Raw genomic sequence first — 54,952 nt, forward strand, 5'->3', positions numbered from 1 at the left:
ACATGGGGGCGCTCACCTATATCGGCAATGCGCCGAACTTCATGGTCGCCAGCATCGCCAGCGAGAATGGCGTCGAGATGCCGAGCTTCTTCGGCTATTTCCTGCGCGCAGGCGCCGTGCTGATCCCGCTGTTCCTGCTGCTGACCGTGCTGCCGGTCGCGCCGTTCCTGCACTGGCATTGAATCTGCCGACTTGCTACTGCTCGGCTGACAATTGGAGCCGGTGGATGAGCGCGCATAATCCGATGCCACGGTCGGCCTGGATCTTTCCGGCGCTGGCCGTGCTGATGTTCGCAGCCGTCAGTGCGACGGGCTACGTCTTCACGCTCTCGCTGGGCGGGCTCGTCTTCGCCATCGTCCTTCTGGTCATCCTGTTCGGCACGGTGTTTGCCGCCGTTCATCATGCCGAAGTGATCGCCGAACGGGTCGGCGAGCCCTATGGCACGCTGGTGCTGACGCTCTCGGTGACGATCATCGAGGTGGCCCTGATCACCACGATCATGCTGGGCGACAAGCCGGCGCCGGAACTGGCGCGCGACACCGTGTTCGCCGTGGTCATGATCGTCTGCAACGGCCTCGTCGGGCTCTGCATCCTTATCGGCGGCCTGCGCTATCGCGAGCAGGGGTTTCAGCTCTCCGGGGCCAACGTCTATCTCAGCGTCCTGTTCGCGCTCGCGACCATCACGCTGATCATGCCGAATTACACGACCACCACGCCGGGTCCGGTCTATTCGGCGGTTCAGCTCGGCTTCGTCGATGTGGTGACGCTCGCGCTCTATGCGGTGTTTCTCTACACCCAGACCGTCCTGCACAAGGATTACTTCGTTCATGAACGGGCGGAGGGCGAGGGCGGCGAGGCGCACCTGTCGGTCGGGGCGCTTGCGCTCACCGTGGGGCTGCTCCTGGTCTCGCTGCTGGCAGTCGTGCTATTGGCCAAGAAGTTCTCGCTCGTGGTCGATGCCGTGGCCGCCAGGATCGGCGCGCCACCGGCCTTCGCCGGTCTGCTGGTCGCGCTCCTGATCCTGATGCCCGAAGGTGTCTCGGCCATTGCGGCGGCCCGCAAGAACGATCTCCAGAAGAGCATCAACCTGGCGCTGGGCTCCTCGCTCGCGACCATCGGTCTCACCATCCCGGCCGTCGGCATCGCCACATACGCCTTCGACAAGGAGCTCGAACTCGGCCTCAGCGGCCAGGGCAGCGTCCTTTTGCTCCTGACCTTCTTTTTGAGCATGCTGACCTTCGGCACTGGCAGGACCAATGTCCTGTTCGGGCTGGTCCATATGGTGGTATTTGCCGTCTACGTGTTCATGGTTTTCGTGCCCTGAAGCGATTCTCCAGGAGAGTTCCGATGCTTGCCGCCAGGTCCGAGGTTCAGATCGACAACGAAGAGGTCCGGGTGACCGAATGGCGGCTCGCCCCGGGCAGCGCGACCGGGCACCACACCCACGGGATGGACTATGTGATTGTTCCCGTCGTTGCCGGCGAAATGACCATCGTGGCACCCGGCGGCGAGCGTTCCAAGGCGCAGCTTGCGACCGGAAAATCCTACTTCCGCAAGGCCGGCGTCCAACACGACGTACTTAACGAAACCTCAACTGAGATCGTGTTCCTTGAGATCGAGCTGAAGCCGTAAGTCCGGCGTTACCGTTTGCCATCGATCCGTCGCAGTTGATCCCTTACAATGCCCTAAAGTTCCCGCATCAGATCGCGCGGGGAGTGGCCGAGAAATGCTGAAATACCTCGCTAAAATTTCGATGGATATTTTCCCCTCGGTGCTCGCGACGATCATCGGGGCGTACATCGTTAATCACTACATCAACGCCAAGCCGGCGGCCGATACCCCTGCGGCCGTGGTGGCGCCTGCCGAGGCCGGCAAGAACGGCAAGCCCGCCGGCGTTGCCAACCTGCCGGCGCCCGGCGTCAAGGCCAAGGGCATCTCGGAAAAGAGCGTGACGGACAAGCCGGCAGCCGAGAAGGCCGCCGATCAGCCGGCCGCCGAGACCAAGGCCGCGGACGTGGCTCCTGCCGAGACCGCCCCCGCCAGCCCGCGCGGCCGGCCCGCCACGCGCGAGAAGGCGGCTGCCAAGTCCACTGCGGCCGCCACGGCTCCCGCTCCCGCCGCCCCGGTGGTCGAGGCCAATTCGGCGCCGGCTGCGGCCGCTCCGGCTGCAACCCCCGACGCCAACGATCTCGTGCGAGCTGCGATCGAGCGCCTGCGCAAGTCGCCCGAGGGCAAGTCTGCTGAGGGTAAGTCTGCCGAGACCAGGTCGTCCGAGAAATCGCCTGAGCCGGTGGTGCAGGAAGCCGCCCGCGGACCGGAAGCGGCTCCTCGTGTCCAGGAAGCCCCGCGCGTCGTGACCGCGCCGCCGTCGGCTCTGCGCCCGCTGCCGCCGCCGATCACGGTGTCGACGCCGCCGGCCGAGACCTATGCCAACAGCCCGTCGTCGCAGCCCGGCCCGTCCTACACGGCCTCGGTCGGCAACGACGACCCGAATCGGCTGACGCCGCCGGCTGATATTCCCGTGCCGGTGATCGCACCTCCGCTCGATCTGCGCGTCGATGCCGGTGCGTCCATGCCGCGGCCGAAGAAGACCAATGTCGCCGACGAGATGCTGTCCGGCGTCAAGTCGATGTTCCACGCCGTTCTGCCGAAGAGCGCCACCCCCGACTAGGACGGCCCTTGCGCCGCACTGTCAGCCGCCGACGCGGGCGAGGCCGCTGCGGGCGGCATCGTCGCGTGGACGAAGCGTGACCGCCTTGGTGTAGGAGGCCGCCGCCTTGGCCTTGTCGCCCAGCCGCTCATAGGCCTGCCCCCGCGCGGTCCAGACCTGGGCATTGTGCGGATCGGCCTCGGAAGCCTCGTCGAGATCGGCCGCAGCCTCCTTGATCTTGCCGAGGGCGAGATGGCTGATGGCGCGGCCGAGCAGCGGCTCGGCCTTTTGCGGGTTGAGCCCGCTCGCGGCGGTGAAATCGGCGATGGCGAAATCGTGCTGGTTATTACCCTGGTAGATCAGCGCGCGGCCATAGAGCGCCTGTGCGTTGTAGGGATCCAGCCCGACCGCGCGATTGAATTCGTCCAGCGCCGCTGCCGTCTCGCCTGACTTGGCCAGGGTCTGGGCCTTTGCGGTGTGGGCCTGGGCCTCAGTGACGTTGCCGGGGCTGACCGCGCTCTCCGTGGCGACCGCCGCCTTGGGGGCCTCCTGCGGCTTGTCCTTCTCCGGCATCAGCGATCCCAGATCGAAGGAGCAGCCGCACAATGCGATCCCCATCAAGGCCAGCGCGAACGGCTGTCGCCAGATCTGGCGCAGTCGCGCCAAGCCACGCTCGGGGAAAGGGGAGGCCATCTACGGTTCGCTCGCGCCGGTGCCGCATCGGTAGTGCCCCGTCCCAGAAAGGCACCGCTCACAAACAATAACGCGGGCCAGCGGCCCGCGTTATCGAAAACTGAGGTCTTACAAATTCGGCAAATCAGCGCGGTCCGCGCGGACCTGCACCCGGGCCACCACGGCCGCCGCGCTCACCACCGGGGCCAGCGCCGAACACCGGCTTCGGCTTCATCGGCAGCAGGCCTTCACGCTGGAGCTTCTTGCGGGCCAGCTTGCGCGCGCGGCGCACGGCTTCGGCCTTTTCGCGGGCCTTCTTCTCGGAGGGCTTTTCGTAGTGACCGCGGAGCTTCATCTCGCGGAAAATACCCTCGCGCTGCATCTTCTTCTTCAGCGCCTTGAGGGCTTGATCGACATTGTTATCGCGAACGAGAACCTGCACGCGGCATCCTCTTCAGTGGACAGGATTTGAATTCTGGTAAGTCAAAGGGGATGGCAAAACGCGCAAGCCCTTAGCCTTGAGCGCGCGGATGTATCAGACAAAACCCTGGATGTCCACCTGCCAAGCGGGGTTTCGGGCCAAGTTCAGCCATTAAATAAGGCGAAAAGACCTCTGTGCGGCCCCGATTTGGGAGATTTGGCGTCTTTGACGGGGCTGCGACCGGAGCTTTGTTCCGGAAACTTTGAAATGAGGGGACGACACATGGATATGAAAAAATATGCTGCCGAGGCCATCGGCACCTTCTGGCTCACATTCGCAGGTTGTGGCAGCGCGGTGATCGCGGCCGGCTTCCCGCAGGTCGGAATCGGCCTGGTCGGCGTGTCCCTGGCTTTCGGCTTAAGCGTCGTCACCATGGCCTACGCGATCGGTCACATCTCGGGCTGTCATCTCAATCCGGCCGTCACGGTCGGCCTTGCCGCCGGCGGGCGCTTTCCGGCCGGCCAGATCCTGCCTTACGTGATCGCGCAGGTCTGCGGTGCGATCGTTGCCGCCGAACTGCTCTACGTCATTGCCAGCGGCGCCCCAGGCTTCGACGTCACCAAGGGCTTCGCGTCGAACGGGTACGATGCGCATTCGCCCGGCCAGTACAGCATGATGGTCTGCTTCATCACGGAGGTGGTGATGACCATGATGTTCCTGTTCGTCATCATGGGCGCAACTCACGGCCGCGCGCCCGCGGGCTTCGCGCCGCTCGCGATCGGGCTCGCGCTGGTGATGATCCATCTCGTCAGCATTCCCGTCACCAACACGTCGGTGAACCCGGCGCGCAGCACGGGCCCCGCGCTGTTCGTCGGCGGCTGGGCGCTGGCGCAGCTCTGGCTGTTCTGGGTCGCGCCACTGATCGGCGGCGCGCTTGGCGGGGTGATCTATCGCTGGCTCAGCGAGGAGCCCACCGGCGTCGTCGCAGGCGTGAAGCCGGCCTAGAGCGTTTTCGAGCGAAGTGGATACCGGTTCGCGTCAAGAAAACGCGTCAAAACAAATCTAGTCGGCAAACGGGATCGCGGCGGTTGCCGCGGTCCCGTCACTTTTCCTGGGGCGGCCGGACTTCGGTGACATGGCCCATCTTGCGGCCGGGGCGCGGTCCGCCCTTGCCGTAGATGTGGATGGTCGCGCCCGGAACGCTCAGCCACTTCTCGTAGTCGTTGATCTCGTCGCCGATCAGGTTGGTCATGGTGACGATCTCGCCGTGGCGCACCGGCTTGCCGAGCGGCCAGCCTGCGATGGCGCGGATGTGCTGCTCGAACTGCGAGATGGAGGCACCGTCGAGAGTCCAGTGTCCGGAATTGTGCACACGCGGGGCGATCTCGTTGACCAGCACCTTCGGTCCGGTGCCATTGGCAAGCACGAACATCTCCACCGCCAGAACGCCGACATAGTCGAGCGCGCTTGCGATCTTGCCCGCGATGCTGCGCGCTTCTTCGGCGAGCGCGTCCGGGATCGGCGCGGGCGCGCGCGATATCTTCAGGATGTGGTCGCGGTGCTCGTTCTCGGTGACGTCGAAACACTCCACCTGGCCCGCGGCCGAGCGCGCGGCGATCACGGAGATCTCGCGCTCGAACGGCACGAAGGCCTCCAGGATCGCCGATTTGGTGGCGAGGCTGGTCCAGACCTTGGCGATGTCGTCGCCCTCGCGGATGATGGCCTGGCCCTTGCCGTCATAGCCGAAGCGGCGGGTCTTCAGCACGGCCGGAAGACCGATCCTTACAATCGCCTCGCGCAACGAGGGGACGGAGGTGACGTCGGCATAGGGTGCGGTGCCGATGCCGAGCCGCGTCACGAAATCCTTCTCGGCGAGACGGTCCTGGGTCGTCTCCAGGATCTTGCGGTTGGGCAGCACGGGGCGGCGTGCATCCAGCACCATCGCGGCGGCGGCCGGCACGTTCTCGAATTCGTAGGTGATGACGTCGACGTCGTTGGCGAACAGCTCGAGCGCCTCGACGTCGGCATATTCGGCGCAGGTCGCGTTCAGCACGACGTCGAAGGCCGGCGAGTCGGGATCGGGCGAGAACACCTGGCAGCGCAGGCCGAGCCGCGCCGCGGCCATCGCCAGCATCCGCCCCAATTGTCCGCCGCCGAGGATTCCGATGGTGTCGCCGGGCTTCAGCTTCACCTGCTTTGCGTCAGTCACGCCTTGTCCTCCGGGCGCTCGGCAACCGCCTCGGTCTGCGCCTTGCGCCAGGCGGCGAGGCGGTCGGACAAGGCCGGGTCGGTCAATGCCAGCACGGCGGCAGCGAGCAGCGCCGCGTTGATCGCGCCGGCCTTGCCGATGGCAAGGGTGCCGACCGGGATGCCCGCGGGCATCTGCACGATCGAATAGAGCGAATCGACGCCCTTGAGCGTCTTCGATTCGACGGGAACGCCGAAGACGGGGAGTTCCGTCAGCGCCGCCGCCATGCCCGGTAAATGTGCAGCGCCGCCCGCGCCGGCGATGATGATCTTGTAGCCAGCCGCCTTGGCGCCCTTGGCGAAAGCGACCAGCCGGTCGGGGGTGCGGTGGGCCGAAACGATGCGGGTCTCGGCGGCAACGCCGAGCGCCTCAAGCGTGTCGGCGGCATGCCGCATCGTGTCCCAGTCCGACTGGCTTCCCATGATGATGGCGATCGGCGCGGTCATGACGTTAATTGTGCTCGGGAAAACAGAAACATAGGCCAGATTAACGGTTCCGGCCGGCGGCTCGCAAGGCGGTGGCAAGGAGAAGGGAATGCACTATCCTGTCTTGGTGAATCCCCGCAAGCCTTCATTGAGCAGGATGCCCATGAAGAAACCAAAAAGGGCAAGCGCTGCGAAGGCCAAAAAGGGCCGGAAGACCAGTGCCAGCCGATCCAAAGCCGCCCCCAAGCGTTCAGTCAGGCGTGGGGTCAAGGCGCTGCGGCGCAGAGCGTCGGCCGATGATGGGGGCAACGACGGCGCCAAGGTCATCCGCGGCCTGCGGACCAAGCTCAAGCAGGCCTTGCAGCGCGTTGCCGAACTCGAGGCGGCCGCCGACACCGATTTCCTGCTCGAGATTCCGAACCGGCGCGGCTTCGAGCGCGAGCTCACGCGCGCCATTGCCTACATGAAGCGCTATCGCGCCAGCGGCGCGCTGATCGTGCTCGATGTCGATCGGCTGAAGCCGATCAACGATTCCTTCGGCCACGCCGCCGGCGACGAGGTGCTCAAGGCGATCGTCGGCGCGCTGACGCGGCAGGTCCGCGCCTCCGACGTGGTCGGCCGGCTCGGCGGCGACGAGTTCGCGCTGCTGCTGTGGAATCTCAACGAGGCCGATGCCAAGGCGAAGGCCGCGGTCTTCGAGCAGACGATCGACGAATTATCCTTCGTCTTCCGCGGCCAGCATGTGACTGCGGGCGCCTCTGCCGGCGTCGCGTTGCTGGGGGCGCACTCCGACGCGGGTCACGCCCTGGAGGAGGCGGATGCCGCAATGTATGTGCGCAAGGCGCGCCGGCGGCACGAGCCGCGGATCAGGCTGGTCGGCAACTGACTCTACAACGCGGCCAGATCTTCCGGCACGTTGCCGAATTTGCGCAGCAGCGTAGCGTCGCCGAATTCGCCGGTCATGGGATCTCCGCTGCGGCAAAATGCGACCGCGCCGATGTGGCCGGCACCGCGCGCCAGAATCTCGGCGCGCCGCAGCGCGGCCGTCGAGGACTGACATTCCTCCGCCGCGCCGGCGACCGGTGATCCGTCGTCATCGATCAGGAAGGGCATTGCAACGTAGTAGGTGACGTCCGACATGGCGTTGCTCCGGTCATCAACATCAGGCGGCGCTGCTCCGCGCCTTGCTGCGAGAGGTCTCCGGAATGCAGCCGGCTGAAATCGCCGCCTGCAATTCCTCGAGCTCCGCCTCCAGATATTCGTTGGCCATGATCAGCGCCTTGATGGTGCTGCGCAGATTGCCGTCGCACATCGCGATCGCCTGATCGCAGGCCTGTTCATAATGGCTGTTGTCCAAAAGGGCGGTTGCCGACATCTGCGTTGTCCTTGCTGGTTCCTTGGGCGTTTCTTTGGGCGTTTCCTGGGGGCGTTGGATATTGGAATGTTCCTATTTTGTTCTTTTGGAGTCAAGCGGATTCACCTGCGGCGCCCTGCCGCGAAAAGCCCGCTGGGGATTAGGCGATGATGTCAGGTGTGATCTGGTCTTCGATGAAGGCGATGCGGTCGCGCAACAACAGCTTGCGCTTCTTCAGCCGCTGTAACCGCAATAGGTCGGGGGCAGGCGATTGATGCAGGGCATCGATCGCTGCATCGAGATCTCGGTGTTCCTGCTGCAACCGGGCGAGCTCGGCTTCGAGTTCGCGCTCGTCTTCATGGGTCATGTCTGCGGTGGCCGAAAAACCGGTAGGCGTGAGATTAAGGCTGTGGATGCCCTGTGGAAATTATCGTCCTTGCGCGCCGTGACCGCAAGCGATCTCGGGCCGTCGCTCACCGATCTCTCGCAAGATATTTCGACGGTTCGCTGCGGCGCTGCGCAAGCGCATTGATATCATGGATTTTTCCAGCGTGGTTCCTTACTCACGCTTCGTTACATATGAATTTTCAAAAATGACATTGCGACGACGGATATCCATCGACAGGACGAATCGGTGATGTACACTTGCTTGTCCGGATCGAATCCAAGGTCACCCCTACCGAGGAGGTTTCGAATGACAATTCAGGCACATCTGGTTGAATTGGAACGGAAGCACAAAACTCTCGAAAACGAATTGCACGAAGCTCTCGTGCACCTTTCAACAGACGACCTGCAAATTGTTGAGTTGAAGCGCCGGAAGTTGATGGTCAAGGACCAGATCGAGCGTCTGAAGCAAACTGGCGACACGCTTCACTAGTAAACCCCGTAACAGTGTAAAGTTTGATCGTACCCCTTCAGGCAGGGGTGAGAGCCGTTGCGCTCATCCCTGTTGGAAGGTGCAAAACCGCGCAAGGACATTTGCGCGGCGCCCTAGATTCCTGCGAGCTCGGCGACGTGATCCGCGATCGCGAGCGAGGACGTCAGTCCCGGCGATTCGATACCGAACAGGTTGATCAGACCCGCGACGCCGTGATCGCGCGGGCCCTGCATCAGGAAATCCTGCGTGGCGACCGCCGGCGGCACGATCTTCGGGCGGATGCCCGAATAGCTCGGCATCAGCGCGCCGTCAGGCAGCGTCGGCCAGTATCTCCGGATTGCCGGATAGAAGCGATCGGCGCGTGACGGATCGACCTCGTAGTTGATCGTCTCGATCCACTCGACGTCGGGGCCGAAACGCGCCTGCCCCGCCATGTCCAGCGTCAGATGCACGCCGAGGCCGCCGGGCTCGGGCACTGGATAGATCAGGTGCGAGAACGGCGCCTTGGCATTGCAGCTGAAGTAATTTCCCTTGGCGAGATAGGCCGGCGGAATCCGGTCCAGCGGCATGCCGTCGATGTTGCGCGCCACCGTTGTCGCCGCGAGGCCCGCAGCGTTGACGAGGAGGCTGCATTGCAGCGCCATCGGCGCCTCGCCGCCGGCTTCGACCTCGATCACGCCGGCGGCCGCCTTGGCGCGGATCAGCGGGGTATGAAACGCGAAAGCCGCGCCGGCTTCCTCGGCCTCACCGCGCAGCGAGAGCATGTAGGCGTGGCTGTCGATGATGCCGGTCGAGGGCGAGAGCAGCGCGGCGTCGCAGGCGAGCGCCGGCTCCAGCGCGCGTGCGGCCTCGCCCGTGAGCAACTGCATGTCGAGCACGCCATTGGCCTCGGCGTGCGCCTTGATCGATTGCAGCTTCTCGGTTTCCTTCGCATTGGTCGCGACGATCAGCTTGCCGCAATTCTTATGCGGGATGCCACGCTCGGCGCAGTAGCGGTAGAGCGCGTGCTTGCCGCCGACGCACATGCGCGCCATCCAGCTTCCGGCGCGGTAGTAGATGCCGGCATGGATCACCTCGCTGTTGCGCGAGGACGTGATGGTGCCGATGGCCTCGGCTTCCTCGAGCACGATGACCTCGCGCCCGGCCTGGGCCAGCTTTCGAGCCACCGCGAGCCCGACCACGCCGGCTCCGATGACGATGCAGTCGACCCTATCCATGGTTGTGCAGGAGGTCCGCTGGAAGCGCTGGTGGCATCAAGTCTGAGAACGACGGCGCGGGGGTATTTTCCGTTAAGGAAGCATTTATCATGTCAGGGCAATTGCCGTGTTTCACGTCACATTTTTCTGTTGCGCGTACAGGCGTTTACCCGATCCAAACCCGTGAAGCCAGACAATCCGACGTTGAAATCGCGGGTGGCTGATGGCTGAGAAGAACTGGCACGCGGACAGCACGATGCCGATTGCTGTGCAGGCCGTCGTGTGCCTGGCCGGCACGGTCGCGCCTGCGCGTGCCTTTGCGCTGTCGGACAGCTTCGCTCCGCCGAGCTCTCTCGACAGGCTCGATCCCAACCTGATCTGGGAAGCCCTGATCGGGGGCATCGTCGTCTGCGCGTTCCTCGTGGCAATCGCGTTGTGGATCCACTCCGCGCTGCGCCGGACCAGGCGGTTGCAGCTGCGGCGCAACGCCTTCGTCTCCTCCGCCATGAACAGTCTCAACCAGGGCGTGGTGATGACCGATGCGCGGCGGCGCACCATCTTCTGCAACGACCGCTATCTCGAGATCTATGGCCTGTCACGGTCGGATCTGTGGGCCGACATGGACGGCTACGACATCCTCGAGCTGCGGCGCAAGCGCGGGGTCCTCGGTGGCATCTCCGACAACGAGTTCTACGAGAAGGCGGCAAGCGGCAACGGTCTGATCACCGAACTGCCTGATGGCCGCGCCATCCTGGTGAAATATTTCGTGCTGCCGAACGGCGGCTCGGTGGCGACGCATCTCGACGTCAGCGAGGAGCGCAGGCTGTCGCGACAGCTCGCCTCGACCAAGCAGTTCCTGGAAACGGTGCTGGACAACGTGCCGGCCTGCGTCGCCGCAAAGAACATCGAGGACGGCTGCTACATCTTCGCCAACAGCGCCTATGAGCGGTTCTGGGGTTTCTCGCGGGACCATGTCGTCGGCAAGAACGCGCGCGAGTTGTTTGCGCCCGTCTCGGCGGCCAGCATCGAGGCGACCGACCAGGCAGCGCTCAATTCGCCGGACGGCCAGTTCCGCAACGAGTTCGAGGTCGACCGCGGCGGCGCGCGGCGCATGGTGGCTTCGATCCGGATCGTGGTCCGCAACGAGAACAACAAGCCCGAATTCCTGCTGATCGTGTTCGAGGACATCACCGACCGCCGCTCGCTGTCGCAGGAGCTGGAGAGCACCAAGAAATTCCTCGAGCTCGTCGTCGACAACATCCCGGTGGCGCTGATCGTCGAGCAGGTCAAGGACGGCCGCTATCTGCTCGCCAACCGCAGCGCCGAGACGATCCTCAACCGCAGGCGCGAGGAAGCCACGGGCCTGACCGCGTCCGACATCTTCAATCCCAAGGAAGCCAAGCTGATCATCGCGCGCGACGAGGCTGCGATCAAGAAGCGCGGGATGATCACCGAGGAGCATCCGATCTCCACCAAGGACGGCCTGCGCCTGTTCCTGACCCGGCGCGCCACCGTGCTCAGCGATGCCGGCGAGCCGCAATACCTGATCAAGACCCACGAAGACGTCACCGACCGCCGGCAGACCGAGTCGCGCATGGCGCACATGGCCTATCACGACGGTCTCACCGATCTGCCGAACCGCGCCGCCTTCCTGCAGGCGCTGACCCAGATGATCGAGGCCTGCGAAGGCACCGGCGAGGAGTTCGCCGTCCTCTGCGTCGATCTCGACGGCCTCAAGGAGGTCAACGACGTCTTCGGCCATGCGCTCGGCGACAAGCTCCTGATCGAGGTGGCCCAGCGGCTCCAGGACTCCGCGCGCGGCGGCGTGGTGGCGCGCCTGTCCGGCGACGAGTTCGGCCTGATCATCGACGGCAAGCAGCCGGAGGCGGGTCTTGCGCTGGCGCAGCAGCTCGGCGAAGCCGTCGCGCGGGAATTCCAGATCGACGGCCGGCCGGTCCGCGCCGGCGTCACCACCGGCATGTCCATCTTCCCGCACAATGGCGCCGACGGCGCCTCGCTGCTCGCCAATGCCGGTGCAGCGCTGTTCCGCGCCAAGCAGAAATCGCGCGGCACGATCAGCCTCTACCAGCCGGAGATGGACCAGCAGATCCGCGATCGCCGCGTGCTGCATCAGGACCTGTCGATGGCGATCAAGAACGGCGAGCTCTCGCTCGCCTTCCAGCCGCAGGGGGCCGCCGGCCATAGCGTCGCCGAGAGCGAGATCATCGGCTTCGAAGCGCTGGCGCGCTGGCAGCATCCGGTGCGCGGCCAGGTCTCGCCGGCCGAATTCATCCCGATCGCCGAGGAGAGCGGCCTGATCGTCGAGATGGGCGAGTGGATCCTGCGCGAGGCTTGCCGCGAGGCGGCGTCCTGGCCGAAGCCGCTCCAGGTCGCGGTCAATCTGTCGCCGGCGCAGTTCATGCACGGCGACGTGGTCGGGCTGGTCCATTCGATCCTGATCGAAACCGGCCTCGCGCCCGGCCGGCTCGAGCTCGAGATCACCGAGGGCGTGCTGATCGAGGATTTCGACCGGGGCCTGGCGCTGCTACGCCGGCTGAAGGCGCTCGGCGTGCGCATCTCCATGGACGATTTCGGCAGCGGCTATTCCTCGCTGAGCTATCTCCAGGCGTTCCCGTTCGACAAGATCAAGATCGACCGCGCCTTCATCATCAATCTCGGCCGCAACCCGCAATCGGCGGCGATCGTGCGCGCCGTGATCGATCTCGGCCACGGCCTCGAAATGTCCATCATCGCCGAGGGCGTCGAGACGCTCGACCAGCTCGCTTTCCTCGCCAAGGAGGGCTGCGATGGCGTGCAGGGCTATCTGCTCGGCAAGCCACTGCCGATCGGGAAATATGCCGGCCTCGTCGGCCGCGCCGAAGCCATGGAGCTTGCGCTCAAGACCGGCTAGAGCGTTTTCGAGCGAAGTGGAAACCGGCTCGCGTCAGGAAAACGCGTCAAAACAGGAATCCAGAGCCGCGTTCCGATATCATCGGAACGGAAATGGCTCTAGTGATGAGAGCGCTTCGTTTCGCTCCTTCTCGACGGCTTCATGGCGGACTACGACCTTGCGATCATCGGTGGCGGCCTGAACGGTGTCAGCCTCGCGCGCGATGCGGCCGGCCGCGGCCTGCGGGTCATTCTGTTCGAACAGGGCGATCTCGGCGGTGCCGCCTCGTCGGCGACGCCGCGGCTGATCCATGGCGATCTGTCGGTGCTGGAGCGCCGCGGGTTCTGGCGGGTGCGCCGGGCTCTCGCCGAGCGCCGGACCTGGCTCCGGATCGCGCCGCACCTGGTCCGGCCGATGCGCTTCGTGATTCCCGCCCACTCCGAGGAGCGTCCGCCATGGCTGCTGCGGGCCGGCCTGTTCCTCTATGACAGCCTGACGAGCCGGAGCGGCCTGCCTGTAACGGCGACGCTCGACATCACGCATCATCCCGTCGGCAACGCGCTGAAGCGTCCGTTCGGCACGGCGTTCGAATATTCGGACTGTGTCGTTGATGATTCCCGCCTGGTGGTGCTCACGGCGCTGGATGCCGCCGAGCGTGGTGCCACGATCCGGACCGGAGCGCGCTGCGTCCGCGCCGATCGAACCGACATCTGGCGGCTCGCGGTGGTCGATCGCGGCCACCGCCGCGTGATCACGGCGCGGGCGCTGGCCAACGCCACCGGCGGCTGGACGTCGATGGTGGCGGACACCGTGCTGCGGCAGCCGCTGCCCGCCATGGCCGCCATGCAGATGAGTCAGATCATCGTGCCGCGGCTGTTCGATTCCGAGAACGTCTACGTCTTCCAGAACAATGATGGACGGCTGATTTTCGCCCGGCCCCTCGAGCGCGACTTCACGCTGATCGGCACGGTCACGCATGCTTTCACCGGAGATCCCGCCATCGTGGCGATGCCGGGCGCCGACGTCAGCTATCTCTGCGAAGCGGCCAGCCGCTATTTCCGCGAGCGCGTCGCCCCGACCGACGTGGTCCGCACGGTCTCGGGCGTCAACCTGACGCTGGCGTCCGCGCGAGGACGCGACGGCACGACGCTGTTCCATGCGCGCCGGCGCAAGGCGCCGCTGATCACGATGTTCGGCGGCGACGTCACCACCTCGCGTCTGCGCGCGGAGCGGGCGGTGACGCGGCTGACGCCATTCTATCCGATGTCGCCGCGCTGGACCGCCGGAGCGGCGCTGCCCGGCGGAGATTTCGCCTGGGATCGTTTCGATACCGAAGTCGACCTCGCGCGCGACCGCTGGCGCTTTCTCTCGGAGCCGGAGGCCCAGCGCCTGGTTGCGGCCTATGGCTCGCGACTGCCGATGGTGCTCGGCGAGGCAAAGAGCCGTGACGAACTCGGTCCCGCCTTCGGCCCTGAACTGACCGGTGCTGAGGTGCGCTATCTGATGGGCCACGAATGGGCGCGCTTCCCGGAGGACATCCTGTGGCGCCGCTCCAAGCTCGGCCTGACCATGCCGGCAGCGGTCCGCGACGCGCTGGTCGCGTTCATGGCGGATGTGAACGATCGGCCCGAACCGGTTGAGCAAAGGCCGATCGGCCGCTAGCGTGCGGCGGAATCGGGGTTGGCAGGGACCATGGCGGAAGAGTTGCCCGGAACGGACGTCGCGGCGGATACGGCCGCCGGAGCTGCATTTCCCGTAGCGGGGCAGCCTTTGCTGCGCATCGAGGGCGTCGCCAAGACGTTCGGGACGTTCCGGGCCGTGGACGGCGTGTCACTCGACGTCAAGGCCGGCGAGTTCTTTGCCCTCCTTGGCCCGAGCGGCTGCGGCAAGACCACGCTTCTGCGCATGCTCGCCGGCTTCGAGGCGCCGGACGAGGGGCGCATCCTGCTCGGCGGCAAGGACATCGCGCAGGCGCTGCCGCATGAGCGCCCGATCAACATGATGTTCCAGAACTACGCGTTGTTTCCACACCTCTCGGTGCGCGACAACATCGCCTTCGGCCTGAAGCGTGCCGGCATGGCGCGCGCCGACATCGCCACGCGCGTTGCGGAGATGGTCGCGCTGGTGAAGCTCGAGGGGCTCGAGAAGCGCAAGCCCGACCAGCTCTCCGGCGGCCAGCGTCAGCGCGTGGCGCTGGCCCGCGCTTTGGCACGCCGCCCGCAACTGCTGCTGCTCGACGAGCCGCTTGCGGCGCTGGACAAGAAGCTGCGCGAGAGCACGCAAGGCGAGTTGATGGAGCTCCAGCGTCGGCTCGGCATGACCTTCATCATCGTCACCCACGATCAGGAGGAGGCGATGACGATGGCGAGCCGGATCGGCGTGATGAAGGCCGGCAAGCTCGCCCAGGTCGCTGGCCCCCGCGAGCTCTACGAGGCGCCGCGCTCGCGCTGGATCGCGGAGTTCGTCGGCGACATCAATCTGTTCGACGCCGAGACCAGATTGCGCGACGGCCATCGTCTGGTCATCGGCACGCGTGATGCGGGGACGCTGGTGGTGGCCGAGCCGCGCGAGCCGGTCGGCGCGGGAAAATTGTCGGTCGCGATCCGTCCCGAGAAGGTCAAGCTGTCGCGCCGCGGCCCGGTGAGCGAGGCCGGCCGTGAAACGGCAATCAACCGGCTGGACGGCGTGATCGCCGACATCTGCTATCTCGGCGGCACCACCACCTACAAGGTGAAGCTCGACACCGGCGGGACGGTGCAGGCTTCAGTGGCCAACAGCGCGCGCCTCGACGTCGACGCCTACAGCGTGAACCAGAACGTCGTCGCCTGGTTCACGCCCGACGACTGCGTGGTGTTGCCGTCATGAGCTCCCGCCGCATCTTCGCGCGACCGGCGCGCTTTGCCGCGATCGCTCCCTATGTCTGGATGGTGCTGTTCTTCCTGGTGCCGTTCGGCTTCGTGCTGAAGATCAGCCTGTCGCAGACCGCGATCGCGCAGCCGCCTTACGAGCCGGTGTTCGACCTGACGGCGGGGTGGGAATCGCTCAACGCGGCCTTTGCCGCGCTGTCGTTCGACAATTTCAGGCTGCTCGGCTCTGATGACATCTATGTGTACGCCTATGTGCGCAGCCTCACCGTCGCGGTCACGGCGACCGCGCTGCTGCTCCTGATCGGCTATCCCATCGCCTATGGCATGGCGCGGTTGCCGAAGCGCTGGCAGGCGGTGGCGATGGTGCTGGTGATCGTGCCGTTCTGGACCTCGTTCCTGATCCGCATCTATGCCTGGATCAACATCCTTCAGCACGACGGCCTGCTCAATCAGATCCTGCTCGCGCTGCATCTGGTCAGCCAGCCGGTGGTGTGGCTCTCCACCGATACCGCGATGTATATCGGCATCGTCTACTCTTATCTTCCATTCATGATCCTGCCGCTCTATGCCACGCTCGCCAAGATGGAGCCGGCGCTGGAGGAGGCGGCCTCCGATCTCGGCGCGCCGCCCTGGCAGGTGTTCTGGCTCGTCACCTTCCCGCTGTCGCTGCCCGGCGTCGGCGCCGGCGTGCTCTTGTGCTTCATCCCCATCGTCGGCGAGTTCGTGATCCCCGACCTCCTGGCCGGCTCCAATTCGCTGATGATCGGCCAGACCCTGTGGCTCGAATTCTTCACCAACAAGGACTGGCCGGTCGCGTCCGCCGCGGCCATCGTGCTGCTGGTGGTGCTGCTGGTGCCGCTGTTGCTGTACGAACGGCTCCAGAAGCGGCAACTGGAACAGGGACGGTGAGCCGATGCGCAAGGTCTCTCGCCTGTCCCGCTTCAATGTCGCCTCGCTCGCGCTGGGGCTGGCATTCCTCTATCTGCCGATCCTGATCCTCGTCATCTATTCCTTCAACGCCTCGCGGCTGGTGACGGTGTGGGGCGGCTGGTCGCTGCGCTGGTATCACGAGTTCTTCAATGATCGCGCGATGATCGAGGCGGCCTGGATGAGCCTGCGGGTCGCGGTCTCCTCCGCGACCATCGCCACGCTGCTCGGCACGCTCGCCGCGGTGGCGCTGTCGCGCGGCGAAAGGTTCCGCGGCCGGACGCTGTTCTCCGGCATGCTCTATGCGCCGCTGGTGATGCCGGAGGTGATCACCGGATTGTCGCTGCTGCTCCTGTTCGTGGCGCTGAACGCCGAGCGCGGTTTCTGGACGGTGACGATCGCCCATACCACGCTGACGATGTGCTTCGTCGCCGTGGTCGTGCAGTCCCGCCTCGGCTCGCTCGACCGCTCGCTGGAGGAGGCGGCGATGGACCTCGGCTGCAACCCGGTGCGCGCGTTCGTGGCCGTCACGCTGCCCTTGATTGCGCCCGCGATCGTCGCCGGCTGGATGCTCGCCTTCACGCTGTCGCTCGATGATCTCGTGATCGCGAGCTTCACCACCGGTCCCGGCTCGGCGACCTTGCCGATCCGGATCTATTCGGAGGTGCGCCTTGGCGTGAAGCCCGAGATCAACGCGATCTGCACGCTGGTGATCGCCCTGATCGCGGTGGTCATCGTGATCGCCTCGCTGGCTTCGAAGCTGTCGAGCTCGCAGGGCGAGAGCGCGGCGCCGCTGTAGGCCCTGCCGTCATTGCGAGGAGCACTTGCGACGAAGCAATCCAGGGTCTCTCCGCGGATGCAGTCTGGATTGCTTCGCTTCGCTCGCAGCAATGACGAAGGGCGCCTAGGACTTCACCGCACCCGCCGTGAGCCCGCCCACCATGTAGCGCTTGAAGGCGTAATAGATCGCGGCCGGCGGCAGCGCGTAGATGAAGCCGGTGGTCATCAAGAGCTCCCACGGCGAGTCGTCGGCGGCGAGGAAGTTGCCGAGGGCCACGGGCAGCGTGATGTTGGTGTCCTTGGAGAGCAGCAGGAATGCGTAGAGATACTCGTTCCAGGCGAGCAGCACCGCATAGGTGCCGATCGCAACCAGCGACGGCATCATCAGCGGCAGATAGACCAGGCGGAACAGCTGCAGCGTGGTCGCGCCGTCCATCACGGCGGCCTCGTCGAGCTCGACCGGCAGCTTGTCGGACGCCTGTTTAAGCACCCAGATCGCGTAAGGCGAGGCGATCGTCACCATGGCCAGGATCAGCGACCAGTGATTGTTCAGGAGGCCGTAATTGCCCATGGTGCGGTACATCGGCACGGCGAGGAACGCCGCCGGGATGAAATAGGTGAACAGCGCCAGGTTCATCACCCAGCGGCCGCCCGGCACCTTGAGCCGCGAGATTGAGAATGCGGCGGCGGTCGCGATGAACAAGGTCAGCCCGCCTGCGGCCAGCGCGATCACGGTCGAATTCCAGAACTGAATCCAGAAGTCGCGCAGGAAATAGTGCTCCTGGTAGAACACAATGTGGAAGTTGTGCAGCGTCGGATGATCCGGCCACAGCTTGCCCGAGAACGCGTCCTCCTTCGGTGAGATCGCGAACAGGAACATGTGGTAGATCGGAATCATGGTCCAGATGAAGACCGGGATGCCGATCAGCAGCAGCTTGGCCTCGTTGCCAACTTCGCGGAGGGTGGGAAGCTTCATCGCGACAACCGTTTCATCATGAAATAGACCAGCGGCAGCACCAGTGGCATCGCGACGACGATGGAAGCCATCGCGAGCGAGAGCTGGTCGAGCCGGAGATAGCGGATGCCGAGCGTCGACAGCACATGCGTCAGGTCAGCCGGGCCGCCGCCAGTGAGCAGATAGACGCTGTTGAAGTCCCCTAGCGTCCAGATCATCGAGAGCAGCGTGCAGGTGACATAGAGCGTCTGCATCGACGGCCAGGTGATGAAGCGGAACTTCTGCCACCAGCTCGCGCCATCCACCTCGGCGGCCTCGAACAGATCGTGCGGTATCGCAAGGCGTCCGGTGATCAGGATCAGCGTCCAGAACGGCAGCGATTTCCAGATGTGGACGCCGATCGCCATGGTCAGCGCCACCGTCGGGTCGTTCAGCCAGTTCGGGCCGTCGTCACCGGTGAACGAGAAGATGAGGTGGTTGATCACGCCCCATTCGGGATTGAGCATGAAACGCACCGACAGGATGGTCGGGATCGACGGCACCGCCCAGGGCAGGATGAAGATCACCGAGAGCCATTTGATCCAGGTGCGTTGCTGGGCGAAGAAGCCGGACAGGAACAGCGCGATCAGCATCTTGATGTTGATGCCGATGACCAGGAAGATCAGCGTGTTGACAGCGGCGCGCGCGAAGATCGGGTCGTTGTAGAGCGCGACATAGTTCGCCGGCGCCCGCGCCAGCCACAGCCCGTAGCAGACGGGATAGACGACGAAGGCGAGGAAAACCAGCAGATAGGGCGCGAGCAGCACGATGCCCCAGACCTGCGCCGGGGTCAGCCGCGACGACAAGGGCGGCGCGGGGATTGCCTGATCGCCAGAGAGCGTGATCGCCATTCTTTTCGAACTCTTCAAAGAGATGCCGGCCGCGAAACGCGGCCGGTGTTGTTCTTATACCTCTCCCCGCAAAGCGGGGAGAGGGGAAGGGTGATTTAGCCCGCGACCTGCTTGATGCGGGCGATCAGCTCGTCGACCGCCTTGTCCACCGGCACCTTCTCGCTGACCACGCGGTTCATCGCCTTGGCCCAGACGTTTTCGTTGTTCAGGATGGTGAACTTCCAGTTCTTGGTGAAGTCGAACGCGGCGGTGCCGCCCTTGAACTGCGCATAGACCGCCTTGCGATGCCGGTCGGCCTGCCAGAACGGGCTTTCCTGGCTTTCCTTGGTCACCGGGAACCAGCGGCCAAGCGCACCCTCGATATAGGGCCGGACGTTCTCTTCCTGGAGCAGGAAGGCGATGAACTGCTTGGCCTCAGGCTTGTTCTTGGCCACGTTGAAGACCAGCCCGGTCTTGACGTCGGAGCGGTAGCGGATGGTCGTGCCGTCCGGCGCCTTCGGGAAGGAGGCGGTGATGATGTCTTCCTCATACGCCTTCTTGCCGGCCGCGCGCTGTTCGGGCGTCAGCGTCTGGTTGTTGGAGTCCTCGAACCATTTCGCCGCGATCGAGATCGTGAAGTTGTGGGTCATCACGATGGTCTTGTTGTGGAATGCGACGTTGTTGTCCGGATCCTTCCAGGTTGTGGAGGAGGGCGGGGTGCAGCCCTTGATGTAGGTGTCGGTGTAGTCCTTCATCGCCTTGATCAGGTTCTCGCGGACCTTGGGATCGTCGACCAGCAGCTTGCCGTCGTCGTCGACCAGCCTGACGTGGTAGGCGTCCATGAAGGTGTAGAACGACTGGAAGGCGTCGGTGGATTCCACGCCCATCGGCTGGCCGACGGCGTAGATGCGCTGGCCGGTGGCCTTGCGGATCGCGGGCTGCACCTTGTCGCACCAGAACGTCCAGTAGCCTTCCCAGTCGTTCGGGATGTCGCTCTGCTTGAACCCGGCCTTGTCCAGCATGTCGTTCCAGATCTGGACGTGCATGCTCTGCTGCTTGAGCGGGAAGCCGTAATAGGCCTTCTTCTTGGTGACGTCGTTATAGAGGATCGACGCATCCAGCGTGTTCTGCACGAACCGATCCTTGATCGGCTCCATGATGTCGGTGAGGTCCTCGAGCTTGCCCTCATAGGCCCACTTGCCCTGCACCTGCACGTCGTAGGTGTCGGCATAGGCAACGTCCGGCACGGTGCCCGAATCGAGCGCGGCGACCGTCTTCGGAATCATGTCCTGGATCGCGTACTGCGACAATTCGACCTTGATGCCGGTCTTGGCTTCGAACTTCTTGATCGTCTCGATCAGCGCGTCGTCTTCGGAGCGGTAGAAGCCCTTGCCCCACCAGACCGTAATCGTCTTCTGCTGCGCAAATGCGGGTGCAGCGGCTGCGAACAGCCCCGCCGCAGCGACCGCCAGTGTGACTGCGCCAATAACCTTGGATCTCACGTTTTTCTCCCTCAAACGGCCGGTGTTTTTAACCGGTCGTATAAAACACTAGCGCATGGCCGTCAGCCGATCTAGCGGCATGTTGTCAGACCTAGGTTGTGGGGACGGGGCCTGTGGAGATGCTTAACGTGCGCATCGATCCAATCGCCGCATCAATTCGCGGCAATCAATTCGGGTTCTGCGTTCTGATCGCCTGACCATGTGCATCCGTACCTGCTCGCGACTGGCGAAGCCCGGCTTTGTAAGCGGTATGAGGACTGAACGCAACGCAGTCGGCTGGCCACACCATGGTGCTGCGGCCGGAGGACGCAAAATGCCTCTGAAAACACGGCGGGGCTGATCCGAGGAACTTCCGGTTCGACAGGGGAACGGTCTTGCAGCGCTGCGCTGCCGAGCTATCAGCGTTTCCTCTTCAGGCCCGCCGAATCGAGTTCGCCTGAGCGGATCGGAGGCTTCGGCTTGTCTTGCCCGCGCGCCCCGGAAGGCGTGTGCCACGCCTCGAGAAGCATCTTGAGAAACTGGCTCGCGTGAGGAGATAGTGTGGTCCCGTGCCTGCGCACGATTCCGATCGTCCGCGACACCTCCGGCTCGATCAACCGAACAGTGTGAATGATGGGGTGACCGGCGGCGGGCGTCGCAAGCTTCGGCAGCACGGCGATGCCGAGTCCCGCTTCGACGAGGCCAAGCGAACCGGAGAGGTGAGCGACCTCATAGGACCAGTTCAGCTGCAGGCCGTGTCGCGCGAGCGCATTGTCGATCAGCGCGCGATTGCCGCTGTTGCGACCGACGGTGATGACCCGGTGCGACACAATCTCTGACCAGCTGACCCGTTTGCGCGATGCCAACGGATGGTCATGACGGCAGGCCAGGACGAAGGGATCCTCAACCAGTTTCTCGAATTCGATCTCGGCATGCGAAGCACCGATGAAATTGATGCCGAAGTCGGCTTCTCCGCGCGCGACCGCTTCCAATCCTTCATTGGCACCGATGTCCAGAATCCGGATGCGAATGCGTGGATACATTTCGGCAAACCGGCCGATCGCACGCGGCAGGAAATAGAACACCGCTGTCGGCACCGCAGCCACCGAGACCAGGCCCGAACTTCGCGCGCCGATATCGTGGATGGCGAGCACCGAGGTCTCGAACTCGTCGATGAGGCGGCGCACCTTCGGCAGGAAATCACGGCCGGTCATGGTGAGATTGACGTGACGCGTCGAGCGTTCGAGCAGCGGCGCACCGAGACTTTCTTCCAGCTTCTGAATGCGTCGGCTCAGCGCCGGCTGCGACAGGTTCAGCGCCCTGGCGGTGCGCACGAAGCTTCCCGTCTCCGCCACGGTGATGAACGCCTTGAGGTCGAGAAGTTCTGCGTTCATGGCAGGCTCCATTGTATCGATAATCGGAATAATACATCAGATATTTGCATTTCACAAAAGAGTTCTGTCAGAGGATGCTCCGGATCGAGCGAAGTTGTCGCGAACGGAACAGCTCCATGAACGATCAGATTGCCATTCCCTGTGTGGTCATGCGCGGGGGCACCTCGCGCGGGCCGTTCTTCCTGGCCCGCGATCTTCCGGCCGACCCCAAACTGCGCGACGCGATCCTGCTATCTGTGATGGGAGGGGGGCACGATCTTGGAATCGACGGGATCGGCGGCGGCAATGCCGTTATCAACAAGGTCGCAATCGTTGGACCGGCATCGGTGCCAGGCGCCGATGTCGACTACCTGTTCGCCCAGGTGCGTGTTCGTGAAGGCATCGTCGATACCTCCCCGAACTGCGGAAACATGCTCGCGGGGGTGGGGCCATTCGCAATCGAAGCCGGCCTGGTCGCCGCCGCCGCGGATCGCACCCATGTGCGGATCCACAATGTCAACACCGGCAAGCTGATTGACGCGACCGTTCCGACCCCCGCAGGGCGCGTGACTTACGACGGCGAGGCGCGGATCGACGGCGTACCGGGAACGGCCGCGCCGATCGAGCTGTCGTTCCCCAACGCGGCCGGCGCACGCACTGGTCGTCTCCTGCCCACCGGACGACCGGTCGATCGCATCGAAGGGATCGATGTGACCTGCATCGACGCGGCGATGCCCGTCATGCTGGTCCGCTCGGCGGATCTGGGGTGGACCGGCCGTGAGGCTCCCTCGGACTTCGCCGACGGCGGCTTTCGCGCGCGCCTCGAAACTTTGCGCATCGAGGCCGGATGCCGGATGGGCTTTCCGAATTCCGCGACAATGGTGATTCCGAAGCCGGTTCTGATTGCGCGCGGAGGCGAGGCGACGTTGAACACCAGGTATTTCATGCCGCATGACTGCCATAACGCGCTGGCGGTGACCGGCGCCGTCGCGATCGCGACGGCATGCGTCACGCCCGGGACGATCGCGGCAGAGATGGTCGGACCATTGGCGCCGCCGGTGCCGATCACCCTCGCCCATCCCTCCGGCCAGCTCGTGGTTCGGCTGGAGCCCGGCCCGGTGGCCCGGGTGCTGCGGACGGCCCGGCGAATCTTCGAGGGCCACGTCTTCGCCCGTCGATCGCACCTGCCTCATTTGGTGCTGGCGGCCTGAAGCCGGACTGCTCTTAAACCTCAAGAATAACACAAGGGAGAAACGAGAATGCAGATGCGAGCGCCGGCTGGGTCCGCGAGCAGCGAGCGGCGAAAGCCGTTCTACCGGATTCTCTACGTCCAGGTGCTGATCGGTCTCATGCTGGGTGTCCTCACGGGCCATTTCTGGCCCGAATTCGGCGCCGCGCTGAAGCCCTTTGGCGACGGCTTCGTCAAGCTGGTCAAGATGATGATCGCGCCGATCGTATTCTGCACCATCGTGAGCGGCATCAACAGCATCAGCGATTCCCGCGAGGTCGGCCGCACGCTGGTGAAATCCATGGCGCTGTTCTACCTGCTGACCGTGCTCGCGTTGCTGGCCGGGCTGATCGCCGTGTCACTGATCCAGCCGGGCGTTGGCATGCATGTGTCCGTCAATACGCTGGATCCGTCGGTGGCCGCGAAATTTACCAAGCAGGCAGGTGCGACCGGATTTGCGGACTTCATGCTGCACATCATCCCGCACTCCTTCTTTGGAGCGTTCGCCGATGGCGAAGTGCTGCCGGTGTTGCTCGTCTCCATCCTGATCGCCTTTGGCCTGAGCCGTGCCGGCGATGGCGGCGTTGTGGTGACGAAGGCGGTCGAGTCGTTCTCACAAGTGCTGTTCGTGTCCTTCGGCTTCATCATGAAGCTCGCTCCGCTCGGCGCCTTTGGGGCCATGGCGTTCACCGTGGGGCGCTACGGCATCCGATCGATCGGCTCGCTCGGACTGCTGATTCTGACCTTCTATATCGCCTGCTCTGTCTTCGTGGTCGTCGTGCTTGGGACGCTGGCGCGGCTGAACGGCTTCAGCCTGTGGAAGACGATCCGCTACTTCAAGGAAGAGCTGCTGATCGTGCTCGGCACGTCGTCGTCGGAGCCGGCGCTGCCGGGCGCGCTGCGCAAGCTGGAGCAGCTCGGATGCCGGAAAGGCGTGTCAGGGCTCGTGTTGCCGATGGGCTATTCCTTCAATCTGGACGGCAGCGCCATTTACCTCACCCTGGCGTCCATCTTCATCGCGCAAGCCTGCGACATTCATCTGTCGTGGGGGCAGATCGCGGCGATGCTCGGACTGATGCTGCTGACGTCCAAAGGGGCGGCAGGTGTCACCGGCAGCGGCTTCGTCGCGCTTGTCGCGACCCTCTCCGTCATGCCGGATCTGCCCGTGACCGGCGTGGCGCTGCTCGTCGGCATCGACCGCTTCATGTCGGAAGCGCGGGCGCTGACCAGCATGATCAGCAACTGTGTCGCGGCCATCACCATTTCGCTGTGGGAGGATGCCTGTGATCGCGAAGTATTGGCCCGTGAACTGGGGCAGAGCGTCACGCGCGAGGTCGCGGCGGGGACGGCGATCGGCGGAGCAACAGTGGTGCAGGAGAACGAGAGCTGGATTTCGACGACGCAATCGGCCGCTTGAACCCGAAGAGAGCGACGCCGATCACTCTAGTTGGACTTGGCGTTTTCCTTGGCGTTCTCCGCCGTCGGCGAGTCGGCCGGGGCGGGACGCTTGCCGCCGCCGGTGATGCGCTCGATCGCGGAGCGCACGGCGTCGCCCGCCTTGCGGTCCTTGAGCATGTCGAGCAGGGGCGCGGAGGCGGGCGAGCGGCGGATCAGGCTTTCCGGATCGGGGAAGATCAGGGGATCATCCCAGGGGCCCTGCACCACGAAGGGCAATTCGAAGCCCGAGGCGCTGTTGAGGCTGGCCACGCCCTTCATGTCGTATTCGCGCGTCGGCACCGAGGCGGTGCCGGTCATCGTGATCTTCGCCGCCGGCCCTTCGACGCGGATATCCTCGGCGGTGGCGACCCCGTCGGAGAATTTCACCGCGATGGTGAGGTTGTCGTAAGGCGTCGAGCCGTTGCGGAAATTGCCGCCGCCGGACAGCGGCCGGCGCTCCAGCCGCTTCAGGAGCTGTTCGGCATTGAAGCCCGAGATCGCGCCGTTGTGCCCGGTGACGGTGGCGCTGCCGTCGAGCGACTGCACGAGGCCGAACGGGCTCGAGCCGGAGGCGACGAGGGAGACGTTGATGTTGCCGCGGCCGGACAGTTTGTTGAGGCCGAACAGTTCGGAGGCGCAGGCCTGGAGGTCGACGTCGGTGAACTGGAATTGCGCCTTGATGTCGGCGACGGTGTCGGCGCGCGCGATGCCGAACGAGCCCTTGGCGATACCGCCATAGACCTGGGCCTCGCCCACCGAGAGCGCCAGCGTGCCGTTGCGCAAATTGGCGCCGATCGCGGTGCGGCCGAGCTTCGACGGCCCGACCGTCAGCCGCGCCGCCGACAGGCGCATGTCGAGGTCGGTGGTCGAGAGCCCGTTGAGATCGAACAGCTGCCTGTTCCAGTCGCGCGCGCCGCTCGCGAGCAGGCGGAAGGTCGAGATGTAGGGCGTGAAGTCGAGCGTGTCGGCGGCCAGCGTCGCCTGGAGCGTCTGCCGGCCGTTGTTGGCGTAGGTCATGACGCCCTCGGCGGCATTGCCGTCAAGCTCGACATTGACGTTGGTGAGCGCGATCGAGGCGCCGACGACATTGGCGCGCGCCTTCAGCGCGAAACGGCCGAAGCCGCCGCTGCCGGGCTGCGGCTGGCCGGTCCAGCGCAGCGCGTTGCGCAAGGACGGGCTGTCGATCGTGAGCGTGCCTTCCATCATCGGGCTGGTGCGGTTGGCGACGCTGCCGTCGAAGGCGAGCTTGAGCGGGGCGCTGGCGATCCGCGCCTTCAGGCCGGAACGGTCGCCGGAGAGGGCGGCGACGAAATCGGCGAAGCTGATCGAGCCGTCGACGCGTTCGCCGCGCCAGTCGAACTGGCCGGTCGCGGCGAAGGAGCGCGAGATCGAGGGCCAGGCCAGCGACAGGTCGATGTCGTCGAACTGTTCGGTGGCGTGCGTGACGGCGTCCTCGTAATTGAGCACGCCGTCCTGGATCCGGATCTCGGAGAACGAGACCTGATTTTCGGCGCCGGGCTTCATGGTGCGCGCAATGGTCTGGATGAAGGGCGTCCAGTTGCTCTCGCCGTCCGGCTTCAGGCTGACATGGATGCGCGGCCGCAACAGCGTCAGGTCGGCGATCTCGAACCGTTGCAGCAGCAGCGGCAGCAGCCGCAGATTGGCGGTGAGCACGTCGACACGGAGCGCGGGATCGCTGGTGCCGCCGCCCTTCAGGCCGACGTCATGGAAGGAGATGTAGCTCGCCGGCAGTACCGAAATGTCGATGGGGCCTGCGACATTGAGCTCGAGCCCGGTGACGTCGCGGATCTGCGCTTCCACGGCCCTGCGCAGCGCGTCGCGGTTGATGAGCCAGGAGGTCGCGATCAGGGCGATCAGCGCGACGCCGAGCAGCGCCGCGATCGGCGTCCCGAGGCGCTTCATTCCTTGGGCCATGGTCAATGGCATGTCCTGATCGGGTTGGTCGTTGGAGCCAGAAGGGCGGGCCGGGAAAACCCGCGCGCCCCACGCCCAAGTCCTGTTAGGTTAAGTGCCGCAACTTGATGGGTTTTCTTGTCGCTTTCAAGGCCACGGGCGGTCTTGCCCACGGCGTGGGCAGCTTCTACCACCGCCCCGCGGCGCGGAGAACCCCGTATCATTGACGGCTTCGGACGATTTCGCCTAATAATCGCCGCCAATAAGGCGCGACGCCCGCAAGCCGAAGGTTCAGTCGAGGTTTTTTGCATGAACAAGGTCTATCCCGACGCCAAGTCGGCGCTCGACGGCATTCTGAAAGACAACATGATGATCATGTCGGGCGGCTTCGGCCTCTGCGGCATTGCCGAGGAACTGTCGGACGCGATCCGGGAGTCCGGCGTCAAGGGGCTGACGGTCGTCTCCAACAATGCCGGCGTCGATGGCATCGGGCTCAGCCGCCTCCTGGAAACCCGGCAGATCAAGAAGATGATCTCGTCCTATGTCGGCGAGAACAAGCTGTTCGCCCAGCAATTCCTCGCCGGCGAGCTGGAACTCGAATTCAATCCCCAGGGCACGCTGGCCGAGCGCATCCGCGCCGGCGGCGCCGGGATCCCGGCCTTCTACACCAAGACCGGCGTCGGCACGCTGATCGCCGAAGGCAAGGAAGTGAAGGAATTCGACGGCGAAAAGTACCTGATGGAGCGCGGCCTGTTCGCCGACCTCGCCATCGTGCACGCCTGGAAGGGCGATACCGCCGGCAACCTCATCTACCGCAAGACCGCGCGCAACTTTAACCCGATGATGGCGACCGCCGCCAAGATCACGGTGGCCGAGGTCGAGCATCTGGTTCCGGCCGGTGAACTCAATCCCGACCACATCCACACGCCCGGCATTTTCGTGAAGCGCATCGTCGAGGTCGGCACGGCCAAGAAGCGCATCGAATTCCGCAACACCCGCCCGCGCACGGCAGCTTGAGAATCAGGAGAGCGATATGGCCTGGACCCGTGAACAGATGGCCGCGCGCGCTGCGAAGGAGCTGCGCGATGGCTACTACGTCAATCTCGGCATCGGCATCCCGACGCTGGTCTCGAACTACATCCCTGATGGTGTCGACGTCAGCCTCCAGAGCGAGAATGGCATGCTCGGTATGGGCCCGTTCCCCTATGAGGACGAGGTCGACGCCGACCTGATCAATGCCGGCAAGCAGACGGTGAGCGAGCTGCCCTCGACCTCGTATTTCTCGAGCGCGGATTCGTTCGGCATGATCCGCGGCGGTCACATGGATCTGTCGATCCTCGGCGCCATGCAGGTGGCCCAGAACGGCGATCTCGCCAACTGGATGATCCCCGGCAAGATGGTCAAGGGCATGGGCGGCGCGATGGATCTCGTCGCCGGCGTCAAGCGCGTCGTCGTGGTGATGGAGCATTCCGCCAAGGACGGCTCAAAGCTCCTGAAGAAGTGCAATTTGCCGCTGACCGGCGAGCGCGTGGTCGACATGGTCGTCACCGATCTCGCCGTCTTCACCATCGACAAGCACGGCGACGGCGGCATGGCGCTGATCGAGCTCGCCGACGGCGTCTCGCTCGACGAGGTCAAGGCCAAGACCGAAGCCGAATTCCGCGTCGCACTGAAGAACACTTGAGATAGCGGTCGCGAATGAGCGTGAAATGGCCGGGGTTTGCCCCGGCCATTTTCGCTTGAAACTGTAGGGTGGGCAAAGGCGCGATAGCGCTGTGCCCACCATCTATCCGCGCGGCGTAAAAGTCGGTGGGTACGCTTCGCTTTGCCCACCCTACGGTGGCCGTGCGAGTGGCGCACCTTGATCCACGTCGTCATTGCGAGCGCAGCGAAGCAATCCAGAATCTTTCCACGGCTACAGTCTGGATTGCTTCGCTGCGCTCGCAATGACAGCGCGTGTGGCTACGACCTCGCCCACGTCTTGCTCCATCGCGCCGACACGCTCGCAATCCACGAGGTCTCCTCGCGCACCAGGCGGAAGCCGAGATTGGCGGGCGGCACGCCTTGCGCGCAGCCGCCGGCGCGGGCGTCGCGGATGAAATCGGTGACATAGGCGCGGTGCGCGCCCTCGGCGATACGCACGCCGCAGTTCACGGTCGGTTTGCCGGCATTGCCGGCCTCGTCGGTCCGCGAGCGCACGAAGCAGGTCGAGGTCCACTCCCAGACGTTGCCGGCGAGATCTTCGATGCCGTGCTCGTTCGCGCCGAACTTGCCGAACGGATAGGCCGTCGTGTCGGAGAGGTCGCGTTCGGATTCCCGCTCATAGCGGCTGATCCAGCGCTTCGAGGGATCGTCCGCGTCCGCCGGCGCGCCATCGTCCTTGAATCGCGAGCCCGCCGCAAACGCCCATTCCGCGTCGCTCGGCAGGCGCCACGTCTTGCCGGTCTTGTGCGAGAGCCAGCCCGCATAGGCCTGCGCATCGTGCCAGCTCACCTGCACCGCGGGGCGATCGGTGGCGATCGCCACGTCGCGATCGAGCGCACGGCAGGCGCCGTCCTGCACACAAAGCTGGTAGTCGGATGACGAAACCTGATGCCGCATGACGTGCAGCGGCCTCGCGAACCGCATCGCGCGCAGAGGCGCTTCCGCCTGCTGCCCGCCACGCGTGAAGTCGCCGGCCTCGCGATAGGACAGGCTGCCCGGCGCGATCTGGACGATCGCAGGCTCCGCCGCCGTGCCGCGGACCGCCATGTCCGAGACCAGCGGCGCCACCGCGATCGGTCCTGCGAGTCCGGCCGCGCAAGCCAGTACCAGTTTCAGCTTGAATGCGATCAGCATGATCGTCCCCCGAAAGGAAGAAGGGGCCGGTGATCACCGGCCCCTTGTCGCGTCTAGTTGGTGTTGGCCGGTATTTCCGCAGGCGCCTTCACCTGGGTCATCAGATCGTCGTTCCACTTGCCTTCGACCTTGAAGTGCGCGGTGGCGCCGAGGTCGGCGGCCTCGATCAGATTGTGCGTGACGTAGGCGTAGATGCCGGGCTGCATGAACTTGTACAGCGCAGCTCCCGCCGAGCCGCCGCGGATGAACCAGGTCTCGAGCCCGACCTCAGGTGCATTGCCGAATTTGCCGGTCTCCCAGACATAGTCGCCATGCCCGCCGATCAGATGCGGACGGCTGTCGCGATTGGCCTGCGAATGCACGATCAGCACGTTCTCTCCGACATTGGCGGTGAGCGCATTCTTGCCGGTGAGTGCGCCGGCCTTGCCGTTGAACACGACATGGGAGGGGATCAGCTTCTTCATCACCTCTTCGGTGTCGGTGAAGGCTTCGCCCGGCGAGTCGTAGGACTTGAAATTGCCCTTCTCGTCGCGCGGCACATACATGTCCTGCTCGCCGATATAGTAGACCTTGTCGTATTTCAGCGCGTGGCCCTTGCCGTCGTTCAGTCCGTCGCGCGGCAGCACCATTACCGCACCGTTCATGCCGGAGACGACGTGCCAGGGGATCATCGGGCCGCCCGGCGCGCAGTGATAGACGAACACGCCGGTCTTGGTCGCCTTCCAGCGCAGCACGACCTGCTCGCCGGGATTGATCAGGGTGAGCGCGCCGCCGCCGAGCGCGCCGGTCGCGGAGTGGAAGTCGATGTTGTGCGGCATGGTGTTGGTCGCGGGATTGACCAGCGTCGTTTCGACGTAGTCGCCCTCATGCACGACCATCAGCGGGCCCGGCATCGAGCCGTTGAAGGTCATCGCCTGGAAGGTGGTGCCCTTCTCGTCGATGACGACCTTCTTCTCCTCGATCGTAAGCTTGAACTCCACGATCTTCGGGCCCTGCTTGGTCGCCTGCTCGTGCGCATGCACGAACGGCGGAGCGACCAGCTCGACCTTTTGACGCGGCAGTTTGAGATCCTCGGCAGCCAGGGCGGGGGTCGCCAGCATCAAGGCGGTCGCGGCGGCGCTGATCAATGCGGCTCTGCGGGTGAACATCGGAAGCATCCTTCATCTGAAATGGTTTTGATGACGGAATGCAGTGTGCGCCTGTTACGGCAAGAGTGTTTGCGCTGCGACAAGCTTCTACCGGATTCGCCTCCGCAACAGTACTTAGGCGGCTCAACGGAGCAGGATCGGTGACACCACGTTGACCGCGTCCGAGGGCGTGATGCGGATGTCGAGGCCGAGCGACCAGCGGCCGGACAGCGGCGCCGACATCCTGACCCGCCACTGATCGTTGCCGACGCGTTCGGCGTTTGCGGTAACCGGCGCCACGCCGTGCTCGGGGTTGCCGAGCGTGACTGCAACGGCGTCGGCGCTCAGCGGCAACTCGTTCGCATCTTCGAGCTGGATTGCGATCTCGACCGGCCCGGCGCGCCCGGGCGAGACCGTGACGTTCGCCATGGCCTTTTCGGCATGGAGATGCGTGAAGAAGCTTTCGTCTGCTTCGGAAACCATGGCGGGTGGAGCGGCCGGCTCCGGGCGGGGCGCGGGCTGCGCGATCTCCGTGCGCTCTGTCTTCTCCGGCGCCTGCGCGCCGATGGCCTGTACGTCGAGCGTCACCTTCACCTCGCCGGCATGCTCGAACGATAGCGTCACCGGTACCTGGTCGCCGACACGAAGCGGCGCATCGAGGCCGATGAACATCAGGTGTCCGCCGCCGGGCGCAAGCGAGAGGGATTGCCCCGGCGCGATGACGAGCCCGTCGACGAGCGGGCGCATCGTCATGACGCCGCCGTTGACGGCCATTTCGTGGATCTCGGTTCGAAGCGCATGCGCGGTCGAGGCGGTTTTCAACCGCTCCGGCGCAGGGCCCCTGTTCTCGATCGTCAGATAGCCGCCGGCGACCTTGGCTCCGCCGGGCGTCGCCCGGCTCCAGGCCCTGGTGATGACGAGATCGCCACTGGTCGTGTCGGCGGCGAAGGCGGGCGGCCAGACAAGGCATGTCAGGGCGACCGCGCCGGCAAATGCGCGCTTGGATGAGATCATGATCGTGGCCTTCGCGAAGACGCGACTAGATGAGATGAATGGCAACCCAGACCGCGACCCAGATCGCCAGCGACAGCACGGCGAAGACAGCGATTGCGGCAGCCAGAGCGCGCCCGGCGCCGGCCGGGGCCGGCGCCGCCGGGACCGGCCGGAAGTCGTCGAAGCGCGGGATATGGCCGCGAACGTCCAGCAGGGAGAGAAGCAGTTCGAATGCGAGAAGCCTCATGGCAAACGCTCCGGATGGCCGTGCGAATTGCCTATGATCATGGCGCGGAACCGGCCGTAGCGCTTTGCGCGAGCGCAATGTTTGCGGCGCCGCGGTCCGAGTTTGCGCGAGCGCAAGGTCGCCTCCGCAAATCCGGGTTAGCTGAATGCATTCCGTGATTTGCCGTGACGTCTGCGGCTGAAATTTACGAATGGGTAAGATATGAGAGCTGATCTCGCAGCGAGCTACGGCGAAGAGAGATTGCCGCGCTACACGAGCTATCCGACCGCGCCGCACTTCTCGCCCGTCATCGGCGCCGACACCTACGCCCGGTGGTTGTCCGCGCTTCCGGCCGGGGCCAGCGCGTCACTCTATCTGCATGTGCCGTTCTGCCGCGAGATGTGCTGGTATTGCGGCTGCCATACCCAGATCGTCCGGCGCGACGAGCTGATCGCGGCCTATCAGGGGACGCTGCGCAGCGAGATCGCGCAGGTCGCCGAGACCATCGGCCGCCGCATTAAGGTCGAGCATATCCATTTCGGCGGCGGCACGCCGACGATCATGGCGCCGGAGGCTTTTGCCGAGTTGATGGCGGCGATGCGCCAGGCGTTCTTCGTGCTGCCTTCGGCCGAGATCGCAGTCGAGATCGATCCCCGCACGCTGACCGCCGACATGGTCGAAGCCATGCGGCTTTCCGGCGTCAATCGCGCCAGCTTGGGGGTGCAGAGTTTCGACCCTATCGTGCAGCGTGCGATCAACCGCGTGCAGAGCTTCGAGCAGACGGCTGATGTCGTCGACATGCTCCGGCGTGCCGGCATCGCGGGAATCAATTTCGACCTGATCTACGGGCTGCCGCATCAGACCGTCGCCTCGTGCCTGGACACGGTGCGGCGCAGCCTCTCGCTCGCGCCCGACCGCTTCTCGGTGTTCGGCTACGCTCACGTGCCTGATTTCAAGAAGCACCAGCGCATGATCAGCCAGGGCGCGCTGCCCGACGGCCTGGCGCGTCACGACCAGGCCTGTGCGATCGCGAATGCGCTGAAGGAGGCCGGTTACGTGCAGATCGGGCTCGATCATTTCGCCCGACCCGACGATTCCATGGCCGTGGCCTTCGAGGAGCGGACGCTGCGGCGCAACTTCCAGGGCTATACCACCGACAAAGGCGAAGTCCTGCTCGGTTTCGGCGCGAGCGCCATCGGACATCTGCCGCAGGGTTACGTCCAGAACGAGGTGCAGATCGGCGCCTATGCGCAGAGCGTCAGTGCCGGCCGCCTCGCCACCGCGAAGGGCTATGGGCTCACCGACGACGACCGGCTGCGCGCCGACATCATCGAGCGCATCATGTGCGAGTTCAGCGCCGATCTCGGCGACATCTGCGCGCGCCATGGCGCAGAGGCCGAGACGATGCTCAAATCGGCGTCGCGTCTGAAGCCGCTGATCTCGGACGGCGTCGTGAGGCTGGACGGCGACCGGCTCGCGGTCGCAACCGACTCGCGCTTCCTGGTCCGCAGCGTCGCCGCCGCGTTCGACGCGCATCTGGACCCGGGCAAGCAGCTGCACAGCCGGGCGGTGTAGACACTCGCTCTTTTCGTCATTCCGGGGCGCGCCTTTTGGCGCGCGAGCCCGGAATCCATTTCAACGCACGAATTGTTGCCCGATGGATTCCGGGTTCGCGCCATCCAAGTCGGCTGTTGCCGACTTGGATCTTCAAGTCTTCCGAACTCGGGTAAACCCGAGTTCGATGGCGCGCCCCGGAATGACGAATTTAGGAACTGGCAACAGCTTGCGCTCCAACAAAGAAACCGCCGCCCGCTCCGCTATCGTCGTTTCGGAACGGAGTTGTCCATGCCCTTTCGATCCGACGATCTGGTCGATGACATCATGCGCACGGCGCCGCACACGATCCGCGTGTTTCTTGCTTTCAGGCTGGCCTGCGTCGGCTGCCCGATCGCAACCTTCCACACGGTGGAAGACGCCTGCCGCGAGCACGGCATCGACCGCGACAAATTCCTCGCTGCGCTGTGCGACTGCGTGCCGGCGTAAGACGGTCTGGAATTCGTGCGGGCCGCGTGCGGATTCCCGGGTGAGGGAGCGCTTTCGCCGTAAGCGGGAGCGTCCCTCACCCCAACCCTCTCAGCGCGAGCGAAGCTCGTCGCGGCCCCGTAAGAACGGGAAGAGGGAGAAGAAGAGCTACGCCGCGCCGGTGTCGGGGCTGCGCTCCGCCAGCACGACGATCCTGTGCGGTTCGCGCAGGATGATGCGCTGACGGCCGCTCTCGACGATGCCCTGCTGTTCCCAGCCGCTCAGGATGCGGCTCACGGTGTGCAGCGTGGTGCCGGTCATCTGCGCGATGTCCTGGCGGCTGATCGGGAAGTCGATCTCGATGCCGTGGTCGAGCTTCTTGCCGGATTGTTTGGCGAGGCGCAGCAGCGCATGCGCGATGCGCTGCTCGACTTGCTGGGTCGACATTTCCAGGATGCGGGTGTGGCTCTCCTGGAGCCGCGTGCCGACGGTCTGGAGCGTGTTGGCGGCCAGCGCCGGAAACCGCTCGACCAGCCGCGGCCAGGCCGAGGTCGGCCAGATCAGCACCACGCTGTCGTCGACCGCCATCGCAGTCGCGGGGTAGCGCGCGGCTCCGATCGCCATCGCGAGCCCGAACGTCTCGCCGGGCGCGACATAGCGCACCACGATCTGCTCGCCGGTCGGCGTGGTCTTGGCCGCGCGGACATGGCCGTGCAGCAGCAGGAAGAAGGACTGCGCGTCTGCGCCCTGCTCGAAGATGGCGCTGTTCTTGGGATAGCGCGCCGAGCGGGCCTCGCGCAGGATCTCATCCAGGGCTTCCGGCGTGACCCCGGCAAACAGCGGCAAATGCGCAACCAGCGATGTGTCGACCTTGGCCATTCTGCCTCCTTGGCGCTCGGGAGTGTGATGGCACCTGCAATCGTCCAGGTGTTTGCGATAGCGCAAAACCGGCCGGCCGGGACGGCAGTATTTTTCCAGACAATGGTCTGAATTTACAGGAGTTGCCCCATGGCTGGCGCCCGATCCCGCAATTTTGCGGGCTGGCCGCTGTTTGCGAACAGCTTTCGGCCCTTTTTCCTGCTCGCCGCCATCCAGGCAGGGCTGTCGATCCTGGCCTGGCTGCCGATGTTCTACGGCGAATTATCGGTGACGTCAGCCTTCGCGCCGCGCGACTGGCACGTCCACGAGATGCTCTATGGCTTCCTGCCGGCTGTGATCACCGGGTTCCTGTTCACGGCGATCCCGAACTGGACCGGGCGGCTGCCGATCCAGGGCACCTCGCTGGGCGCGTTGCTGGTGGTGTGGCTGGCCGGCCGCCTCGCGGTGACGCTGTCCGCCGAGGTCGGCTGGGCGTTCGCGCTTGTCGTCGATGCCGTGTTCCTGGCGCTGGTCGTCGCCGCCGCGACGCGCGAGATCATCGCGGGCGGCAATTGGCGCAACCTGCCCGTGGTGATCCTGGTGTTCGTGCTGCTCGCCGGCAATGTCGGCTTTCATCTCGAAGCGCATTACGCGGGCGCGGCCGATGTCAGCATCCGCGTCGGCATCGGCGTGGTCGTGCTGCTGATCGCGCTGATCGGAGGCCGCATCATTCCGAGCTTCACCCGCAACTGGCTGGTCAAGTTCAATCCCGGCCGCCTGCCGGTACCGTTCGGCCGCTTCGACGGAGCGGTGATCGGATTGAGCGCGGTGGCGCTGATCTCGTGGATCGTGGCGCCGTTGAACGTGATCACCGGCGCCGTGATGGCGCTCGTTGGCCTGTTGCATCTGGTGCGGCTTGCACGCTGGGCCGGCGACCGCACCTCGCACGAACGGCTGCTCCTGATCCTGCATGTCGGTTATTTCTTCGTGCCGCTCGGCTTCCTCCTGCATGCCTTGGCCGTGTTCGGCGCGTTGCCGCCGAGTGCGGGGATTCATGCCTGGATGGCGGGCGCGGCCGGAACCATGACGCTCGCGGTGATGACCCGCGCGAGCCTCGGCCACACCGGACAGGCGCTGACGGCCTCGCCGGCGACGCAAGGTATCTATGTCGCGATCGTCGCTGCGGCTCTGGCGCGGGTTGCTGCCGTGGCGTGGCCTGCGCATGGCGATGCGATGCTGCACATTGCCGCCTGCGGCTGGGTCGTCGCCTTCCTCGGCTTTGCGATTGCGTTCGGCCCGCTGCTCGCCGGCAGCAATCGGCGCGCACTTGCCATCATGGGCGTGCCCGCTCCGGCACGATAGAGTCAAGCCGCGGATGCCGACGGCACATCGGCCGGCCTGGCCAACGGCCGCACGCCCTTGCGCCACGCGGTGATGGTGCAGCCGAAGCGGCCGCGGAACCAGCGGGCCATGGCGCTTTGCGCGGAGAAGCCGAGCTGCGCCGCGATATCGGCCAGCGGACGGCCGGGATCGTCGATCAACTCGACGACGAGATCGGCGCGCTGCGCGTCGAGGATGGCCGAGAAGCTGGTGCCCGACGCGGCGAGGTGACGGTGGACGGTGCGGCGGGTGCAGGCGAGATGCTCGGCCACGCGCTCGACCGTGCAGTCGCCGCTGGCGAGCAGGAGGCGCACGACCTCGTCGACCTTCTCCTCCCAGCTTGCCGGCCGGGTCTCGATCGCCTCGATTCGCTTGCGCAGATAGCTCGCGATCAGCGGATGCGCGCTCGGGATCCGGCGTTCCATGTCGTGCACCGACAGCAGGATCGCGTCGTCCTCGGCGTTGAACGTGACGTGGCAGCCGAAGAAGTCGCGGTAGCGCTTGCGGTCGTGCGGCGGCGGATAATGCAGATGCACTTCCTGCGGCCGCCAGTCGTGACCGAACAGCGACTGGATGATGCGGTGGACGCTGCCGAGCGCCATGTCGATCGACTGCCGCGGCGCGCTCGGCTGCCGGCCGCGCAGATGCAGCGCGACGGTTACGGTCTGCTTGTTGCGCGCAACGTCGAGCCGCATGCCGTCATGATGGACATGGATGAAACGCGAAAACGCGTCGATCGCTTCGCCGACGGTTGCCTGTTCGCGAACGATCAGGCCGACCGCGCCGAAATTGGTCAGGCCGCCGCGTTCGGCGAGGCGCAAGCCGAAATCTTCGGCGCCGGACATCTTCGCCGATAGTTCGAGCAGGCGGCGCAGGCCTGTCACGGCAATGGGGGTATCCGGCTTGTCGAGGCAGGCCAGCGGCAGCCTGACCTTGCGCATCATCTGTTTGGGGTCGAGCCCGACCGACCGGGCGACCTCCGGGTAATAGCTCAAGCCTGCGCTGCGAATGAGGTCGGTCATGCAAACCGTTCCTGCCAGCCATTCCCGCAGATGTCCCGAAATGTAAAGTTTCTGTCCCGATCCGTCAAATCCTGGAACAGGATGGAACATACATAAGGAAAACCGAAGCACAGGCGTGAATGCCGTGCGCATGACGCCGGGCGCGACGAGGCCCCGCCGTTTCGGATCATTTGACCAAGACATTGCTGGATCGGGATTATGCCGGGGAACATGCTTTCCAAGGGTAAGGTATTCGTCATCGACACCGACGCCGCCTCCCGCGAACAACTTTCCACCGCGCTCCAACAGAGCGCCTATGACGTGATCTGCTTCGCCGACGGCGCATCGCTGCTCTCGGAAGCGAGAGCGCGGATGCCGGCCTGCGTGCTGCTGGAGATGCCGCCGGATCGCTCTGCCCTCGACGTGCTCAAGCGGCTGCGCGAGGAGAATTGCATGGCGCCGGTCCTGGTGACTTCGGCGAACGGCAGCATCGCCATGGCGGTCGACGCGATCAAGAGCGGCGCGGCCGACTTCATCGAAAAGCCGTTCCGCACCCGTGACGTCGTGGACCGGATCGATGCAGCCATCGACGAGTTTGCGCAGCCCGGCTCGAGCCGCCAGCGCTGGTTGCCCGGCTGCGAGCCCCTGACGGCGCGCGAAGGCGACGTGCTCGAGCACCTCGCCGCCGGCCTGACCAACAAGGAGATCGCCCGGCGTATGCATCTGAGCGCACGGACGGTCGAGGGCTACCGTGCCGGCATTCTGAAGAAGGCCGGCGCACGCAACGTGACTGACCTGCTCCGCCGCATCTTCGGCCAGGGTTCGCCGACCCAAATCTGAAGCTCGGCGCGCGACGCGTTCTGCGGCCATGGTGCCGCCGCAGCGGCGCCCCACGGAAACCCCAATCGAACCAGTTCCTTCCCTGCCGCGTCTCACCACGATGGCGAGGCATTTGATCGCGCGTCCGGCTGGCGGCGCGGCGATACCGGCAGGAGGGACTTCATGCGCATCACCGCAAAATGTTTGGCAACGACGAGCCTGGTTCTGGTGACCACGGCATTCGCGCTGCCGTCGTGGGCCGCCGATGTGGACGCCACATCGGCCATCGACACCGTCACCGTCTATCCCGACGGCGCCACCGTCGCCCGCATCATTGCGCTGGATCTCGCCTCCGGCGACAGCACGCTGGTCGCCAGGGACTTTCCGCTCTCGCTCGATCCGTCCTCCCTCCGCGTCGAGGGCGAGGCGGGCGCCAAGCTCACCATCGGCACGATCGACGCGCGGCCGCCGCGCGCGGCGCCGCCGGTCAACCTGCCCGAGCTCGACAAGCGCATCGAGGCACTGAAGGATCAGCGCGCCGACTTGCAAGGTGCAATCGACTCGGCTGCCGCGCGGCGCAAATTTGCGCAGCATTTTGCCGAAGCCTCTCCCGCCGGGCTTGGCGACAAGGGCGAGGCACGGCCGATCACCGAATGGCGCGCGGCCTTTGCTGCGGTTGCCGAGGAGATCGCGACCGCCGACACCGCGATCCGCGATGCCACGCGAAAGCAGCGCGAGATCGATCGCCAGATCGCGCAGCTCGAAGCCGAGCGTTCGGCCAAGCCCCCGAGCAAGCTCGAGGTGCGGATCGACGTCGCCTCCGCGGCGGCGACGAAGGCGACGCTGCGGGTGACCTATGCGGTGCGCAATGCGCGATGGATGCCGCTCTATGATGCCCGGCTCGACACCGGCGCGAAGGACCGCAAGCCGCAGCTCGAACTGGTGCGCCGCGCCGATGTCACGCAATCGACCGGCGAGGACTGGTCGAACGTCACGCTCGGCGTCTCCACCGTCCGCATCGGCCGCGGCGGCAGCGCGCCGGAGCTGAATTCGCTGCTCGCGCAATACCCGCAAGTGCCGAAGCCGCTGGCGCTTGGCGCGGCCTCTGATCTGGCGAGGCCCGCCCCGATGGCGCGTCAGATGCAGTCGCAGGCGATGACCAAGGCCGCGGAGGCCGCCGAGCCGCGCGAGCGGGCTGACGAGCAGCAGGCGATCGCCGAGATCGGCGATTTCCAGGCTACGTTCAGAATTCCCGGCCGCGTCAGCCTCGGCGCCGCCGAGGGCGCCAAGGCGTTGCGCATCGCCTCGATGACCGTGCCCGCCGATCTCGCCGTCCGCGCCGCGCCGGTCATGGACCCAACCGCCTTCCTCGAAGCGAGCTTCAAGCAAACCGACGATACGACATTGTTGCCGGGCAAGGTCGCGATCTATCGCGACGGCGTCTTCGTCGGCCGCGGCAAGCTCTCGGCCTCGGCCAAGGACGACATCGTGCGGCTCGGCTTCGGCGCTGACGACAAGATCAAGATCGAGCGCGCCGTGCTCAAGCGCAACGAGGGCTCGGCCGGCTTGCTCGTGACGACGTCGAAGACCGACGAGCGTTCGTTCAAGACCACTATCCGCAACGGTCACGACTTTCCCATCAAGGTCGCGATCGAGGACCAGTTGCCGGTCAGCGAGAACGAGGACATCGTCGTCGAGATGCTGCCGTCGACCACGCCGCCGACCGCGAGCAACATCCGCGACAAGCGCGGCGTGCTGGAATGGTCGTTCGACGCCAAGCCCGGCGAGGTCAAGGACATCAACTTCGCCTGGCGCATCCGCTGGCCGAAGGACAAGAGCATGGTGATCGTGCCGGCGGGCTAGGAGCCTGAGGCGCGATGCCCTCTTACCTCGCCCCGCTTGCGGGGAGAGGTCGGATTGCATCGAAGATGCAATCCGGGTGAGGGGGGACTCTCCGCGAATCAAACTCTCACCGTCCCCGCGGAGACTCCCCCTTACCCCAACCCTCTCCCCGCAAGCGGGGCGAGGGGACGCACCTTCATCGTGGCGGCGTCGAGCTTGCCCGCATCGATTGCGGCAGCACGTATGGCACGCCGTCGGCCTGGTGGACGACGGCGTCGATCTCGAAGATGTCGCGGATGGTCTCGCGCGTGATGACATCGGCGCGCGGGCCGTCGGCGGCGAGCTTGCCGCCGCTCAGCACGACCAGCCGGTCGGCGAAGCGGATCGCCAGGTTGAGGTCGTGCAGGATCGCGATCACGGCGGTGCCACTGGCCGCGCGGCGGCGGGCGGCCTCGACCAGGTCGATCTGGTGGCGCAGGTCGAGGCTCGAGGTCGGTTCGTCCAGCAGCAGAAGTCCAGGTCCATGCTCGGCCTCGCCGCAGGCGAGCTGCACCAGCACGCGGGCGAAATGCGCGCGCTGCTGCTCGCCGCCGGACAGGGTTGGTAATTGCCGCTCGCGGAAATGCGCAAGGCCGACCTCGTCGAGCGCGGCATCGACGAGCGCGCCGGCATCGCGCCGGCTGCGGTCGCCGACGCCCATCAGCACCATCTCCTCGACGGTGAAGGGGAAGGTGACGTTGATGTGCTGGGACAGCATCGCGCGTCGCGCGGCGAGTTCGCGCGGGGTGAAGCTGTGGATGTCGCGCTGCTTCAGGCGCACCTCGCCCTCACTCGGGCGGAGATCGCCGGACAATAGCCGCAGCAACGTCGACTTGCCGGCACCGTTCGGACCGATGATGGCGACCATCTCGCCGGCCGCAGCCGTGAGGCTCACGCCATCCAGCAGCCTCGCGCGGCCGGCGCGCTTGCTTAAGTGTCGCGCCTCGATCACGGCGCTCATAGCGAGGCGAGCCCGCGCTGCCGCAGCAGGATGGCCAGGAAGACCGGTGCGCCGACCGCCGCGGTCAAGATGCCGATTGGCATCTCCGCTGGCGCCACGATGGTGCGTGCGAGCGTGTCGGCGCCGACCATCAGGATGGCGCCGAGCAGCACCGAAGCCGGTAGCAGCAGCCGATGTGCGGGTCCAATGACGAGACGGAGCAGATGCGGCACGACGATGCCGACGAAGCCGATGACGCCGCTGATCGACACCGCAACCCCGGTCATGGCGGAAACCAGGACGATCGAGATCCGCTTGAGGCGCTCGACGTCGACGCCGCCGTGAAAGGCGTCGGCCTCGCCAAGCACGAGGAGATCGAGGCCGCGCGCGATGAAGGCACAGGCCGCGAGTCCGACGACAAGGATCGGTGCGAGCACCGCGGCCTTGGTCCAGGTCGCGCCGCTCATCGACCCCAACATCCAAAACGTAATGTCGCGAAGCTGGCGGTCGTCGGCGATGAACACCAGAAGCCCGATACCCGCATTGGTGATGGCCGTGATGGCGACGCCGGCGAGCAGGAAGATCGCAATCGAGGTCCGCCCCGAGCGGCTGCTGATCCCGTAGAGGATTGCGGTCGTTGCGAGCGAGCCTGCGAAGGCGGCGAGCGGTAACAACTCGGTCTGGAGGAAGCGCAGCGTCTCGCCGAAACGCGAGTCCGTGAAGACGATCGCGCTTGCAGCGGCCAGCGCGCCACCGCTGGAGACGCCGACCAGGGCGGGATCGGCGAGGGGGTTGCGGAACAGGCCCTGCATGATCGCGCCGGCCGCGGCGAGCAGCCCGCCAACCATGGCGGTCGCCGCAATCCGGGGAATGCGGATCGACCACAGCACGAGCTGGTCGCGGGCCGTCACGGCGCTTGTGGTGCTGTCGCGAACGAAGCCGAGTGCGGCCGGCAGACGGGAGAGGGGAATGCCGGCCGCGCCGACGGTTAGCGCGACGATCGCGGTAGCCGTGAGCACCGCGAGCAAGAGGAGGATCGCGACCGATGCGGACCGCCGTCTCGCGCCAGCGCGTCGCTGCGGGCGTCGCGCCTCGGTCCCGATCGCCACGCTCATTGCTGGCAATTCGCCGCCGACAGAGCCGACGGGAATGCGCCGCCCTGGTCGGCCAATGCCGGATAGAGTTTTACGGAGAGATCGCGCGCCGCCGCCGCCGTGCGCGGCCCGAAGCCGAGCAGATAGAGGCCGTCCATGGTGATGAAGCTCTTGTTGGCCGCGACCGGCGTCAGCGCAAAGCCGGGATGGGCATAGACCGCGTCGGCCTGCAGCGACTCCTTGCCGCGCTCGATCGACAGCACGAATTCGGGCCTGGCCGCCACGATCGCCTCGTCGCTGATGATCTTGTAGCCGTCGTAATCGTCGACGGCGTTGGTGGCGCCGGCGAGCTGGATGATCTCGTCGGCTGCGGTCTTGTGGCCGGCGACCATGGCACGCCCGTTCTGGAGCGACATCACGAACATCACGCGCGCGGGCTTTTTCACCTTGGCGCGCAGCGCGCGGAGCTGGGCAAGATCGGCGCCGACCGCGGCGCTGAGGCATTCGGCGCGTGCATCCACGCCCATGGTGTGGCCGACCAGCCTGATCTTCTCGATCAGGCCGTCCTCGGAAAAGGTCTCGGGCACCAGCACCAGCGGCACCTTCGCCGTCTCGAGGATGTCCATGGTCTCGCGCGGGCCCGACCCCTGGATCGCCAGGATCAGCGTGGGATTGAGGCCGAGCACGCCCTCGGCCGAGATCTGGCGCATGTAGCCGACATTGGGTTTGTCGTGCAGCGCCGCCGCAGGATAAAGGCTCGTGGTGTCCACGCCGACCAGCCGGCTCTCGAGCCCGAGCGCATAGAGGATCTCGGTGATGGCGCCGCCGATCGAGACCGTGCGTGCGAAGTCGGCGACAGTGACATCGCGATTGCGGGCATCATGCACCGTGATGCCGGCGGCGTGCGCGGTGGACGCGAGTGCGATCGTGCCGGTAAACAGGAGCTTTGTGAGGGTGCGGCAAAATGTCATTGTATGTTACTTCGTCAGGATCAGCTTGTTCTGCGAGGTCAATCGCAGGCGATAGGCGTCCTCGCCATGCGCAATGATGATCTCGCGCTCGTGCGCAAAGAGCTCGCGGCTGTCGATCCGGCTCCCTCGCATGGTGAGGGTTCTCGTTGTTGCGGAAGGGGTTTCCGCCGGCCCTGCCGCGTCGCCGCCGCTGTCCCCGGAGATTGCTGACATTTTTGGTGTGATGCGCCTTCGAAATTTCAGATGCTGCCTGTTTGTATAGGCGGCATCTGGCGCATTCCAACGGCGGCAATTTACAATCGATATAAACTGCAACCTGATGTCATTGACCGTCAGAGTGTTGCCACGTTACCAATCATGAGAGCAGGCAACATGCCCGCGTCTTGAAAAATCAGCCAGCCAGTCGCCGCGTCGTGCGGTGCACGCCAGCCAAAAGACACCAAAAACTAAAGTGAAGTGCAGGCTGGGGCTGATATGGCTGACGGGGCTAGGTATTCGCGCGCCCTGATTTTGGGCGCGTCGGTGGTTTCAATCGCGGCGGTGATGACGGAGAGCAGTCTCGCGCAGACGGCTCAGCCGCAGGCCGAAAACGCGTCCCCGGAACGGCCGAAACAAGCCAAGCGCAAGCCGGCCAAGCCGCTGGCTGCGCAGCAGGCAACGCCCGACGTCTTGAACGCCCGTGCGCAGGCGGGCAGCGCGGCGCCGGTGCAAGTGCTCGACACCATCACGGTTGCCGCGACGAAGACCAAGGAGCGCGCAATCGATGCGCTCGCGCCCGTCAGCTCCATTTCGCTCGACCAGATCCAGGGTCTTCAGCCAAACCGGCTGTCGGATGTCTTCTATGCCGTGCCCGGCGTGTCCTTCCAGGAGCGCGGCGACGATCCCGCAACCGTCATCAACATCCGCGGCTTGCAGGACTTCGGCCGCGTGGCGGTCGTCGTCGACGGCGCGCGGCAGAACTATCAGCGCACTGGCCATAATGCCAATGGCTCTTTCTTCCTCGATCCCGAATTGATCGGCGGCATCGACGTCGTGCGGGGACCGACCGCCAACATCTACGGCTCCGGCGCGATCGGCGGCCTGGTCTCGTTCCGCACCAAGGACATCAACGACGTGCTGCGTCCCGGCGAGCGCTGGGGTGTCGATCTCTCCGGATCCTACGGCTCCAACAACAATCGGGGCCTCGGCTCGGTGTTCGGCGGCGTGCGCGCCACGCCTGACGTCGATATCTTCGGCGGCGCGGTCTACCGCACGCAGGGCAATTACAAGGACGGCAACGGCACCGAGATCGGCGGCACCGGCAACCAGGTCGAGGCCGGGCTGATGAAGCTCACAGTGCGGCCGGCCCTGGGCCATGAGGTCAAGTTCGGCGCCGTCTTCCAGGACTATCAATACGATATCGGCCAGCTCAATCGCGGTCCGGTGGCAACCGCGGCACAGCGCGCGCTCTATCAGGGCTCGTCGGTCTACGCCTCCGATGCGAAGAACTACACCGGCACCATCACCTGGAACTACGCGTTGCCGAGCGACAATCTGTTCGACTGGCATATGTCGGTCTATGGCAATCGCGTCGACAACGACCAGACCAAGACCTATCACTATTCCACCTCGGGTGCGGCCTATTGCGGCACGGGCAATTTCGGCAACAACATCTCCGGCTGCGTCGGCGACAAGCGCGGCTATATCCTCAACACCTACGGCATCGACGTCAACAACACCACGCGCTTCAACGTCGGCGATTGGCGCAATGCCGTCACCTGGGGCGTTGACGCCTTCCAGGACGACGTGATTACGACGGACAGCCGCGGCAACTCCAACATCACGACGCCGAGCGGCATCCGCACCGTGTCGGGCGGCTTCCTACAGTTGAAGCAGAATTACAGCACCTGGTTCGAGGCGGTGAGCGCGATCCGTTATGATCGCTACGACCTCGATTCGGGCAAGACCAGCGCCGGCGGCGACCGCTTCTCGCCGAAGATCACTCTTGGCGTGACGCCGGTTCCGGGCTTCCAGCCCTATGTCAGCTATGCCGAAGGCTATCGCGCACCGTCGATTACCGAAACCGTGATCTCCGGTGCGCATGCCACCGGCGGCAGTCCGGCCTTCTTCCCCTGTCCGGACGGCACGACGGGCCTGTTCTGCTTCCTGCCCAACCCGAACCTTCGTCCCGAGGTCGGCAAGAACAAGGAAGTCGGCATCAATCTGAAGTACGACAACATCTTCAGCGCAAACGACTCGTTCCGCGGCAAGATCAATCTCTTCCGCAATGACGTCTCCGACTATATCGATCTCGTCGCCTCGGCGCCGGTCCCGGTGCCGCCGTTCGGCTCGTTCAGCCAGTACTACCAGTACCAGAACATCGCCAATGCCCGCATCGAGGGCTTCGAGGCGGAGACGATGTATGATGCCGGCGACTGGTTCATTGGCGTCGCGGGTCACTACATCAAGGGCAAGAACGTCGCCACCAATATCGGGCTCGCGACCATCACCCCGACCAAGGTCGTCACGACCGGCGGTGTCCGCCTGCTTGATCGCACCCTGATCCTGTCGGCGCAGTGGGTCTCGTATGGTCCGAACAACGACGTGCCCGCCAACTATATCCCGTCGACCGGGTATGACCTGGTCAACCTGTACCTGACCTACAACGCGACCAGAGACATCGTGTTCTCGGCCTCGATCGACAATCTCCTGAACCAGTACTACCGGCCCTACGCCATTCCCGGCAGCTCGACCGACGGCACGTCGCAGAACGAGGTGCTGTGGACGAGCCCGGGACCGGGCAGGGTCTACAAGGCCGGCATGAAGATCCACTTTGGAGGTGCGTAAGCCGGAAGGCGCCGCAACACCAGCAATCTCCGCCGGGCCGCGCTGATGCTCCAGCGCGGCTTCGGCGCGTTTTCGTCTTGATCAGAAGGAGAGACTCTCATGTTCATCGCCATGAACCGGTTCCAGGTGAAGAAGGGCGCGGAGACCGCGTTCGAAACGGTCTGGTCTACGCGCGAATCCTATCTCGGCAGCATGCCGGGCTTCGTCGAGTTTCATCTCTTGAAGGGCCCCGAGGCCGAGGACCACACGCTCTACTCGTCGCACACCACCTGGGTCGACAAGGCCGCGTTCGAGGCCTGGACGCGTTCCGAGGAATTCCGCCGCGCCCATGCCCGCGCCGACAACCGGACCGGCGACAGCCTCTATCTCGGCCATCCCAAGTTCGAGGGCTTCGAGGTGATCCAGAGCGAGCGCAAGGCCGCGGCCGCCTAGATGGCGGCGCAGATAAGGAGCCGGACATGCTGAGCACCGATCTCAAGGCGTACATGGCCGACAATCCCGGTGCGGTGATCGAGGACGTCGCGCGGGAGCACAAGGTCACCCCGCGCGCGGTGATCGAGGCGCTGCCGTCATCGATGGTGCGCATTGGCGGAGGTGAGCATTTTGCCCTCGCCATGCAGGATATCGCGGCGTGGGGCGAGGTGACGCTGATCGTGCACACGGATGACGCCATTTTCGAATTCACCGGCGCGATCCCCGCGGGTGAGATCGGCCGTGGCTATTTCAACCTGATGCAGCCGAAGGGATTGCACGGTCATCTCCGCCACGAGCGCTGCGCGGGTGTTGCCTTCGTCGAACGTCCGTTCATGGGCAAGAATTCGGCCTTCGTCGCCTTCGTCAATGCCGACGGCGGCATCATGTTCAAGGTCTTCGTCGGCCGCGATGAGACCCGGGCGCTGCGTGGAGACCAGTTGGCGCGGTTCCGGCAGCTTGCGAACCAGATCGCGGCATAGCTTCCCTCTGTCTGTCGGGAGATCAGGATGCAAGGCAAGTCCAGGCTTCGGCACGTGATCCTAACAATCGGGCTGGCGCTCGCGCCGGCGCCGGCCTTCGCGATCGACCAAGCACTGTTGCCGCGCAATTTGTCGCCCTGGGGCATGTTCATGGGCGCCGACATCATCGTGAAGGCGGTGATGGTCGGACTGGCCTGCGCCTCGCTGGTGACGTGGACGGTGTGGCTCGCCAAGACCATCGAGCTGCGCCGCAAGAGCGCGCTCGCCGTGCAGCGGACGCGTGCGCTCGAGGGCAAGATGAGGCTGGCGGAGGCGGCGGAGCGGACCGCCGACGCGCACGATGCGGTCGCCCAGCTCATCCAGTCCTGCGCGAAGGAGGCCGAACTCTCCGGCGGCATTGTCGATGACGGCCTTCAAGAGCGTGTGGCGCTGCGGCTGGAGCGGGTCGAGGCCGCGATGTCGCGGCAGATCGCGCGCGGCACCGGCGTGCTCGCGACCATCGGCGCCACTGCGCCGTTCGTCGGCCTGTTCGGCACGGTCTGGGGCATCATGAACGCCTTCATCGGCATCTCCGAGAGCCACACCACGAGCCTTGCGGTTGTGGCGCCCGGCATTGCGGAAGCGTTGCTCGCGACCGCGCTCGGCCTCGTTGCCGCGATCCCGGCGGTGGTCATCTACAATCATCTCGTCCGCGGCATCGCCAACTACCGTGCGCTGCTCGGCGATGCCTCGGCGCAGCTCATGCTGCTGGTCAGCCGGCAGCGCGACAACAGAGAGTTCCGTCTGGCACGGGCGGCGGAGTAGGCCATGGCTGCCAAGCTCGGCGCACGTTCGGGATCGCCGCTCAAGCGCGGCGTCCCTGACGATCTCGATGTCACCCATGAGATCAACGTCACGCCGTTCATCGACGTGATGCTGGTGCTACTGATCATCTTCATGGTGGCAGCCCCACTCGCGACCGTCGACATCGGTGTCGAGCTGCCGGCAACTGCGGCCGAGCCGGCGCCGCGGCCGGACAAGCCGACCTTCGTGACGGTGAAGCCGGATCTCACCGTTGCTGTCAGCGAGGACACAATCGCCCGCGATGGTCTTGTCACCGCGCTCGATGCCGCCACCAAGGGCCGCAAGGACGAGCGCATTTACCTGCGCGCCGACAAGAGCGTCTCCTACGGCGACCTGATGGAGGTGATGAACGCCTTGCGCAACGCCGGTTACCTCAAGGTCGCGCTGGTCGGCCTCGACGGACGCAGCTGATGACCGCGAACGCCTTTGCCCTGCACGAACCACTCGGCGAACGCGAGGGCGCACGCTGGGGCGTCTCGGCTGCGGTGATCGTGGCGTTGCATCTTGCCGCCGCGCTGCTTGCGACGAGCTGGCTGAAGTCGCAACCGGAGCAGGGCGTCAGCCTCCCGGCGATCATGGTCGATATGGCGCCGGTGACCTCGGCACTGCAGCCAATGCCGGACGACGTCGCGCCCGGGCCGGTGATGCAGGAGGCCGACGCCTCGCCGCCGGAGCCCGCGCAGCGGCAAGTGATCGAGGAAACCATCGCGCCGACACCGCCGCAGGATAAGCCTGATGTGGTAGCGCCGCCCGAGCAGAGGCTGGAGCCGACACCAGCCAGGCCCGAACCCGTGAAGATCGCGCCGGTTGAAAAGCCTGCGCCTGACAAGCCGAAGATCGTTCGCCGCGAGGCAAAGAAGCCGTCGGATGCGACGCCCGCCCCCCGCACCAGCGCGTCGCCGCGCGCCGAGCGGGAGGCGCCGATGGCGTCTGCGATGAGCGCGGGCGCGGCGGCCTCGGCGATCGCGTCCTACAATCAACGCGTCCGCGCGCATCTGATGCGCTTCCACCAATATCCGTCCGGTGGCGGCGGTCAGCGCGGCGTTACCAGGCTGAGCTTCACCCTCAGCCGCAGCGGGCAGGTCACGTCCAGCCGTCTCGGCGGCTCCTCCGGCGTCGCCGCCTTCGACGCCCAGGCGATGTCGATGGTCCGCCAGGCCTCGCCGTTCCCGCCGTTTCCCGACGAGTTCAAGAACGGCGCGATGAGCTTTTCGATCCCGGTGGAGTTTACGGTGCGGTAGGGTGCGGTCTCAACAAACTCCGCCGTCGTCCCGGACAAGCGCGCCCTAAGCGCGCGCAGATCCGGGACCTGTAACCACAAAGTCGCGTTTGGCGAGGATTCGTCACCACCATCTCGTGCCACAACTCCGGCCTGGGGTTCCGGGTCCCGGATCAGCGCTTGCGCTTGTCCGGGACGACGGCGGAGTTTGTGGCGGCTGAAGAGAGACCGTTGCCTTACTTCGCCTTCAGGAAATCCGCGACTTCGAGCAGCATGAACTCGTCGTCGTCGGCCTTGTTGGGATCGCGGCTGGATGAGAACGGCAGGTTGTTGTCGTTGCCGACGATGATGTGGGTGTCATCGACGCGGTCGACGTTCTCGATGGTGAAGAACGGGAAAGTGTAGACGCCGTCGTTGAGCGGCTTCTTCGCCTTCTTGTCGGGATCCCGGATCTTCATGAGGTCGATATAGCCGATCTTGCGCACGGGCTTGCCGACATTGGCGTCCGAGAGCTCGATCTTGTAGACGCGCTTGAACCTGGCGAGATCGGGGAAGCAGTTGTCGCCGCGCTGGCCTTGCGGGCAGGCCTTGTCGGCCGTGCCTTCGCCATTGTCGCGCTCGATGACGAGGCCGGCCGTGGGATCGATCATGTTGAAATCGCCGATGGCATTGCCGTTCTGCTCGAACACGTATTGCCAGTAGCGGCCGGTGAACTTTTCAGCAGTGACGTCGAACTCGAGGATGCGGGAGGCTTCCTTGCCGTCGACCTTTTCCCAGTCCTTCTTCTCCGTGTCCCACAGCGGGCCCTCGAGCAGGCCGTAGAGGAATTTTCCGTCCTTGGACGAGGCAAAGCCCTCAAAGCCCTTGGAGCGGCGGAGGTTGACGTTGGTGTAGGTCGCGCCCGGCGCGCCCGGCGTCGCCACCGCCCAATGATCGGGTGAGCGCACCGGCTTGCCGTCGGCAACCGTCTCGAACAGCCCAAGGATCTTGCCTGATTTGTCGGCCTTCAGGATGTAGGGGCCGAACTCGTCGCCGATCCAGAACGTGTCGCCGATGATCTGGAAACCTTCGGTGTCGAAGTCGGAGCCGGTGAGGTAGCGCTTCTGGGTATCCTCGTGCACGATGCGGAAGGGGACCTTCTTGTCGGGATCGTGCAGGAAGATGGTCTCCTGCCGCTCGATCTTGCCGCTCGCCCAATCCATCTTGTAGCGGTTGAGATACAGCATCGAGTCCGGCGAGTTGGCGCGCGCGCCCATGCCGTTGTCGGTGATGACCCAGAAGCTGCCGTCGGGCATGGTCTTGATGCCGGAATGGCCCTGGAGCGGCTGGCCCTTGAACGGCAGCGAGACGCCGGTCGCCCGCTCGTAGGACTTGCCCATCACGGTGCCGAGCGCGTCCACGCGCTTGCCAGTGGTGTATTTGCCCGAGGTCTTGAGATCGGCCGGGGCATCGGCGGGGGCTTCGATGAACGACTCGGCCGGCATCACCACGTGGCCGGCGAGCTTGGCCGGGAATTCACCTTCGCTCTGCGCAAGCGCTGGGCTCGCGATGAGAATGATCGTTGCGACGGAGGCAAGAAAAGTCGCGCGCATGTGCGTCTCCTGTTGGCGGACGCATGCGTTATGCGGATCGCTTGTTGCAGTTTTGTGAAACCGGGCCAAACGCCGCAGGCACCTTCGCCTCTCCCCGCTTGCGGGGAGAGGCCGGAATTTGCGCTAGCAAATTCCGGGTGAGGGGGACTCTCCGCGAGTCCGTCTCTCACTGTCTACGCGGACAAGCCCCTCACCCCGCCCTCTCAGCGCGAGCGAAGCTCGTCGCGGCCCCGTAAGAACGGGGAGAGGGGGACGAGAGAGCGGGATTACTCCTTCACCGCGCCGGTCAGCGAGGACACGTAATAGTCCACGAACAGCGAGTAGAAGACCGCAACCGGCAGCGAGCCGAGCAGCGAGCCCGCCATCAGCGCGCCCCACTGGTAGACGTCGCCGGTAACGAGCTCGGTCAGGATCGCGACCGGCACGGTCTTGTTGGCGCCGCTCTGGATGAAGGCGAGCGCGTAGATGAACTCGTTCCAGGACAGCGTGAAGGAGAAGATGCCGGCCGAGATCAGGCCGGGCACCGCGAGCGGCAGCGTGATCCGGCGCAGGATCTGGAGCCGCGTCGCGCCGTCGACCAGCGCGCACTCCTCGAGCTCGTAGGGGATCGACTTGAAATAGCCGATCAAGAGCCAGGTGCAGAACGGCACCAGGAAGGTCGGATAGACCAGGATCAGCGCCATCGGACTGTCGAACAGGCCGAACTGCACCACGACGGTGGCGAGCGGGATGAACAGGATCGAGGGCGGCACGAGATAGGCGAGATAGATACCGAGGCCGACATAGGGACTGCCGCGAAAGCGCAGGCGTTCGATCGCATAGGCGGCAAGCGTGCTCGCGACCAGCGACAGCGTGGTCGAGCCGATCGCAACCAGCATCGTGGTCCACAGCCAGCGCGGATAGGCGGTGTCGAACAAGAGGTGCTTGATGTGCGCCAGCGTCGGCGAGGAGATCCAGAACGGATTGTGCGCCTTGTAGTTCATCAGTTCCGCGTTCGGCTTGAACGACGTGATCGCCATCCAGTAGAACGGAAACAAGAGGATCAGCACGAAGCAGCCGAGCGGCAGGTAGATCATCATCAGCCGCCGCAGCCCGGAATCCCAGGCCATGGTGTCGGGTGCCGCTTTCGCGTCGGCAGTGGCTTGCGCGACAGTATCAGTCATTGCTCTCTCCCTGCTGCCATTTGCGGCGCGCCAGGCCGAAATAGGAGAACAGCGTCGCGAACACCAGGAACGGGATCATCGACACCGCGATCGCTGCACCTTCGCCGAGCTCGCCGCCGGCGATGCCGCGCTGGAAGGCCAGCGTTGCCAGCAGATGGGTGGAGTTGCCGGGGCCGCCGCGGGTGATGGCGTAGACCAGCTGGAAGTCGGTGAAGGTGAAGATGATCGAGAAGGTCATGACGATGGCGAGGATCGGCATCATCATCGGGAAGGTGATGTAGCGGAAGCGCTGCCAGGCGCTGGCGCCGTCGAGCATCGCGGCCTCGTAGAGCGAGGGCGAGATGGTCTGCAGGCCCGCCAGCAGCGAGATCGCGACGAAGGGAATGCCGCGCCAGATGTTGGCGGCGATCAGCGAGAAGCGCGCCGGCCAGGGCGAGCCGAGGAAGTCGACATTGCTCGACCGCCAATGCAGCACGTCCACCAGCAGATAGGAGATGATCGAGAATTGCGGATCGTAGATCCACCAGAACGCCAGCGCCGACAGCACCGTCGGCACGATCCAGGGCAGGAGGATGATCGCCCGCAGCAGGCTCTTGAACGGAAAATGGTTGTTGAGCAGCAGCGCGAGCCAGAAGCCGAGCGCGAATTTCCCGAACGTTGCTATGCCCGTGTAGACCACGCTGTAGAACACCGCGTTCCACCACAGGGGGTCGGTGAGCAGATACTGGAAGTTCTCAAGACCTACGAAGACGCCTTTACGGCCGATCGTGGTGTCGGTGAAGGCGAGCCAGATGCCGAGGCCGAGCGGATAGGTGAGGAAGACGGCGAGCAGCCCGATCGCGGGCGCAAGGCACATCACGATCAGGAACGGCTTGTAGTCGAACAGGCGTACGATCCAGCCCGGCTGCCGCTGTGTCAATTCGGGGGAGGAGAGGGTGGTCACGGACATCAGTTTGTTGTCCTGTCGTTGAAGGTCACCACACCGTCATTGCGAGCGAAGCGACTTGTCCGCCGAAGCCTTGGCGAAGGCGGAAGCAATCCAGTTTGTCTCCGCGGTAATAGTCTGGATTGCTTCGTCGCCAGCGCAAATTGCTTCGCAATTTTGTCGCGGGCTCCTCGCAATGACGGCCGCGCCGCCGGGCGTTACTTCTGCCGCCGGAAGTACCGCTTGCAGCGTTGTTCGGCTTCTGCGGCCGCCGCCTCCGGCGTCGCAGCGCCGGTCGCGACCGACGCGCACATCTGAATCAGCACGTAGTCGGCGCTGACGGCACCGGTCGCCGTCGAGATCGGGCCCCTGTAGCCGTCATAATAGGTGCTGTTCATGGTGTCCTTGAACAGCTTCACCTTGGGGTCCTGCGACCACACGGCGGCATCGGCATAGGCGGCCAGTGGCTGGGACCAGTAGCCGGAATTGGCATTGAGCCACGGCTCGTACTGGTCCTTTTCCAGCATGAATTGCAGGAAGGCCTTTGCGGCGTTGGGATACTGGCTGTGCTTGAACACCATGGCGTTCAGCGTCAGGCCCGCCATCGGCGAGATCTTGGCCACGCCCTTCGGCAGCAGCTGATGCTCGCTGTCGTCGGCGATCGCCTTGGTCGCCGGATCGTTCTTCAGCGAGAAGTACAGCGAGACGCCGTTGGCGGTCAGCGCGATCTCCTGCGAGGAGTAGGCGCGGTTGTTGCTGACGTCGTTCCACGAGGTCGTGCCGGCGATGAAGGTCGGGTAGAGCTGCTTGACCCAGTTCAGCGCGGCGATCGTCTCCTTGCTGTTGATGATGACGTTGCCCTCTTCGTCGAGCAGGGCGGCGTTGTGGGACCACAGTACCCAGTTCGCGAAGCCGTTGCCGTCGCCCTTGGCGTTGCCGAGTGCGAAACCGGCCGGCTTGCCGGCCTTCTGAAGCTTCTGGCACAAATCGAGGATCCCGGCATGGTCTTCCGGCACCTTGTCGAAGCCGACCGATTGCAGGATCGATTTGCGGTAGATCAGCGGACCCGCGGTGGCGCCGAACGGCAGTCCGATCCAGGTGTCGCTCTTGTTCTTCTTGCCGTAGCGCTGCGCCAGCGGCAGCCAGCCGCCGTAACGCTTGCCGACATAGTCGGCGACATCGGTCAGCTCGATCAGCTTGTCGATGTAGATGTGCGGTGCATCGGAGAAACCGATGATGATGTCGGGGCCGGCGCCGGAATTGGCGGTCACCGCGGTCTGCTGGTTGATGTCCTCCCAGCCGACGAAGTCGACCTTGATCTCGACCCCGGTCTCCTTGGTGAATTTGGCCGCGTTGGCGCGGAACACGTCCTCGTCGGCTTGCACGAACCGCACCGGGCGCAGCATGCGCAGGCTCGCGCCCTTCTCGATCGGCAGTTTCGGGGCGGGGACGTCCACGGCCTTGATCGTGGATTGGGCGTGCGCTGCAACACCGGTTGCCGCAAGCGCCGTAGCGGACAGGCCCAGCGCCAAGGCGTCACGACGTGTAAGGTCGTTCCTCATCAGTTCCTCCCTTGATGTCTCCCTTCCCGGCGTTGATCGCCGGTGAAGGGTCTTTCCGGTTTCCGGCGCGTCGTGCGGCCGGCCGCCTAGCTGTTCGGCCCGCGATCCATGCTGACGGGCTGCCAGCGGCGGAGCGCGGTGCTTTGCAGCACCGACGGATTGACGCAGCTTACCGGCCACATGCCCTGAAGCACCAGTGACAATTCGTAGCCTACGCGGCGCTTGCGTGCCTCGTCGAACCGTGCCGAGGCCGAGGCGACGTGGGCGGTCAGGGTCACGTTCTCCATGCTGAGGATGGGATTGTTGTGCGAGGGCGGCTCCTTCTCCAGCACGTCGAGGGCGGCGTGCGCGATCCAGCCCTCTTGCAGGGCCTTGATCAGGCTCTCCTCGTCCACCGTGGCGCCGCGGCCGGTGTTGATGAAGATCGAGCCCTTCTTCATCTGCCGGAAGTGCTTCTCGGTCAGCATGTGATGCACCTCGGGCCGCGCCGGCGCGTGCATCGAGACGAAGTCGGATTGCGACAGCACCTCGTTCAGCGTCGCGGGGATGACGCCGTGGTCGTACATCAGCGTTTCCTGGATGAAGGGATCGTAGGCCATCATGCGCAGGCCGAACGGCGCGGCGCGCTTCGCAACTGCGCGCGCGACGCGACCGAACGAGATGAAGCCGAGCGTCTGGCCCATCAGCCGCGGGATCTTCAGCAGCGCCGGCCGGCCCTCGGCCCAGCGTCCGTCGCGCGCCATCCTGTCCTGCTCGACCAGACGGCGGAAGCCGGCAAGCAGCAGCATCATGGCATGGTCGGCGACCTCCTCGATGAAGGTGTCGGGGATGTTGGTGACGGGAATGCCGCGTGCGGTGGCGGCCTTCACGTCGACGCTGTCCACGCCGACCGAGCCGAGCGTGATGACCTTGCAGCTCTCCAATGCGTCGATGATCGACTTGGTGATCGGGATGCCCTTGGCATAGATGGCGTCGGCGTCTTTCGCGGCGGCGATGAACTCGGCCTCGTTGGCCGGGGCCTCGACGATCTCGGCGTCGATCGGATCGAGCGCCTCGCGCTCGTAGGAATAATCGCTGCCCGCGACCGTGAAGCTCGCGCCCTTCGGCGTCACCACCCTGTATTTCGGCATTTCCTGCTCCCGATTTGGTTTGTCG

54 protein-coding genes and 1 pseudogene (1 of these 55 cut by a window edge) are annotated in these 54,952 nt (G+C 65.1%); 27 read left to right on the plus strand and 28 right to left on the minus strand.

The genetic code is table 11. The features are described from left to right. From XI09_RS28005 to XI09_RS28020, 4 genes are all read left to right on the plus strand, one after another. Positions 1-182, plus strand: the 3' portion of a protein-coding gene (locus XI09_RS28005; RefSeq protein WP_271569709.1) for a sodium:proton antiporter. 1,261 nt of this gene lie to the left of the window's left edge; only the last 182 of its 1,443 coding nucleotides appear in the window; its start codon lies beyond the left edge, outside the window; the stop codon is at positions 180-182. Positions 183-226: 44 nt separating this feature from the next. Next, entirely contained in the window at positions 227-1,324 is a 1,098-nt protein-coding gene (locus XI09_RS28010; RefSeq protein WP_271569710.1) for a calcium:proton antiporter, read from the plus strand. Positions 1,325-1,347: 23 nt separating this feature from the next. Beyond that, complete coding sequence (locus XI09_RS28015; protein WP_271569711.1) at positions 1,348-1,632, plus strand: cupin domain-containing protein; 285 nt, start codon at positions 1,348-1,350, stop codon at positions 1,630-1,632. 94 nt (positions 1,633-1,726) lie between these two features. Beyond that, a complete protein-coding gene (locus XI09_RS28020) occupies positions 1,727-2,671 on the plus strand; it encodes a hypothetical protein (protein ID WP_271569712.1) in 945 nt (314 codons plus the stop codon). Between the two features lie 21 nt (positions 2,672-2,692). Here XI09_RS28020 and XI09_RS28025 read toward each other — a convergent pair whose 3' ends face one another. Beyond that, on the minus strand, positions 2,693-3,343 hold the full coding sequence (locus tag XI09_RS28025; protein ID WP_271569713.1) for a tetratricopeptide repeat protein: 651 nt from the start codon (positions 3,341-3,343) through the stop codon (positions 2,693-2,695). A 124-nt stretch (positions 3,344-3,467) separates the two neighbouring features. Then, positions 3,468-3,764, minus strand: a complete 297-nt coding sequence (gene rpsU, locus XI09_RS28030) for a 30S ribosomal protein S21 (RefSeq protein WP_027545547.1) — start codon at positions 3,762-3,764, stop codon at positions 3,468-3,470. A 261-nt stretch (positions 3,765-4,025) separates the two neighbouring features. Here rpsU and aqpZ point away from each other — a divergent pair, with 261 nt between their 5' ends. Next, positions 4,026-4,748: an aquaporin Z gene (aqpZ, locus tag XI09_RS28035; protein WP_092186859.1), complete on the plus strand. Its 723-nt coding sequence runs from the start codon at positions 4,026-4,028 to the stop codon at positions 4,746-4,748. Between the two features lie 97 nt (positions 4,749-4,845). On the opposite strand, the gene XI09_RS28040 is transcribed toward aqpZ, so the two are convergent. Then, the gene (locus XI09_RS28040; RefSeq protein WP_271569714.1) at positions 4,846-5,952 is read right to left on the minus strand and encodes a 5-(carboxyamino)imidazole ribonucleotide synthase; all 1,107 of its coding nucleotides are present in this window, start codon (positions 5,950-5,952) and stop codon (positions 4,846-4,848) included. After that, complete coding sequence (gene purE / locus XI09_RS28045) at positions 5,949-6,437, minus strand: 5-(carboxyamino)imidazole ribonucleotide mutase (RefSeq protein ID WP_271569715.1); 489 nt, start codon at positions 6,435-6,437, stop codon at positions 5,949-5,951. The genes XI09_RS28040 and purE overlap by 4 nt, the downstream gene beginning before the upstream one ends. Positions 6,438-6,579: 142 nt before the next feature. Here purE and XI09_RS28050 point away from each other — a divergent pair, with 142 nt between their 5' ends. Beyond that, a complete protein-coding gene (locus XI09_RS28050) occupies positions 6,580-7,302 on the plus strand; it encodes a GGDEF domain-containing protein (protein ID WP_271569716.1) in 723 nt (240 codons plus the stop codon). A gap of 2 nt (positions 7,303-7,304) precedes the next feature. Here XI09_RS28050 and XI09_RS28055 read toward each other — a convergent pair whose 3' ends face one another. The 3 genes from XI09_RS28055 to XI09_RS28065 all read right to left on the minus strand — a co-directional run bounded on the left by XI09_RS28055 (position 7,305) and on the right by XI09_RS28065 (position 8,137). Continuing rightward, positions 7,305-7,556: a hypothetical protein gene (locus XI09_RS28055; RefSeq protein WP_271569717.1), complete on the minus strand. Its 252-nt coding sequence runs from the start codon at positions 7,554-7,556 to the stop codon at positions 7,305-7,307. A 22-nt stretch (positions 7,557-7,578) separates the two neighbouring features. Beyond that, complete coding sequence (locus XI09_RS28060; protein WP_027545542.1) at positions 7,579-7,791, minus strand: hypothetical protein; 213 nt, start codon at positions 7,789-7,791, stop codon at positions 7,579-7,581. A 139-nt stretch (positions 7,792-7,930) separates the two neighbouring features. After that, the gene (locus XI09_RS28065) at positions 7,931-8,137 is read right to left on the minus strand and encodes a YdcH family protein (protein ID WP_027545541.1); all 207 of its coding nucleotides are present in this window, start codon (positions 8,135-8,137) and stop codon (positions 7,931-7,933) included. A gap of 327 nt (positions 8,138-8,464) precedes the next feature. Between XI09_RS28065 and XI09_RS28070 the strand changes: the two genes are divergently transcribed. Further along, positions 8,465-8,647: a YdcH family protein gene (locus tag XI09_RS28070; protein ID WP_057757317.1), complete on the plus strand. Its 183-nt coding sequence runs from the start codon at positions 8,465-8,467 to the stop codon at positions 8,645-8,647. Positions 8,648-8,760: 113 nt separating this feature from the next. Here the strand turns inward: XI09_RS28070 and XI09_RS28075 are convergent, their stop codons facing one another. Beyond that, entirely contained in the window at positions 8,761-9,864 is a 1,104-nt protein-coding gene (locus tag XI09_RS28075) for an NAD(P)/FAD-dependent oxidoreductase (RefSeq protein WP_271569718.1), read from the minus strand. 202 nt (positions 9,865-10,066) lie between these two features. Here XI09_RS28075 and XI09_RS28080 point away from each other — a divergent pair, with 202 nt between their 5' ends. The 5 genes from XI09_RS28080 (at position 10,067) to XI09_RS28100 (ending at position 17,326) form a co-directional block, all read left to right on the plus strand. Then, positions 10,067-12,754: a sensor domain-containing protein gene (locus tag XI09_RS28080; RefSeq protein WP_271569719.1), complete on the plus strand. Its 2,688-nt coding sequence runs from the start codon at positions 10,067-10,069 to the stop codon at positions 12,752-12,754. 141 nt (positions 12,755-12,895) lie between these two features. Then, on the plus strand, positions 12,896-14,395 hold the full coding sequence (locus XI09_RS28085; RefSeq protein WP_271569720.1) for a glycerol-3-phosphate dehydrogenase: 1,500 nt from the start codon (positions 12,896-12,898) through the stop codon (positions 14,393-14,395). Positions 14,396-14,425: 30 nt separating this feature from the next. Continuing rightward, positions 14,426-15,598 carry an ABC transporter ATP-binding protein gene (locus tag XI09_RS28090; protein WP_271569721.1) on the plus strand — a complete coding sequence of 391 codons (1,173 nt, stop codon included), beginning with the start codon at positions 14,426-14,428 and terminating at the stop codon, positions 15,596-15,598. Then, positions 15,595-16,509: an ABC transporter permease gene (locus tag XI09_RS28095; RefSeq protein ID WP_271569722.1), complete on the plus strand. Its 915-nt coding sequence runs from the start codon at positions 15,595-15,597 to the stop codon at positions 16,507-16,509. The genes XI09_RS28090 and XI09_RS28095 overlap by 4 nt, the downstream gene beginning before the upstream one ends. Before the next feature lie 4 nt (positions 16,510-16,513). Next, entirely contained in the window at positions 16,514-17,326 is an 813-nt protein-coding gene (locus XI09_RS28100) for an ABC transporter permease (RefSeq protein WP_271569723.1), read from the plus strand. A gap of 105 nt (positions 17,327-17,431) precedes the next feature. Here the strand turns inward: XI09_RS28100 and XI09_RS28105 are convergent, their stop codons facing one another. The 4 genes from XI09_RS28105 to XI09_RS28120 all read right to left on the minus strand — a co-directional run bounded on the left by XI09_RS28105 (position 17,432) and on the right by XI09_RS28120 (position 22,006). Then, entirely contained in the window at positions 17,432-18,283 is an 852-nt protein-coding gene (locus tag XI09_RS28105) for a carbohydrate ABC transporter permease (RefSeq protein WP_271569724.1), read from the minus strand. Continuing rightward, positions 18,280-19,152: a carbohydrate ABC transporter permease gene (locus tag XI09_RS28110; RefSeq protein ID WP_027545529.1), complete on the minus strand. Its 873-nt coding sequence runs from the start codon at positions 19,150-19,152 to the stop codon at positions 18,280-18,282. Before XI09_RS28110 ends, XI09_RS28105 begins: the two co-directional genes overlap by 4 nt. Before the next feature lie 95 nt (positions 19,153-19,247). After that, a complete protein-coding gene (locus tag XI09_RS28115) occupies positions 19,248-20,633 on the minus strand; it encodes an ABC transporter substrate-binding protein (RefSeq protein ID WP_135177107.1) in 1,386 nt (461 codons plus the stop codon). Positions 20,634-21,031: 398 nt separating this feature from the next. Next, positions 21,032-22,006: a LysR family transcriptional regulator gene (locus XI09_RS28120; RefSeq protein ID WP_271569725.1), complete on the minus strand. Its 975-nt coding sequence runs from the start codon at positions 22,004-22,006 to the stop codon at positions 21,032-21,034. Between the two features lie 116 nt (positions 22,007-22,122). Between XI09_RS28120 and XI09_RS28125 the strand changes: the two genes are divergently transcribed. Next, on the plus strand, positions 22,123-23,196 hold the full coding sequence (locus XI09_RS28125) for a 4-oxalomesaconate tautomerase (RefSeq protein ID WP_271569726.1): 1,074 nt from the start codon (positions 22,123-22,125) through the stop codon (positions 23,194-23,196). Positions 23,197-23,250: 54 nt separating this feature from the next. Beyond that, positions 23,251-24,630 carry a C4-dicarboxylate transporter DctA gene (dctA, locus tag XI09_RS28130; RefSeq protein ID WP_333939137.1) on the plus strand — a complete coding sequence of 460 codons (1,380 nt, stop codon included), beginning with the start codon at positions 23,251-23,253 and terminating at the stop codon, positions 24,628-24,630. A gap of 26 nt (positions 24,631-24,656) precedes the next feature. Here dctA and XI09_RS28135 read toward each other — a convergent pair whose 3' ends face one another. Continuing rightward, positions 24,657-26,585 (minus strand): AsmA family protein, encoded by a 1,929-nt coding sequence (locus XI09_RS28135; RefSeq protein ID WP_271569753.1) that lies wholly within the window; start codon positions 26,583-26,585, stop codon positions 24,657-24,659. Between the two features lie 288 nt (positions 26,586-26,873). Here XI09_RS28135 and XI09_RS28140 point away from each other — a divergent pair, with 288 nt between their 5' ends. Together XI09_RS28140 and XI09_RS28145 are read left to right on the plus strand one after the other, a co-directional pair. Continuing rightward, positions 26,874-27,581 carry a CoA transferase subunit A gene (locus XI09_RS28140; protein WP_011089830.1) on the plus strand — a complete coding sequence of 236 codons (708 nt, stop codon included), beginning with the start codon at positions 26,874-26,876 and terminating at the stop codon, positions 27,579-27,581. Positions 27,582-27,597: 16 nt separating this feature from the next. Beyond that, a complete protein-coding gene (locus tag XI09_RS28145) occupies positions 27,598-28,248 on the plus strand; it encodes a 3-oxoacid CoA-transferase subunit B (protein WP_092186874.1) in 651 nt (216 codons plus the stop codon). Positions 28,249-28,526: 278 nt separating this feature from the next. On the opposite strand, the gene XI09_RS28150 is transcribed toward XI09_RS28145, so the two are convergent. The 4 genes and pseudogenes from XI09_RS28150 to XI09_RS28165 form a co-directional block, all read right to left on the minus strand. Continuing rightward, positions 28,527-29,402, minus strand: coding sequence for a formylglycine-generating enzyme family protein (locus XI09_RS28150; RefSeq protein ID WP_271569728.1), 876 nt, complete (start codon positions 29,400-29,402; stop codon positions 28,527-28,529). Between the two features lie 53 nt (positions 29,403-29,455). Beyond that, entirely contained in the window at positions 29,456-30,550 is a 1,095-nt protein-coding gene (gene nirK / locus XI09_RS28155) for a copper-containing nitrite reductase (RefSeq protein ID WP_271569729.1), read from the minus strand. Between the two features lie 528 nt (positions 30,551-31,078). Next, a pseudogene (locus XI09_RS28160) lies at positions 31,079-31,543 on the minus strand (copper chaperone PCu(A)C); the annotation flags it as partial. A 25-nt stretch (positions 31,544-31,568) separates the two neighbouring features. Beyond that, positions 31,569-31,769: a hypothetical protein gene (locus XI09_RS28165; RefSeq protein WP_271569730.1), complete on the minus strand. Its 201-nt coding sequence runs from the start codon at positions 31,767-31,769 to the stop codon at positions 31,569-31,571. A gap of 201 nt (positions 31,770-31,970) precedes the next feature. On the opposite strand from XI09_RS28165, the gene hemN reads away from it, so the two are divergent. Together hemN and XI09_RS28175 are read left to right on the plus strand one after the other, a co-directional pair. Then, on the plus strand, positions 31,971-33,323 hold the full coding sequence (gene hemN, locus XI09_RS28170) for an oxygen-independent coproporphyrinogen III oxidase (RefSeq protein ID WP_271569731.1): 1,353 nt from the start codon (positions 31,971-31,973) through the stop codon (positions 33,321-33,323). 270 nt (positions 33,324-33,593) lie between these two features. Further along, entirely contained in the window at positions 33,594-33,791 is a 198-nt protein-coding gene (locus XI09_RS28175; protein ID WP_008138765.1) for a DUF1858 domain-containing protein, read from the plus strand. Between the two features lie 147 nt (positions 33,792-33,938). On the opposite strand, the gene XI09_RS28180 is transcribed toward XI09_RS28175, so the two are convergent. Then, entirely contained in the window at positions 33,939-34,649 is a 711-nt protein-coding gene (locus tag XI09_RS28180; RefSeq protein WP_271569732.1) for a Crp/Fnr family transcriptional regulator, read from the minus strand. Between the two features lie 129 nt (positions 34,650-34,778). Between XI09_RS28180 and XI09_RS28185 the strand changes: the two genes are divergently transcribed. Next, entirely contained in the window at positions 34,779-35,990 is a 1,212-nt protein-coding gene (locus tag XI09_RS28185) for an NnrS family protein (protein WP_271569733.1), read from the plus strand. Positions 35,991-35,992: 2 nt separating this feature from the next. On the opposite strand, the gene XI09_RS28190 is transcribed toward XI09_RS28185, so the two are convergent. After that, entirely contained in the window at positions 35,993-37,030 is a 1,038-nt protein-coding gene (locus XI09_RS28190) for an AraC family transcriptional regulator (protein WP_271569734.1), read from the minus strand. Between the two features lie 198 nt (positions 37,031-37,228). Between XI09_RS28190 and XI09_RS28195 the strand changes: the two genes are divergently transcribed. Both XI09_RS28195 and XI09_RS28200 read left to right on the plus strand, forming a co-directional pair. Continuing rightward, positions 37,229-37,849, plus strand: coding sequence for a response regulator transcription factor (locus XI09_RS28195; RefSeq protein WP_271569735.1), 621 nt, complete (start codon positions 37,229-37,231; stop codon positions 37,847-37,849). Positions 37,850-38,011: 162 nt separating this feature from the next. Continuing rightward, positions 38,012-39,691, plus strand: a complete 1,680-nt coding sequence (locus XI09_RS28200; RefSeq protein ID WP_271569736.1) for a mucoidy inhibitor MuiA family protein — start codon at positions 38,012-38,014, stop codon at positions 39,689-39,691. 175 nt (positions 39,692-39,866) lie between these two features. Here the strand turns inward: XI09_RS28200 and XI09_RS28205 are convergent, their stop codons facing one another. Genes XI09_RS28205 through XI09_RS28220 form a run of 4 tightly spaced genes read right to left on the minus strand, consistent with a single transcriptional unit; the run spans position 39,867 to position 42,927 of the window. Next, positions 39,867-40,670: a heme ABC transporter ATP-binding protein gene (locus XI09_RS28205; RefSeq protein ID WP_271569737.1), complete on the minus strand. Its 804-nt coding sequence runs from the start codon at positions 40,668-40,670 to the stop codon at positions 39,867-39,869. Continuing rightward, complete coding sequence (locus XI09_RS28210) at positions 40,667-41,764, minus strand: FecCD family ABC transporter permease (RefSeq protein WP_271569738.1); 1,098 nt, start codon at positions 41,762-41,764, stop codon at positions 40,667-40,669. The genes XI09_RS28205 and XI09_RS28210 overlap by 4 nt, the downstream gene beginning before the upstream one ends. Next, the gene (locus tag XI09_RS28215; RefSeq protein WP_271569739.1) at positions 41,761-42,714 is read right to left on the minus strand and encodes a heme/hemin ABC transporter substrate-binding protein; all 954 of its coding nucleotides are present in this window, start codon (positions 42,712-42,714) and stop codon (positions 41,761-41,763) included. The genes XI09_RS28210 and XI09_RS28215 overlap by 4 nt, the downstream gene beginning before the upstream one ends. Positions 42,715-42,720: 6 nt before the next feature. After that, positions 42,721-42,927, minus strand: coding sequence for a hemin uptake protein HemP (locus tag XI09_RS28220; protein WP_271569740.1), 207 nt, complete (start codon positions 42,925-42,927; stop codon positions 42,721-42,723). A gap of 261 nt (positions 42,928-43,188) precedes the next feature. On the opposite strand from XI09_RS28220, the gene XI09_RS28225 reads away from it, so the two are divergent. The 6 genes from XI09_RS28225 (at position 43,189) to XI09_RS28250 (ending at position 48,577) form a co-directional block, all read left to right on the plus strand. Then, positions 43,189-45,540 (plus strand): TonB-dependent hemoglobin/transferrin/lactoferrin family receptor, encoded by a 2,352-nt coding sequence (locus tag XI09_RS28225; protein WP_271569741.1) that lies wholly within the window; start codon positions 43,189-43,191, stop codon positions 45,538-45,540. 99 nt (positions 45,541-45,639) lie between these two features. Then, positions 45,640-45,972 (plus strand): antibiotic biosynthesis monooxygenase family protein, encoded by a 333-nt coding sequence (locus XI09_RS28230; protein WP_271569742.1) that lies wholly within the window; start codon positions 45,640-45,642, stop codon positions 45,970-45,972. A 26-nt stretch (positions 45,973-45,998) separates the two neighbouring features. Then, positions 45,999-46,493, plus strand: coding sequence for a heme utilization cystosolic carrier protein HutX (gene hutX / locus XI09_RS28235; RefSeq protein ID WP_271569743.1), 495 nt, complete (start codon positions 45,999-46,001; stop codon positions 46,491-46,493). Positions 46,494-46,520: 27 nt separating this feature from the next. Continuing rightward, positions 46,521-47,297 (plus strand): tonB-system energizer ExbB, encoded by a 777-nt coding sequence (gene exbB, locus XI09_RS28240; protein WP_271569744.1) that lies wholly within the window; start codon positions 46,521-46,523, stop codon positions 47,295-47,297. A gap of 3 nt (positions 47,298-47,300) precedes the next feature. After that, on the plus strand, positions 47,301-47,747 hold the full coding sequence (exbD, locus tag XI09_RS28245; protein ID WP_271569745.1) for a TonB system transport protein ExbD: 447 nt from the start codon (positions 47,301-47,303) through the stop codon (positions 47,745-47,747). Next, complete coding sequence (locus XI09_RS28250; RefSeq protein ID WP_271569746.1) at positions 47,747-48,577, plus strand: energy transducer TonB; 831 nt, start codon at positions 47,747-47,749, stop codon at positions 48,575-48,577. The genes exbD and XI09_RS28250 overlap by 1 nt, the downstream gene beginning before the upstream one ends. 214 nt (positions 48,578-48,791) lie before the next feature. On the opposite strand, the gene XI09_RS28255 is transcribed toward XI09_RS28250, so the two are convergent. From XI09_RS28255 to XI09_RS28275, 5 genes are all read right to left on the minus strand, one after another. Beyond that, positions 48,792-50,147, minus strand: a complete 1,356-nt coding sequence (locus tag XI09_RS28255) for an esterase-like activity of phytase family protein (RefSeq protein WP_271569747.1) — start codon at positions 50,145-50,147, stop codon at positions 48,792-48,794. A 266-nt stretch (positions 50,148-50,413) separates the two neighbouring features. Further along, positions 50,414-51,310: a carbohydrate ABC transporter permease gene (locus tag XI09_RS28260; protein ID WP_092186897.1), complete on the minus strand. Its 897-nt coding sequence runs from the start codon at positions 51,308-51,310 to the stop codon at positions 50,414-50,416. Continuing rightward, positions 51,303-52,259: a carbohydrate ABC transporter permease gene (locus XI09_RS28265; RefSeq protein WP_271569748.1), complete on the minus strand. Its 957-nt coding sequence runs from the start codon at positions 52,257-52,259 to the stop codon at positions 51,303-51,305. The genes XI09_RS28260 and XI09_RS28265 overlap by 8 nt, the downstream gene beginning before the upstream one ends. A 194-nt stretch (positions 52,260-52,453) precedes the next feature. Further along, the gene (locus XI09_RS28270; protein WP_271569749.1) at positions 52,454-53,797 is read right to left on the minus strand and encodes an ABC transporter substrate-binding protein; all 1,344 of its coding nucleotides are present in this window, start codon (positions 53,795-53,797) and stop codon (positions 52,454-52,456) included. An 86-nt stretch (positions 53,798-53,883) separates the two neighbouring features. Continuing rightward, positions 53,884-54,927, minus strand: coding sequence for a C-terminal binding protein (locus XI09_RS28275; protein WP_271569750.1), 1,044 nt, complete (start codon positions 54,925-54,927; stop codon positions 53,884-53,886). Positions 54,928-54,952: the final 25 nt, after the last annotated feature.

It is taken from the genome of Bradyrhizobium sp. CCBAU 11386 (assembly GCF_028128955.1).
Classification (GTDB): Bacteria; Pseudomonadota; Alphaproteobacteria; order Rhizobiales; family Xanthobacteraceae; genus Bradyrhizobium.

What these genes read in the sequence shown, in the direction of transcription:
- XI09_RS28010 (WP_271569710.1), top strand. Translation starts at nt 227, where the DNA reads ATGAGCGCGCATAATCCGATGCCACGGTCGGCCTGGATCTTTCCGGCG.
- XI09_RS28015 (WP_271569711.1), top strand. Translation starts at nt 1,348, where the DNA reads ATGCTTGCCGCCAGGTCCGAGGTTCAGATCGACAACGAAGAGGTCCGG.
- XI09_RS28020 (WP_271569712.1), top strand. Translation starts at nt 1,727, where the DNA reads ATGCTGAAATACCTCGCTAAAATTTCGATGGATATTTTCCCCTCGGTG.
- XI09_RS28025 (WP_271569713.1), bottom strand. Translation starts at nt 3,343, where the DNA reads ATGGCCTCCCCTTTCCCCGAGCGTGGCTTGGCGCGACTGCGCCAGATC.
- aqpZ (WP_092186859.1), top strand. Translation starts at nt 4,026, where the DNA reads ATGGATATGAAAAAATATGCTGCCGAGGCCATCGGCACCTTCTGGCTC.
- purE (WP_271569715.1), bottom strand. Translation starts at nt 6,437, where the DNA reads ATGACCGCGCCGATCGCCATCATCATGGGAAGCCAGTCGGACTGGGAC.
- XI09_RS28050 (WP_271569716.1), top strand. Translation starts at nt 6,580, where the DNA reads ATGAAGAAACCAAAAAGGGCAAGCGCTGCGAAGGCCAAAAAGGGCCGG.
- XI09_RS28055 (WP_271569717.1), bottom strand. Translation starts at nt 7,556, where the DNA reads ATGTCGGACGTCACCTACTACGTTGCAATGCCCTTCCTGATCGATGAC.
- XI09_RS28060 (WP_027545542.1), bottom strand. Translation starts at nt 7,791, where the DNA reads ATGTCGGCAACCGCCCTTTTGGACAACAGCCATTATGAACAGGCCTGC.
- XI09_RS28065 (WP_027545541.1), bottom strand. Translation starts at nt 8,137, where the DNA reads ATGACCCATGAAGACGAGCGCGAACTCGAAGCCGAGCTCGCCCGGTTG.
- XI09_RS28070 (WP_057757317.1), top strand. Translation starts at nt 8,465, where the DNA reads ATGACAATTCAGGCACATCTGGTTGAATTGGAACGGAAGCACAAAACT.
- XI09_RS28075 (WP_271569718.1), bottom strand. Translation starts at nt 9,864, where the DNA reads ATGGATAGGGTCGACTGCATCGTCATCGGAGCCGGCGTGGTCGGGCTC.
- XI09_RS28080 (WP_271569719.1), top strand. Translation starts at nt 10,067, where the DNA reads ATGGCTGAGAAGAACTGGCACGCGGACAGCACGATGCCGATTGCTGTG.
- XI09_RS28085 (WP_271569720.1), top strand. Translation starts at nt 12,896, where the DNA reads ATGGCGGACTACGACCTTGCGATCATCGGTGGCGGCCTGAACGGTGTC.
- XI09_RS28090 (WP_271569721.1), top strand. Translation starts at nt 14,426, where the DNA reads ATGGCGGAAGAGTTGCCCGGAACGGACGTCGCGGCGGATACGGCCGCC.
- XI09_RS28095 (WP_271569722.1), top strand. Translation starts at nt 15,595, where the DNA reads ATGAGCTCCCGCCGCATCTTCGCGCGACCGGCGCGCTTTGCCGCGATC.
- XI09_RS28100 (WP_271569723.1), top strand. Translation starts at nt 16,514, where the DNA reads ATGCGCAAGGTCTCTCGCCTGTCCCGCTTCAATGTCGCCTCGCTCGCG.
- XI09_RS28105 (WP_271569724.1), bottom strand. Translation starts at nt 18,283, where the DNA reads ATGAAGCTTCCCACCCTCCGCGAAGTTGGCAACGAGGCCAAGCTGCTG.
- XI09_RS28110 (WP_027545529.1), bottom strand. Translation starts at nt 19,152, where the DNA reads ATGGCGATCACGCTCTCTGGCGATCAGGCAATCCCCGCGCCGCCCTTG.
- XI09_RS28120 (WP_271569725.1), bottom strand. Translation starts at nt 22,006, where the DNA reads ATGAACGCAGAACTTCTCGACCTCAAGGCGTTCATCACCGTGGCGGAG.
- XI09_RS28125 (WP_271569726.1), top strand. Translation starts at nt 22,123, where the DNA reads ATGAACGATCAGATTGCCATTCCCTGTGTGGTCATGCGCGGGGGCACC.
- dctA (WP_333939137.1), top strand. Translation starts at nt 23,251, where the DNA reads ATGCGAGCGCCGGCTGGGTCCGCGAGCAGCGAGCGGCGAAAGCCGTTC.
- XI09_RS28135 (WP_271569753.1), bottom strand. Translation starts at nt 26,585, where the DNA reads ATGGCCCAAGGAATGAAGCGCCTCGGGACGCCGATCGCGGCGCTGCTC.
- XI09_RS28140 (WP_011089830.1), top strand. Translation starts at nt 26,874, where the DNA reads ATGAACAAGGTCTATCCCGACGCCAAGTCGGCGCTCGACGGCATTCTG.
- XI09_RS28145 (WP_092186874.1), top strand. Translation starts at nt 27,598, where the DNA reads ATGGCCTGGACCCGTGAACAGATGGCCGCGCGCGCTGCGAAGGAGCTG.
- XI09_RS28150 (WP_271569728.1), bottom strand. Translation starts at nt 29,402, where the DNA reads ATGCTGATCGCATTCAAGCTGAAACTGGTACTGGCTTGCGCGGCCGGA.
- nirK (WP_271569729.1), bottom strand. Translation starts at nt 30,550, where the DNA reads ATGTTCACCCGCAGAGCCGCATTGATCAGCGCCGCCGCGACCGCCTTG.
- XI09_RS28165 (WP_271569730.1), bottom strand. Translation starts at nt 31,769, where the DNA reads ATGAGGCTTCTCGCATTCGAACTGCTTCTCTCCCTGCTGGACGTTCGC.
- hemN (WP_271569731.1), top strand. Translation starts at nt 31,971, where the DNA reads ATGAGAGCTGATCTCGCAGCGAGCTACGGCGAAGAGAGATTGCCGCGC.
- XI09_RS28175 (WP_008138765.1), top strand. Translation starts at nt 33,594, where the DNA reads ATGCCCTTTCGATCCGACGATCTGGTCGATGACATCATGCGCACGGCG.
- XI09_RS28180 (WP_271569732.1), bottom strand. Translation starts at nt 34,649, where the DNA reads ATGGCCAAGGTCGACACATCGCTGGTTGCGCATTTGCCGCTGTTTGCC.
- XI09_RS28185 (WP_271569733.1), top strand. Translation starts at nt 34,779, where the DNA reads ATGGCTGGCGCCCGATCCCGCAATTTTGCGGGCTGGCCGCTGTTTGCG.
- XI09_RS28190 (WP_271569734.1), bottom strand. Translation starts at nt 37,030, where the DNA reads ATGACCGACCTCATTCGCAGCGCAGGCTTGAGCTATTACCCGGAGGTC.
- XI09_RS28195 (WP_271569735.1), top strand. Translation starts at nt 37,229, where the DNA reads ATGCCGGGGAACATGCTTTCCAAGGGTAAGGTATTCGTCATCGACACC.
- XI09_RS28200 (WP_271569736.1), top strand. Translation starts at nt 38,012, where the DNA reads ATGCGCATCACCGCAAAATGTTTGGCAACGACGAGCCTGGTTCTGGTG.
- XI09_RS28205 (WP_271569737.1), bottom strand. Translation starts at nt 40,670, where the DNA reads ATGAGCGCCGTGATCGAGGCGCGACACTTAAGCAAGCGCGCCGGCCGC.
- XI09_RS28210 (WP_271569738.1), bottom strand. Translation starts at nt 41,764, where the DNA reads ATGAGCGTGGCGATCGGGACCGAGGCGCGACGCCCGCAGCGACGCGCT.
- XI09_RS28215 (WP_271569739.1), bottom strand. Translation starts at nt 42,714, where the DNA reads ATGACATTTTGCCGCACCCTCACAAAGCTCCTGTTTACCGGCACGATC.
- XI09_RS28220 (WP_271569740.1), bottom strand. Translation starts at nt 42,927, where the DNA reads ATGTCAGCAATCTCCGGGGACAGCGGCGGCGACGCGGCAGGGCCGGCG.
- XI09_RS28225 (WP_271569741.1), top strand. Translation starts at nt 43,189, where the DNA reads ATGGCTGACGGGGCTAGGTATTCGCGCGCCCTGATTTTGGGCGCGTCG.
- XI09_RS28230 (WP_271569742.1), top strand. Translation starts at nt 45,640, where the DNA reads ATGTTCATCGCCATGAACCGGTTCCAGGTGAAGAAGGGCGCGGAGACC.
- hutX (WP_271569743.1), top strand. Translation starts at nt 45,999, where the DNA reads ATGCTGAGCACCGATCTCAAGGCGTACATGGCCGACAATCCCGGTGCG.
- exbB (WP_271569744.1), top strand. Translation starts at nt 46,521, where the DNA reads ATGCAAGGCAAGTCCAGGCTTCGGCACGTGATCCTAACAATCGGGCTG.
- exbD (WP_271569745.1), top strand. Translation starts at nt 47,301, where the DNA reads ATGGCTGCCAAGCTCGGCGCACGTTCGGGATCGCCGCTCAAGCGCGGC.
- XI09_RS28250 (WP_271569746.1), top strand. Translation starts at nt 47,747, where the DNA reads ATGACCGCGAACGCCTTTGCCCTGCACGAACCACTCGGCGAACGCGAG.
- XI09_RS28255 (WP_271569747.1), bottom strand. Translation starts at nt 50,147, where the DNA reads ATGCGCGCGACTTTTCTTGCCTCCGTCGCAACGATCATTCTCATCGCG.
- XI09_RS28260 (WP_092186897.1), bottom strand. Translation starts at nt 51,310, where the DNA reads ATGACTGATACTGTCGCGCAAGCCACTGCCGACGCGAAAGCGGCACCC.
- XI09_RS28265 (WP_271569748.1), bottom strand. Translation starts at nt 52,259, where the DNA reads ATGTCCGTGACCACCCTCTCCTCCCCCGAATTGACACAGCGGCAGCCG.
- XI09_RS28270 (WP_271569749.1), bottom strand. Translation starts at nt 53,797, where the DNA reads ATGAGGAACGACCTTACACGTCGTGACGCCTTGGCGCTGGGCCTGTCC.
- XI09_RS28275 (WP_271569750.1), bottom strand. Translation starts at nt 54,927, where the DNA reads ATGCCGAAATACAGGGTGGTGACGCCGAAGGGCGCGAGCTTCACGGTC.